This window comes from Dermabacter vaginalis, assembly GCF_001678905.1.
GTDB classification, from domain to species: domain Bacteria; phylum Actinomycetota; class Actinomycetes; order Actinomycetales; family Dermabacteraceae; genus Dermabacter; species Dermabacter vaginalis.
On record NZ_CP012117.1, the window covers coordinates 2,017,092 to 2,074,762 of the forward strand.

53 protein-coding genes, 1 tRNA gene and 1 pseudogene (2 of these 55 cut by a window edge) are annotated in these 57,671 nt (G+C 63.4%); 16 read left to right on the forward strand and 39 right to left on the reverse strand.

Annotated elements, in window-relative coordinates; translation table 11 throughout:
• The 4 genes from DAD186_RS08890 to dcd all read right to left on the reverse strand — a co-directional run.
• On the reverse strand, positions 1-1,056 hold the 5' end (the start) of the coding sequence (locus DAD186_RS08890) for a Na+/H+ antiporter subunit A (protein ID WP_065248362.1). Its footprint begins 1,863 nt before the window's first position; only the first 1,056 of its 2,919 coding nucleotides appear in the window; the start codon lies at positions 1,054-1,056; its stop codon lies off the left edge, out of view.
• 82 nt (positions 1,057-1,138) lie between these two features.
• On the reverse strand, positions 1,139-1,849 hold the full coding sequence (locus tag DAD186_RS08895) for a hypothetical protein (protein ID WP_065248363.1): 711 nt from the start codon (positions 1,847-1,849) through the stop codon (positions 1,139-1,141).
• A gap of 108 nt (positions 1,850-1,957) precedes the next feature.
• The gene (locus DAD186_RS08900; protein ID WP_065248364.1) at positions 1,958-2,728 is read right to left on the reverse strand and encodes a hypothetical protein; all 771 of its coding nucleotides are present in this window, start codon (positions 2,726-2,728) and stop codon (positions 1,958-1,960) included.
• A complete protein-coding gene (gene dcd, locus DAD186_RS08905) occupies positions 2,725-3,327 on the reverse strand; it encodes a dCTP deaminase (RefSeq protein WP_065248365.1) in 603 nt (200 codons plus the stop codon). Before dcd ends, DAD186_RS08900 begins: the two co-directional genes overlap by 4 nt.
• An 82-nt stretch (positions 3,328-3,409) precedes the next feature.
• Here dcd and DAD186_RS08910 point away from each other — a divergent pair.
• A tRNA-Gly gene (locus DAD186_RS08910) sits at positions 3,410-3,483 on the forward strand.
• A 91-nt stretch (positions 3,484-3,574) separates the two neighbouring features.
• Here the strand turns inward: DAD186_RS08910 and DAD186_RS08915 are convergent.
• From DAD186_RS08915 to DAD186_RS08925, 3 genes are all read right to left on the reverse strand, one after another.
• Positions 3,575-4,126 (reverse strand): FAD-dependent oxidoreductase, encoded by a 552-nt coding sequence (locus DAD186_RS08915; protein WP_065248366.1) that lies wholly within the window; start codon positions 4,124-4,126, stop codon positions 3,575-3,577.
• Between the two features lie 32 nt (positions 4,127-4,158).
• Positions 4,159-4,914: an ABC transporter ATP-binding protein gene (locus tag DAD186_RS08920; RefSeq protein ID WP_236886242.1), complete on the reverse strand. Its 756-nt coding sequence runs from the start codon at positions 4,912-4,914 to the stop codon at positions 4,159-4,161.
• 61 nt (positions 4,915-4,975) lie between these two features.
• Positions 4,976-6,070 (reverse strand): ABC transporter permease, encoded by a 1,095-nt coding sequence (locus tag DAD186_RS08925; RefSeq protein WP_065248367.1) that lies wholly within the window; start codon positions 6,068-6,070, stop codon positions 4,976-4,978.
• A gap of 139 nt (positions 6,071-6,209) precedes the next feature.
• Here DAD186_RS08925 and DAD186_RS08930 point away from each other — a divergent pair, with 139 nt between their 5' ends.
• Both DAD186_RS08930 and DAD186_RS08935 read left to right on the forward strand, forming a co-directional pair.
• The gene (locus tag DAD186_RS08930; RefSeq protein ID WP_065248368.1) at positions 6,210-7,472 is read left to right on the forward strand and encodes a sensor histidine kinase; all 1,263 of its coding nucleotides are present in this window, start codon (positions 6,210-6,212) and stop codon (positions 7,470-7,472) included.
• A 42-nt stretch (positions 7,473-7,514) separates the two neighbouring features.
• Complete coding sequence (locus DAD186_RS08935; protein WP_065248369.1) at positions 7,515-8,138, forward strand: response regulator; 624 nt, start codon at positions 7,515-7,517, stop codon at positions 8,136-8,138.
• Between the two features lie 650 nt (positions 8,139-8,788).
• Here the strand turns inward: DAD186_RS08935 and DAD186_RS08945 are convergent.
• The 8 genes and pseudogenes from DAD186_RS08945 to DAD186_RS08980 all read right to left on the reverse strand — a co-directional run bounded on the left by DAD186_RS08945 (position 8,789) and on the right by DAD186_RS08980 (position 16,984).
• Positions 8,789-9,775, reverse strand: a complete 987-nt coding sequence (locus tag DAD186_RS08945; protein WP_065248371.1) for an IS481 family transposase — start codon at positions 9,773-9,775, stop codon at positions 8,789-8,791.
• Entirely contained in the window at positions 9,772-10,515 is a 744-nt protein-coding gene (locus tag DAD186_RS11205; protein WP_250647502.1) for an MFS transporter, read from the reverse strand. The genes DAD186_RS08945 and DAD186_RS11205 overlap by 4 nt, the downstream gene beginning before the upstream one ends.
• 133 nt (positions 10,516-10,648) lie before the next feature.
• Positions 10,649-11,017 (reverse strand): annotated as a pseudogene (locus tag DAD186_RS11210) (MFS transporter); the annotation flags it as partial.
• Entirely contained in the window at positions 11,014-12,666 is a 1,653-nt protein-coding gene (locus DAD186_RS08955) for an ABC-F family ATP-binding cassette domain-containing protein (RefSeq protein ID WP_065248372.1), read from the reverse strand. The pseudogene DAD186_RS11210 and the gene DAD186_RS08955, both read right to left, overlap by 4 nt.
• Before the next feature lie 426 nt (positions 12,667-13,092).
• Entirely contained in the window at positions 13,093-13,992 is a 900-nt protein-coding gene (locus DAD186_RS08965; RefSeq protein WP_065248374.1) for a ribokinase, read from the reverse strand.
• An 87-nt stretch (positions 13,993-14,079) separates the two neighbouring features.
• A complete protein-coding gene (locus DAD186_RS08970) occupies positions 14,080-15,129 on the reverse strand; it encodes a phosphotriesterase family protein (RefSeq protein WP_065248375.1) in 1,050 nt (349 codons plus the stop codon).
• A complete protein-coding gene (locus tag DAD186_RS08975) occupies positions 15,126-16,166 on the reverse strand; it encodes a DMT family transporter (RefSeq protein WP_074298235.1) in 1,041 nt (346 codons plus the stop codon). Before DAD186_RS08975 ends, DAD186_RS08970 begins: the two co-directional genes overlap by 4 nt.
• Positions 16,167-16,195: 29 nt before the next feature.
• Positions 16,196-16,984, reverse strand: coding sequence for a glutamine amidotransferase (locus tag DAD186_RS08980; protein ID WP_223845748.1), 789 nt, complete (start codon positions 16,982-16,984; stop codon positions 16,196-16,198).
• Positions 16,985-17,054: 70 nt separating this feature from the next.
• Between DAD186_RS08980 and DAD186_RS08985 the strand changes: the two genes are divergently transcribed.
• Entirely contained in the window at positions 17,055-18,041 is a 987-nt protein-coding gene (locus tag DAD186_RS08985; RefSeq protein ID WP_065248824.1) for a LacI family DNA-binding transcriptional regulator, read from the forward strand.
• A gap of 1 nt (position 18,042) precedes the next feature.
• Here DAD186_RS08985 and DAD186_RS08990 read toward each other — a convergent pair whose 3' ends face one another.
• From DAD186_RS08990 to DAD186_RS09005, 4 genes are all read right to left on the reverse strand, one after another.
• Positions 18,043-19,107 (reverse strand): M20 family metallopeptidase, encoded by a 1,065-nt coding sequence (locus DAD186_RS08990; RefSeq protein ID WP_065248378.1) that lies wholly within the window; start codon positions 19,105-19,107, stop codon positions 18,043-18,045.
• Between the two features lie 402 nt (positions 19,108-19,509).
• Positions 19,510-22,230, reverse strand: coding sequence for a hypothetical protein (locus DAD186_RS08995; RefSeq protein ID WP_065248379.1), 2,721 nt, complete (start codon positions 22,228-22,230; stop codon positions 19,510-19,512).
• Positions 22,227-24,155, reverse strand: coding sequence for a thioredoxin-like domain-containing protein (locus DAD186_RS09000; RefSeq protein ID WP_065248380.1), 1,929 nt, complete (start codon positions 24,153-24,155; stop codon positions 22,227-22,229). Before DAD186_RS09000 ends, DAD186_RS08995 begins: the two co-directional genes overlap by 4 nt.
• 1 nt (position 24,156) lies before the next feature.
• Complete coding sequence (locus DAD186_RS09005; RefSeq protein ID WP_065248381.1) at positions 24,157-25,563, reverse strand: HAD family hydrolase; 1,407 nt, start codon at positions 25,561-25,563, stop codon at positions 24,157-24,159.
• 122 nt (positions 25,564-25,685) lie between these two features.
• Between DAD186_RS09005 and DAD186_RS09010 the strand changes: the two genes are divergently transcribed.
• The gene (locus DAD186_RS09010) at positions 25,686-27,092 is read left to right on the forward strand and encodes an NAD(P)-binding domain-containing protein (protein ID WP_065248382.1); all 1,407 of its coding nucleotides are present in this window, start codon (positions 25,686-25,688) and stop codon (positions 27,090-27,092) included.
• Here the strand turns inward: DAD186_RS09010 and DAD186_RS09015 are convergent.
• From DAD186_RS09015 to DAD186_RS09045, 7 genes are read right to left on the reverse strand one after another with little or no spacing between them, the layout of a single operon-like run.
• A complete protein-coding gene (locus DAD186_RS09015) occupies positions 27,031-28,857 on the reverse strand; it encodes a copper resistance D family protein (RefSeq protein ID WP_082991170.1) in 1,827 nt (608 codons plus the stop codon). The genes DAD186_RS09010 and DAD186_RS09015 overlap by 62 nt on opposite strands.
• A complete protein-coding gene (locus DAD186_RS09020; protein ID WP_065248383.1) occupies positions 28,854-29,243 on the reverse strand; it encodes a fluoride efflux transporter FluC in 390 nt (129 codons plus the stop codon). The genes DAD186_RS09015 and DAD186_RS09020 overlap by 4 nt, the downstream gene beginning before the upstream one ends.
• Positions 29,240-29,797, reverse strand: a complete 558-nt coding sequence (gene crcB / locus DAD186_RS09025; RefSeq protein ID WP_082991171.1) for a fluoride efflux transporter CrcB — start codon at positions 29,795-29,797, stop codon at positions 29,240-29,242. Before crcB ends, DAD186_RS09020 begins: the two co-directional genes overlap by 4 nt.
• A gap of 17 nt (positions 29,798-29,814) precedes the next feature.
• Positions 29,815-31,200 carry a dihydrolipoamide acetyltransferase family protein gene (locus DAD186_RS09030; RefSeq protein ID WP_065248384.1) on the reverse strand — a complete coding sequence of 462 codons (1,386 nt, stop codon included), beginning with the start codon at positions 31,198-31,200 and terminating at the stop codon, positions 29,815-29,817.
• Between the two features lie 35 nt (positions 31,201-31,235).
• Complete coding sequence (locus DAD186_RS09035) at positions 31,236-32,219, reverse strand: alpha-ketoacid dehydrogenase subunit beta (RefSeq protein ID WP_065248385.1); 984 nt, start codon at positions 32,217-32,219, stop codon at positions 31,236-31,238.
• A complete protein-coding gene (locus tag DAD186_RS09040) occupies positions 32,216-33,361 on the reverse strand; it encodes a thiamine pyrophosphate-dependent enzyme (protein ID WP_065248386.1) in 1,146 nt (381 codons plus the stop codon). The genes DAD186_RS09035 and DAD186_RS09040 overlap by 4 nt, the downstream gene beginning before the upstream one ends.
• Before the next feature lie 32 nt (positions 33,362-33,393).
• Positions 33,394-34,476, reverse strand: a complete 1,083-nt coding sequence (locus DAD186_RS09045; protein WP_065248387.1) for a histidinol-phosphate transaminase — start codon at positions 34,474-34,476, stop codon at positions 33,394-33,396.
• A gap of 55 nt (positions 34,477-34,531) precedes the next feature.
• On the opposite strand from DAD186_RS09045, the gene purB reads away from it, so the two are divergent.
• From purB to ppdK, 3 genes are all read left to right on the forward strand, one after another.
• Positions 34,532-35,932 (forward strand): adenylosuccinate lyase, encoded by a 1,401-nt coding sequence (gene purB, locus DAD186_RS09050; protein ID WP_065248827.1) that lies wholly within the window; start codon positions 34,532-34,534, stop codon positions 35,930-35,932.
• 7 nt (positions 35,933-35,939) lie between these two features.
• On the forward strand, positions 35,940-36,251 hold the full coding sequence (locus tag DAD186_RS09055) for a metal-sensitive transcriptional regulator (protein WP_065248388.1): 312 nt from the start codon (positions 35,940-35,942) through the stop codon (positions 36,249-36,251).
• Positions 36,252-36,399: 148 nt separating this feature from the next.
• Positions 36,400-39,132: a pyruvate, phosphate dikinase gene (gene ppdK, locus DAD186_RS09060; protein WP_065248389.1), complete on the forward strand. Its 2,733-nt coding sequence runs from the start codon at positions 36,400-36,402 to the stop codon at positions 39,130-39,132.
• Here ppdK and DAD186_RS09065 read toward each other — a convergent pair.
• The 9 genes from DAD186_RS09065 to DAD186_RS09105 form a co-directional block, all read right to left on the reverse strand.
• Entirely contained in the window at positions 39,129-39,845 is a 717-nt protein-coding gene (locus DAD186_RS09065) for an SDR family oxidoreductase (RefSeq protein ID WP_065248390.1), read from the reverse strand. The genes ppdK and DAD186_RS09065 overlap by 4 nt on opposite strands.
• 54 nt (positions 39,846-39,899) lie before the next feature.
• Positions 39,900-40,241 carry a rhodanese-like domain-containing protein gene (locus DAD186_RS09070; RefSeq protein WP_065248391.1) on the reverse strand — a complete coding sequence of 114 codons (342 nt, stop codon included), beginning with the start codon at positions 40,239-40,241 and terminating at the stop codon, positions 39,900-39,902.
• Between the two features lie 99 nt (positions 40,242-40,340).
• Positions 40,341-41,696 (reverse strand): FtsX-like permease family protein, encoded by a 1,356-nt coding sequence (locus DAD186_RS09075; protein ID WP_065248392.1) that lies wholly within the window; start codon positions 41,694-41,696, stop codon positions 40,341-40,343.
• Positions 41,693-42,439: an ABC transporter ATP-binding protein gene (locus DAD186_RS09080; protein WP_065248393.1), complete on the reverse strand. Its 747-nt coding sequence runs from the start codon at positions 42,437-42,439 to the stop codon at positions 41,693-41,695. Before DAD186_RS09080 ends, DAD186_RS09075 begins: the two co-directional genes overlap by 4 nt.
• A 228-nt stretch (positions 42,440-42,667) precedes the next feature.
• On the reverse strand, positions 42,668-43,447 hold the full coding sequence (gene pstB / locus DAD186_RS09085) for a phosphate ABC transporter ATP-binding protein PstB (RefSeq protein WP_065248394.1): 780 nt from the start codon (positions 43,445-43,447) through the stop codon (positions 42,668-42,670).
• A 33-nt stretch (positions 43,448-43,480) separates the two neighbouring features.
• Positions 43,481-44,671 (reverse strand): phosphate ABC transporter permease PstA, encoded by a 1,191-nt coding sequence (gene pstA / locus DAD186_RS09090; RefSeq protein ID WP_082991172.1) that lies wholly within the window; start codon positions 44,669-44,671, stop codon positions 43,481-43,483.
• An 11-nt stretch (positions 44,672-44,682) separates the two neighbouring features.
• Positions 44,683-45,681 (reverse strand): phosphate ABC transporter permease subunit PstC, encoded by a 999-nt coding sequence (gene pstC / locus DAD186_RS09095; RefSeq protein ID WP_065248395.1) that lies wholly within the window; start codon positions 45,679-45,681, stop codon positions 44,683-44,685.
• 107 nt (positions 45,682-45,788) lie between these two features.
• Positions 45,789-46,898: a phosphate ABC transporter substrate-binding protein PstS gene (pstS, locus tag DAD186_RS09100; protein WP_065248396.1), complete on the reverse strand. Its 1,110-nt coding sequence runs from the start codon at positions 46,896-46,898 to the stop codon at positions 45,789-45,791.
• 262 nt (positions 46,899-47,160) lie between these two features.
• Positions 47,161-48,096, reverse strand: coding sequence for an NUDIX hydrolase (locus DAD186_RS09105; protein ID WP_065248397.1), 936 nt, complete (start codon positions 48,094-48,096; stop codon positions 47,161-47,163).
• A gap of 128 nt (positions 48,097-48,224) precedes the next feature.
• Between DAD186_RS09105 and DAD186_RS09110 the strand changes: the two genes are divergently transcribed.
• The 6 genes from DAD186_RS09110 (at position 48,225) to DAD186_RS09135 (ending at position 52,916) form a co-directional block, all read left to right on the forward strand.
• Positions 48,225-49,028 carry a hypothetical protein gene (locus DAD186_RS09110; RefSeq protein WP_065248398.1) on the forward strand — a complete coding sequence of 268 codons (804 nt, stop codon included), beginning with the start codon at positions 48,225-48,227 and terminating at the stop codon, positions 49,026-49,028.
• 82 nt (positions 49,029-49,110) lie between these two features.
• Positions 49,111-49,803, forward strand: coding sequence for a heme-binding beta-barrel domain-containing protein (locus DAD186_RS09115; protein WP_065248399.1), 693 nt, complete (start codon positions 49,111-49,113; stop codon positions 49,801-49,803).
• A complete protein-coding gene (ygfZ, locus tag DAD186_RS09120) occupies positions 49,800-50,894 on the forward strand; it encodes a CAF17-like 4Fe-4S cluster assembly/insertion protein YgfZ (RefSeq protein ID WP_065248400.1) in 1,095 nt (364 codons plus the stop codon). The genes DAD186_RS09115 and ygfZ overlap by 4 nt, the downstream gene beginning before the upstream one ends.
• 17 nt (positions 50,895-50,911) lie before the next feature.
• A complete protein-coding gene (locus DAD186_RS09125) occupies positions 50,912-51,349 on the forward strand; it encodes a hypothetical protein (RefSeq protein ID WP_065248401.1) in 438 nt (145 codons plus the stop codon).
• Positions 51,346-52,596, forward strand: a complete 1,251-nt coding sequence (locus tag DAD186_RS09130) for an FUSC family protein (RefSeq protein ID WP_065248402.1) — start codon at positions 51,346-51,348, stop codon at positions 52,594-52,596. Before DAD186_RS09125 ends, DAD186_RS09130 begins: the two co-directional genes overlap by 4 nt.
• Positions 52,593-52,916 carry a DUF2516 family protein gene (locus DAD186_RS09135; protein ID WP_065248403.1) on the forward strand — a complete coding sequence of 108 codons (324 nt, stop codon included), beginning with the start codon at positions 52,593-52,595 and terminating at the stop codon, positions 52,914-52,916. Before DAD186_RS09130 ends, DAD186_RS09135 begins: the two co-directional genes overlap by 4 nt.
• Here DAD186_RS09135 and DAD186_RS09140 read toward each other — a convergent pair.
• Together DAD186_RS09140 and DAD186_RS09145 are read right to left on the reverse strand one after the other, a co-directional pair.
• A complete protein-coding gene (locus DAD186_RS09140) occupies positions 52,913-53,383 on the reverse strand; it encodes a MarR family winged helix-turn-helix transcriptional regulator (protein ID WP_065248404.1) in 471 nt (156 codons plus the stop codon). The two genes, DAD186_RS09135 and DAD186_RS09140, sit on opposite strands and share 4 nt — an antisense overlap.
• Positions 53,384-53,484: 101 nt before the next feature.
• The gene (locus DAD186_RS09145) at positions 53,485-55,062 is read right to left on the reverse strand and encodes an MATE family efflux transporter (RefSeq protein ID WP_065248405.1); all 1,578 of its coding nucleotides are present in this window, start codon (positions 55,060-55,062) and stop codon (positions 53,485-53,487) included.
• Between the two features lie 260 nt (positions 55,063-55,322).
• On the opposite strand from DAD186_RS09145, the gene DAD186_RS09150 reads away from it, so the two are divergent.
• Positions 55,323-55,883, forward strand: a complete 561-nt coding sequence (locus DAD186_RS09150; protein WP_065248406.1) for a YagU family protein — start codon at positions 55,323-55,325, stop codon at positions 55,881-55,883.
• A gap of 63 nt (positions 55,884-55,946) precedes the next feature.
• Positions 55,947-56,348 carry a YccF domain-containing protein gene (locus tag DAD186_RS09155; protein ID WP_065248407.1) on the forward strand — a complete coding sequence of 134 codons (402 nt, stop codon included), beginning with the start codon at positions 55,947-55,949 and terminating at the stop codon, positions 56,346-56,348.
• A gap of 83 nt (positions 56,349-56,431) precedes the next feature.
• Here the strand turns inward: DAD186_RS09155 and fbaA are convergent, their stop codons facing one another.
• On the reverse strand, positions 56,432-57,457 hold the full coding sequence (gene fbaA, locus DAD186_RS09160; RefSeq protein WP_065248408.1) for a class II fructose-bisphosphate aldolase: 1,026 nt from the start codon (positions 57,455-57,457) through the stop codon (positions 56,432-56,434).
• A gap of 179 nt (positions 57,458-57,636) precedes the next feature.
• A protein-coding gene (locus tag DAD186_RS09165) for a sensor histidine kinase (protein ID WP_082991173.1) crosses the window boundary here: on the reverse strand, positions 57,637-57,671 show its 3' portion. The gene runs 1,972 nt beyond the window's last position; only the last 35 of its 2,007 coding nucleotides appear in the window; its start codon lies beyond the right edge, outside the window; it ends in the stop codon at positions 57,637-57,639.

Sequence of the window (57,671 nt, forward strand, 5' to 3'; positions counted from 1 at the left end):
GCGTGTGCCGTAGCACTTGTCGATGATGCCCACGCTCATAAAGAGCGGCGCTTTGAAGAGCGCGTGGGCGAGCGTGAGCATGGCGCCGGCAAAAACCGCTTCGGGTGTCGCGATCCCCGCGATCGCTGCCATAAATCCAAGCTGCGACACCGTTCCGTACGCGAGCAGGAGCTTGATGTCGGTTTGCCGGAGGGCACGCCAACCACCGAGCAGCATGGTCACGGCACCGAGGGCGGAAACCGCGATCGTGAGAGGTCCGACGGTGGCCAGGAGCGGGGCGAACCTCAAAAGAACGTAGATGCCGCCCTTCACCATGGCTGCGGCGTGAAGGTACGCCGATACCGGTGTTGGTGCGGCCATCGCACCGGGGAGCCAGAAGTGCCCGGGGGCAAGCGCCGATTTCGTTGCGGCACCGATGAGCACGAGCACGAGGGCCACAACGAGGTACGGCGACACCGCGGCAAACGCGGGCGACGTGAGGATCTCGGAGATTCGCATGCTGCCGGCTTTAACGCCGAGCATGATGAGCCCCACCATGAGGGCGAGGCCGCCTGCGGTCGTGGAGATGAGTGCGTTAATCGCGGCGCGACGGGAGGCCTGTTTCGTGACGTAGTGGCCGATGAGCAGGTAGGAGAACACGGTCGTGAGCTCCCAGAACACGAACAGCATCATTGCGTCGTCGGCGAGCACTAGCCCGAGCATGGCCCCCGAGAATGCCGTGAACACACCCGCGAATCGCGCGAGCGACGGCTCCGTTTCTTTGAAGTACCGCGAGCAGTACAGCATGATGACGGTGCCGATACCCGAAACGATGAGCACGAACAGCCACGCGAGTGGATCGAGCGCGAAGCTTAGCGTGATCCCGAACTGCGGGATCCACGGGTAAGTCTCCACCGCGGGGGTCTCGGCGAGCGCAGCCGGTGAGTGCGAGAGAAGGTACGCCGCCGTGGCTGCAGGAATAAGCGCGATCGGCAGAAATGCCTTTTGCCGCCACCATTTCACGAGGAGGGGCGCTATAAGTGCCATCGCGAAGTGCGCAGCGATGGCGATAATCATGCGGGGGTATCCGTCCTCGTAGTGTCGGTGCGGGGACGCTTAAGTTTATCAAGTCATACGCGCGACGCGGCGAACCGTCCCGCTACACGGAATAATCCCATCCCTCGGGAAGTACGCGACACTCGAGTTTCCCTTCGAGTAGTCGCTGCTGGACATCACCGGTAGCGTATGCGCTCGCGAGCTCGAGCGAACCATCACTGAAGTACCGGTCCAGGTACTCCTCTTCGGAAGGGAAGCCCGCGATAGTCACCCCCTGCTTTTCGAGACACGGAATGACGACATCTTTTTGGAACTGCCACAAATCGCTTGCTTGCCTCTCGTTTGGCATCTCCCCCAGCGATGTAAATTTCGCGGAGCATCCATATTCCGAAACGGACCATTCAAGCGGCTTGCTCAGCGAAAACTCACCCCGCGTCACAATACCTTCGGAGGAAACATCGGTGTCGCTCCAGCCGTCGTCGTGCATACACCGCACCCAGGCGTCTTGATCGTCCTTTACTTCCGCAGGGCTGTCTGGTTTCTCGGGTGCTGTGCGGCCTTGCGATGCATAGGCACTTTCGATACGTGCCCATTCGGCATCGAGCGCTTCTTCTCGGCTGACCTTCGGAAAGTAGCGGCTGCCCTGACCGTCGAGGCGAACTCGGGCATCCTGTACCCATTGCTCGTGCGTCGAGGAAGGAGCAACTTTCGGTGAAGATTCCGAGTTCACGGGAGAGCTTGAGCATCCCGCGACCATGAGCGCGACGGTGGCGCACGAAGCGACTGCGGACAACATCTTCGTCATCGTCTTCATTGACTTCTCCTCATCGCAAGGCCACGCTTCACTCCGCATGGGGGTCCTGCGAACCACCTCAAGAATACAACTTAAGTCCCGTTTTGTGCACTGGGTCTCACGCTGCTTTTAGAACAGTTCGTTCGGCTCCACGAGGAAATCTTCATGGTCAAGCACAAACCCACCGGTTTCGTCCCAAATCGCGCGCGCCACAGCGCTACAGCCGAGGTAGGCCTCGCGCCATTCACGAATCTGCGACTTCTCGGGGTTTTCGGCAACGAGCGTCGAAGGGTCATCGGGGCGATAGGCCACGGTGTACAGCGCCGCACCTTCCTTCACCCATTCGACGTGCTCGATCGCAGGAATTTCACCCTCGAGCGTCGATGCCTCAACCACAAGGTCGGCGTGCGCAAAAATTGGGGCGGAGAGCATGTAGGGGAAACCGTCGGCCTCCCCCACGATCTCCGCTTCCTTGACGATCTTTTGCACGATCTCGAGCAGGTCTTTCGGAGCGAGCTCGTAGGCCGCGACCACGTGGAGGCCAGGCTGCATGAACTGATGCGGGGCGAGTTCGTGGCCCGTGTCGGTCACGAGTTTCCCGCCGAGGCGGCGCACAACATTGAGGGCGAATTCGAGAATCTCGCGCTCCTCCCCCGCGGGCACGCCGTTCGGGAAGGCCGTATCGAAGCCGTAACCATCGGGGACGTCCGAAGGGCCGCCATCGCGATGCATGGGAACCTCGATGCTCGCCTCATTCTTCGAGGGGTGCCACACCAGCGAGGTCGTATCGCTCACGCGAATCGTTTTCTTCTTCTTGCGTGCGAGCGGGTAACGGTTGAGCACGAGCGCGAAGAGATCATCGAGCCCGTAGCTTTGATCGAGAACAAGCGTGTGCGTCACGGGGTCTCCTCCAAGGGTGTTGCGGGGATCTGCGTGCGGTGAAAGTTCATGTAGGAGCGGGAAGCCGTCGGACCCCGTTGCCCCCGGTACCTGTTGAGGTTCCCCTCCGAGCCGTACGGATGTTCCGCCTCGCTACTGAGGCGGAAAAAGCACAGCTGGCCAATCTTCATGCCGGGCCACAGCGCCACGGGCAGGGTTGCCATGTTCGAGAGTTCAAGGGTGATGTGCCCCTCGAACCCCGGGTCGATAAAGCCCGCGGTCGAGTGGGTGAGAAGCCCGAGGCGGCCGAGGCTCGACTTCCCCTCAAGGCGCGCGGCGATGTCGTTCGGGAGGCTCACCGTTTCGTAGGTCGAGGCGAGCACGAACTCGCCAGGGTGCAGCATGTACGGCTGGTCAGGATCGACCTCCACGAGGCGCGTAAGCTCCGCCTGCTCCTTCGCAGGGTTGATCATCGCGTACTTGTGGTTGTCGAAGAGTCGAAAGAATCGATCGATCCGCACGTCCACGGACGCAGGCTGAACGAACTCATCACCAAAGGGGGCGATGCCGATGCGGCCCGCCTCGATTTCCGCGCGAATATCACGATCACTGAGAAGCACGCCTCTATCTTAACTCGAGGCCACTTGCCTCACGCCGGTTTGGAGGTGCGGCGCGCGGCGGCTACACTGGGGAGGCACATTCGCGGATGTAGTTCAATGGTAGAACTTCAGCTTCCCAAGCTGACAGCGCGGGTTCGATTCCCGTCATCCGCTCCATTTTTCCACCGGATTGCATAGACGTTGCGGGGGTTATCCCAGCCGTCACGACCGGAATAACCCCCACAAACCCTATGGAATCCAGGAGAGGTTAGAGCTTCGACGCCACCTCGTACGCATCCCAGATCGCGTACTGGATGTTCGAAATCTTGCGGGCGTCACCGAGAATATTCTTCGGCACGTTCACGTCCGTGATCGCCTCCCACATCGCGCTATCGCGCGCGTACCCGATCGCGGACACCACCGAATCGGCTTCGAGCTCGCGCTCCTTGCCATCGACCTTCACGAGCAGGCCCTTCTCGGTCGTGCGAATCGCCGAGGCTTCCGTGAGCACCTCGATACCGCGGTACGGCACGAGCTTGTGGAGCATGTCGTGGTTGGCGTGGCACAGGGGGCCATTCTTCGCGAGCAGATCCTTTTCGACCTCGACGATCGTGACCTCACGGCCCTTCTCGACGAGAGAAAGGGCAAGCTCACAGCCCGTGAGGCCGCCGCCGATGACGACAACCTTCCTACCCAAGTCGTCCTGCGCGAGGAGGGCATCGGTCGCTTCGACGACCTCCCTCGCGTCACCAAGATCAAGCATGCGCGGCTTCGAGCCGGTCGCCACGAGAACGTGATCCCACTCGCCGCTCTTAATCATCTCCGGCGGCCTTCGGGGATGCGGCTTGGCGCTCAGGCGCGGGCAAAAACCTTCTCGCGCGGGTGGGCGTGAGAACCGGCTCCGACGGCTGCTTCGCCCCGCGCCCTCTCGGCGGTAAGAACGCCGTCAACCATGCGGTACACGGAATCGAACTCGTCGAGCTGCTCTTGCGCGTGGGTCACAACGACGGTCGCGAGGTCGCGCGTGCGGGTTGTCTCCGCGAGCAGTTCGATGATCGCTTTGGAGCGCTCCTGGTCGAGGGCGCTCGTCGGCTCGTCCACGAGGAGAACCTCGGGCTGGTGGAGGATCGCGCGGGCAATGTTGACCCTCTGGCGCTGACCACCCGAGAGCGCACCCGGGCGGTGATGCGCGCGATCGAGCATCCCCACGGCGTCGAGCGCCGACTCGATGCGTTCCTGGCGCTCCTTTTTCGAGATGCCCTTGAACGTTCCCGCGCCGAGACGTGCCACAATCTCGAGCTGCTCGGCGACGGTGAGCGACGGGATGAGGTTCGGCGACTGGAACACGATACCCACGTGGTCGCGGCGCACTTCGGTTTTCTTCTTCTGGTTGAGCGACGTCGTCTCGATACCCGCGATCTTCACGCTTCCCGAATCGGGGCTCGTGAGGGTCGCCGCAACGGTCAGAAGGCTAGATTTGCCTGACCCGGAGGGCCCGGTCACGGCGGCGAATTCGCCCGGGTTCACCGTGAGGTTCGCGTGGTTGACCGCGGTGACGGTTGAGCCGCCGTCGGGGTAGGTGAGGGTGATGTCGGTGAGGTTCAGCATGGCTTTCGTCCTTTTCATCAAGGTTCGTGTGAGAGTGCGGGGCAAGGCAGGGCCGTGCGGGTTAGGCCGCCGACGCTTGCAGGGCCTTCGTCGGATCCACCTTCGTGATCGTGCGGACCGACACGAGCGAGCCCACGAGACCCGCGAGAAGCATGAGGATCGGAACGCCCACGAGCGTGAGCGCGTTCATGACGAACGGCATCGCGTTGGCGGCGAGCACGCCGAGCCCGGCGGTGAGCCCCACGCCGATGAGCGAGCCGATGCCGAGCACAATGAGGGCCTGCCACAGCGAGTCACCCGCGAGCCAGCCCGTGCGGGCGCCGATCGCCTTGAGAACCGCGATGTCGCGCTGGCGCTGCATCGACCACACGAGGAAGAACACGCCGATCACGAGGGTCGAGATCAGAACGAGGAGAGCGATCATCATCGCGAGCGAGCCGATCTCCGAGCGGAACGAGCCGATCGCGAGGAGCGACGGGAGGAGCGACTTCGTGGTCGTGGACTGGTCGCGATCGAGTGTCGTGATGTCGTCATCGGTGAGGGCCGAGGAGGCGTCGGCCCCTTCCGCGCCCACGAGGATGGCCGTGGCATACCCGCCGGGCTGATGCGTGCGTTCGAGGAAATCGTGCCACGTGTCGAGGCTCGCGAACGCGACTGGGCGGTGTGAATGGAACTCATCTTTGATCACGCGGTCCACCGCGAGTCTCTCCCCCGCAACGTCAACGGTGTCGCCCGCTTGCACTCCGAGCGATTCGGCCGTTGTTTCGCCGAGCACGAGCTTGCCGGCTTCGGGGACGCGTTCGTCGGTGCCCGTCGGTTCGGCCATGAGGACGACCGACTCGGTTTTCTCACCCGTGTCGAGCAGCGCGCTCGAGATACCGAGCGGGGTTACCGCGTTATCACCGGCCTTCGCGGCCCACGCATCGAACTGTTCCTTGGTGATTTCCGAGTTCGAGAACTCTTCCTGCTCACCCTCGTCGACCGAAAGAACAACCTTGTCAGGATTGAGCGAGAGCATCGCGGAAATGTTCTGCATGGCGAGGCCACCGGTGAGGCCGGCGAGGAACGTCACGAGGAACGTCATGAGGGAGACGACGGCAACGATGAGACCGAAGCGGCCTTTCGCGAAGCGCAAGTCTCGAATGGCAAGAAACATGAGGTGAACTCCTTACGGCGTTTGATGATGTCTCTACTGTGCCGATCCGGCCCTCCCCTCCGGTACCTCCCGTCGGTACCCTCTTCGTTCATCCTTTTGGAGGAACGACCTCACGGGCCAGGGAATTAGGATCGGTGATATGCCCACCTCAGCCCGCACCCCGTACGTCGTGGGGGCAGCCACACTCGCGTGCGTGCTCCTTGCGATTCCCATCCTCGAAAGCACCTTCGCCGCGGCTCCGCACACATCGAGCGTCGTGATCTTCAGTCTCGTGACGCTCGTTGTCATGCTCGTGGGCGGCGTGTTGCTCATGCACGCGGGAGACATTCACGCCGAGCCAGCGACAGTTTTTTCTTGGCGCCCCCTCGTGTACATCGCCGTTCTTGCGTCCGCGTGGGCGATGGTCATCGCGGAAACACCCCACGCGACCTATTTCCTTTTCGCCCTCATTGGCATCTCCCAGTGGCTGCTTCCCGAACGCACCGGGGCTTTCGTGACGCTCGGCCTCACCGTTTTCACGATCGTGGGGCAGGTTTTTCACCACGGTGCTTCGACGGGCACGATCGTGGGGCCACTCCTGATCGCCGTGCTCATGCTCGCGTTCATGCACATGTACCGCGCGATGCGCTTCGAGGCGCTCCAGAAGAACGCCGTGATCGCCGAGCTTCGCGACGCTCAAGGTCAGCTTGTCGAATCTGAGCGCGAGAAAGCCCGCATTACCGAGCGCGAACACCTCGGGCGAGACCTTCATGACACGACGGCACAGTCGCTCTCAAGCGTGATCTTGCGGCTCGGTCTCGCGGAGGAGGCACTCGACTCGGGTGAGAGCGCGGGGGCGCTCGAGCACGTGAGGTCCGCTTCCGACGCCACCTCGGAAGCCTTGAGCGAACTTCGAAGCGCGATCACCCACCTCACGCCGAAGGGATCGGGCCCCACTCGCCTCGAGGCTGCCTTGGTACGCGTCGCTGAAACTGCACGCTCGAGGGCAGTGTCGAACCGTCGCGGCACCACGCCGGTGATCGAGTGTCGCGTCGCGCCGGACCTGCCTGAACTAGATATGACGACCGCGACGAGCCTCGTGCGCATCGTGCAGTCCTCCCTCGCGAACGCCCTCGACCACGCACGTGCCTCGCGGATCGAGGTTCGGGCCTACACTGACGGTGGCGAGCTGCATATCGACATCGAAGATGATGGTCGCGGCTTCGACGTTGATGAAGCGTTGCTCGGCCCACGTAGCGATAGTGGCGGCTACGGCCTCGGGTTCGTCGTGCAACGCTCGCGTGAGCTCGGCGGAAATGCCGCGATCATTGCCGCGCCCGGGGACGGCACGCTCATAAGCGTGACGATCCCCGTGTCCCAGACACCGTCGGACCCTCCAGCTTCGCCCGTTTCCCCTCACTGACCTGTCCCCACTCCACCCCGCTACTGCATAAGGAGCGCACACATGATCTCCATCCTCATCGCCGACGACCACCCCGTGGTGCGCGCGGGGCTACGCGCCGTTTTCGAAAGCCACGACGACTTCACTGTCGTCGCTGAAGCACCCAGCGCTGAAGAGGCGGTCGAAAGAGCCAGCGAGGGCGATGTCGACCTCGTGACCATGGATCTACGGTTCGCGAACGGCGGTATGAGCGGCGTGCAGGCGATTCGCGCTATTCGCGCACGGGGGGATCACCCGCGCATTCTCGTTCTCACCAATTACGACGACGATTCCGAGATTCTCGCCGCCGTCGAGGCCGGCGCCCAGGGGTACCTCTTAAAAGACTCCGCGCCAGCCGACCTCACGAGTGCGGTGCAGCGCGCCGCAAGCGGCGAGGTGGTGCTCGCGCCCGTCGTCGCGGGCAAGCTCCTGCGCGAGATGCGCAAGGACCGCATCACCCTCACGGGGCGCGAGCGGGATGTGCTCAATGCGCTCGATCGCGGTTTGAGCAATCGCGAGATCAGCGAGGAGCTGTTCCTCTCCCCCACGACCATCAAGACCCACCTCGCCCGCCTGTACGGAAAACTCGGGGTATCGAGCCGAACGGCGGCGCTCGCGCGGGCGCGTGAAGAGGGGCTGCTCGGCTGACCTTGCGGATTTGTCAGTATCCATACGTGCACGCCCCACGGTCGTGTACAGTTCCTAGCCGCTGACACGCGACAGCACCAATGACACCGGCACCACAACCGGACACGAGCCCTCACCGCAGCCCCTTTCCGCCAAAGATCGGACCGAGCGGCCCCAACCCTTCCGGAACCTGGGACGACGTCGTGAGAGCACACCGAAGCAAGTTCATTAGCGACGAACAGTACAAAAAACTCCAACGTAATCGATTGCTTAACTGCTGCTGGAGTTTCCGTTGTAGCAGCCACTGCTACTGTAGGAATCTGCGCACCGTTATGCGCCGTAACGGTTGGGACTGGATGCATCGCTTGCGCAGCTGGGATCACAACTCTCGGTGGAGCCTACGTTGGAAAGTGCTTTGCCTAGTTGGAGCGACAGGAGCCTAGATGAAAGCCTCGCAGATCGGAATCATTGCCGGTTGCCTGATCGCGGCCACAGCCATAATTCTTAGCCAAACCGTCCTAAAGGATGCAGCGATCGTTCTCTGGGTCGTGGCAATTTGCGCCTTGGTCCTTGGCTCGGCAATTGCGTCCGCAATCGCTCGACTATGGGCGTCGTTTCTAGCTTCGCGTGCTCCTAAGGGCCACTGACTTCAGCCGCAATCAACTAGTGCACTAGCTGTACTGCTCGGGGACGTTGATCAATCGTGAGAACGGCGGCTGGTTGTCGCAGGCCGTGTGCGGGCGGTGCTGGTTGTACTGGTGCAGCCAATCCGGCAGGGCGTCGCGTCGTTCTTGCTCGCTGGTGTAGCAGCGGGCGTAGGCCCACCCGTCGGCCATGGTCCGGTGGAAGCGCTCTACCTTGCCGTTGGGCTGCGGCCGGTACGGACGCGTCCGCTTCGGGGTGATCGAGAGGGCCTCGCAGGTGTCCCGCCACAGGTGCGAGCGATAGGCGCCACCGTTGTCGGACAGCACCCGCTCCACGGCGACGCCGCGATCGGCAAACCACGCCACAGCCCGATGCAGGACTCCGACCGCGGTGACGGCGGTCTCGTCGTCGTGGACCTCGGTGTACGCGACGCGGGAGTGGTCGTCAATGACGGTGTGCACGAACGCGTACCCGAGCCTGGGGTTGTGCCACTTGCTCTTCGGCTTACCCGGTGTCGCCGTTCGGTTGAGGTCGCCCTGGCGGCGGCCGACGTAGCGCCAGCCGCCGCCGTCGGGGATGTTCCCGAGCTTCTTCACGTCCACGTGGACCAGGGAGCCGGGGTGGGGGTGTTCGTACCGGCGGATCGGTTCGCCAGTCTCGCAGTCCATGTAGGAGAGCCGGTTCAGTCGGGCACCGGCCAAGATGCGGTGGACGGTCGAGGGCGCGATGCCGAGTCGGGCGGCGAGCTGCACGGGGCCCTCACGCAGCCGTATCCGCAGGCTGACGCACCGCTTCGTCGTCGCCTTGTCCGTCTTGTTCGGTGAGGTCTTCGGCCGGGACGAGCGATCCTGCATCGACTCGCCGGCGCGATAGCGGTCGACCCACCTCTTCACGGTCGGCCAGGAGACCTGGAAGCGGGCGGCGACTTCGCTGATGGGCCAACCGTCGTCGACGACGAGCTGGGCCACCTTGAGCCGGTGGCGAGGTGTCAGGGTGGCGTTGGCGTGCATCACTCCTCACCTGCTGCGACGGGCGTCGTCCGCGGCGTTCGGAGTTGCCCCAGGACTGCAAGGAGGATCGTCGTGGCGAGCGGCACGAGTCCGGCGGCGATGAACAAGCTGGCAGCGGCGATGTGTCGGCTGAGGAGTCCGGTGAGTGCGATGGACAGTGGCATGAAGGCGATGGAGATGAAGAAGTCGAGGCTGGCGACTCGGCCGAGCATCTCCAGCGGTACGTGTTCCTGCAGGACCGTGCCCCAGATGATCATCCCGACTCCGATCGACGCACCGTAGACCGCCAGTCCGGCGCTGATGATCCACGGATTGTTGGTGAGTGCGGGGATGGCCAGTGGAAGGCAGCCGAGTGCCCATGCGCCGACCATTACGGGCAGGAAGTGTGAGGGGGTGGGCCATGAGCCGGCGACGAGGGAACCCACCAGGCCGCCGACGCCCAGAACTCCGAGGACGACTCCGTACACAGCCGGACCGTTGTCATGGGTCGAGCGTATGACCGCGGGCAGGAGAACTTCCAGCGGACCGGTCACGGCCAGGCCCATGGCGGCCGCCAACAGCACGCTGGAGCGAACCCAGCGCGTGCGGGCGACGTAGCCGAACCCGTCGAGCAGGTCCCGCAGCGCAGAGGTGGCCGGAGCTTTGGCGTCGGTCTCGGCTGAGCAAGGGGCAGGAAGCCGCAGGGCGGCGATCAGGGCGAGTCCGAGCGCGCCGGCGATGAGGTACCCGCCCGCGGCGGGCACGCTCGCGCCGATGACGGCACCGACGACGCCGGGGGGCGAGGGTCTGTCCTACCAGCGGCCGGGTGGTCTCTTCGAGCCCGTTGACGGCCATCAGGTCGTCGCTTCCCACGAGGACGGGCACGAGCGCGGTGTAGGCCGGGAAGAAGAAGGCGGTCGAGACGCCGATGACGAACGCGGACACTGCCAGCATCCAGAAAGTGGCCGCGTCGAAGATGGCGGCGGTGGAGGTCGTCGTCGAGGCGGCGAGGTTGACAGTGAGGACGCCGACGATGACGGACTTCTTGGCGACGCGGTCCGCAAGTACCCCGGCGGGCAAGGATCCTGCGAGCAGGCCGATGCCGCTCCACGCCACGACACCCGACAAGGTGGCCGCCGTGGCGCCCAGGTCGAGGGTCTGCATGGCTAAGTAGAGGGCCCAGGCGCCCTGGGCGAAGACGGTGAGCACCATCGCTGCATACAGCGGTCGGTAGCCGGGGACGGACAAGGGGCGAAGGGGGTTCATGGCAGGTCCTTTGGGGCAAGGCTGAGGTGGGGCCAGTCGGTGAGGTCGTCGAGCATCTGCCGGTCGTGCGTGGCGACGATCGTGGCGCAGGAGGTCCGCAGGAGCTCGGTGGTGATGTCGTCGACGAGGCTCGATGACAGATGGTTGGTGGGCTCGTCCAGGAGCAACAGGTCCGGGTCCACCGCCAGGCACATGGCCAGATGGAGGCGGCGTTGTTGCCCTTGCGACAGGTGCCCCACGGGTGTGCGGGTTGCCGCGGGCTCAAGCAGCCCGAGTGAGCCGAGGGAGGGTGCCTGTGATCGGCGGCCCTGCGTGGCCAGGTACGTCTCGTAGACCACGTGTGCGGGGAGGGCGTCGTCCCAGTCAGGGACCTCTTGAGACAACAGGGCGACGCGCGCCCTCGGGTTCACCCGCAGCTGGCCTGTACTCGGGGCCAGTCGCCGACCGAGAAGCCCCAACAGTGTGGACTTCCCGGCACCGTTCGGCCCGGTGACCACCAACCGGTCTCCACCGCTGATGTCCACCGAGACCGGGGTGGCCAACTGGTCAGTCACGGTGAGCATGGAGGCGTTGACGATGTTCTGACCGGTCCGCGCTGACGATGTGGGCCATGCCAACCGCAGCGGTGGTTCTGGCACGTCGATCTGATGACGCTCCAGGTCCACGATGCGGCGGTTGAAAGCCTGTACCACCCCGGCAGCGCGCGTGGCCCGTTGGTGCTTGCCCGTTCCCTTGTCGGGTCGCCAACCGCCTTGCGACAGGCGGGAGCGTGCGTCGGCGGCGGCGCGGGTCAGTTCCTGATGCCGGGCGACCTGGGCGGCATGGTCTTGCTCCCAGGCGGCCCGTTCTCGTTGCCGCCCTTCGATCCAGCCCTCGTAACCGCCCGCGTAGGTGCGCGGAAGGCCATCGCGGGTCGGGTCGAGGTCCAGGAAGCTGGTCGCCACGTCGCGCAGCAGGGCGCGGTCGTGGCTGACTAAGGCCAGGCCACCGGGGTGGTCCTGCAGGCGCTCAGTCAGGAAGGACAGCCCTGCAGCGTCCAGGTGGTTGGTGGGCTCGTCCAGCAGCAACAGGTCAGGGGTCGATCCGAGGGCGACCGCCAGCCGTACCCGGTACCGCTGGCCGACCGACAAGGTCGACAGGACCCGATCGCGGTCGCTACAGGCGTTCAGGCCCGCCAGGGCGATGTCAACACGGCGGTCTGCATCCCAGGCGTCCAGCCGCGTCGCCGCCTCGAGTGCGGCGGAATAGGCGTCGGCCGCGTCATCGCCCGCGGCCAGCGCCGCGGTAGCCACGTCGAGGGCCTGCAGAGCGGCCCTGGATGGGGCGGTCGCCTCGGCAATGAGGTCACCGACCGTGCGATCGCCCTCGGTGGCCATGTCCTGCTTGACCAGGACGAGGGAACCCACCCGGGTCACCACTCCCGAGTCGGGTTTCAAGATCCCCGCCAGTATATGGAGCAAGGTGGTCTTGCCCCGGCCGTTGTCGCCGACGATCGCCAGTCGCGACCCGGTGGAGACGGTGACGTCAGTCCCACTCAGCAGCGGCCTGTCGCCGAGTGTCAGGTGGAGTGATTCAGCGCGGATGTGTGCAGCGGGCCCTTGGGGTGTCCCGATCCAGGCACATGATCGTAAAGGTTCTGTGGTTGGCATTGCGTACTTTCAGCTCGTCATGGAGCCGGGCACCACGAAGCGGCCGCCCGGCAGATGGCCAGGACGGCAGACGAGAGGTCATAAGGGGTCCCGCCGCCGTCAGCGGACGGAACGCAGCTTCATCGAGGCGATGCCTGAGTACATGCTGCCGAGGATACAGAGCCCGGGCGATGCCACGCAAGTCAACTAACGTCCCCGGTCAGTACAACTAGCTCACAAGTGTCCCGCGTGAAGTAGTTGGCAGGATTTCAGGCTTAAGAAAGTTAGGGTCGCGGGGTCGGCCAAGCCGCGGTGGACCTCAGATAGCCGGTTTCAGGCCAGCGCTCGGTGTGAGCGGAAGGTGTTGAACTTGGCCCGGTAGGCATCGTCCTCGAGGATTAGGCGATGAATACTCCCTTAGGCAACGTATAAGACGTCAGACGTCGACTATGCCAGCGGAGTGATCACGCTGTAGCTGGCCGCGGCGCCTTCGTTCTCCACGGCTGCTGATCCAGCCTTCAGTCCCTCTGCGACTGCATCTGGGAACGAGTATCCCTTCGCGAGGGCTGCGCTGAGTACCCCCACCGTGGCATCTCCTGCACCTGTGGTGTCTACAACCCGCGAGGGTTTCGTGGCAGGAAAATGCCCGTTACTGGTGCCGTCGGCCCACACGCCGCCCTTCTCACCCAGTGTAATAAGTACGGCCGTGGGGCCCAGCGCTCGCAGGTGTTCAGCAGCCTCAAGTGCTGCTTCGATCCCCTCGGGGACCTTGACATCGAGGGCGATCCCAGCTTCGGTCTCATTAACTACAAGTACTGTCACAGCGGTGAGATCGATATCGCTTAGCGATATCGCCGGGGCGGGATTCCACACCACTCGTGCGTTCACCTTTGCGGCAATCTTGATACTACGGATATTTACCTCGAGCGGAAGCTCCCCTTGTAGTACCACAACATCAGAGGAGTCAAGATCAGTAATGGCGTCAAGTGCGCCGGACGCCACCTGCCCGTTTGCCCCGGGGTCAAGTACGATCGTATTCTCGCCGTTTGCAGCCACTGTGATGAAAGCACTCCCGCTTGCGGTATCGATAGTGGCGAGATGCTCCATATTTACATCGTGCATGGCGAGCTCATCGCGAAGCGAATCGCCGGTGCTATCGGCTCCGACGGCACCTACGAACACGGTCTCAACCCCCGCATGGGCAGCCGCTGCCGCTTGATTCGCACCCTTCCCGCCAAGTCTGTACGAGAGCCCATTGCCGGTGAGAGTTTCCCCGGGCAGAGGATGGCGCTCGACCTTGACAGTGACATCTTGGTTGACTGAACCTACGACGATAACGCGATTCATGGGATCTCCTTGGATAGCTAAATGGGAGACGGCTGGCTGCGGCTCGAAATTGCAGCCAGCCGTCAACATATGAGGCGGATAACTCCGTTAGCGAATAGCATCCCCTAAGTACCGCTGTGGGTTCGTTGTGATCAGTCCATCAACAACTGACCCATCGATCCCATGGGCAATCAGCAACTCCCGAAATACAGATGGAACCACAGTAAAGCCGTTACCGCCTTTGGATGCCCACATCTGCTTCAGAAACAGGTCATGACTAAGCAGAATCTGGTCACCAAAACCCTCATTGATGAGATTTGCAACTGTCCTTGCCGTTTGGGAGATGGTTGGTGAGATACCTTCTCCGGGGAAAGTAATGTCGAGGCCGATCATGTCGAACTCAAGCCATACGCCTCGCTTAAGTAGTCGCATCTGGTAATCCAGATCCTCACCTGAGGGGTCCGAATGCGCGAGCGACACTTTACGGGGATCAACATGGCATTCATCGAGAACGATGTCGAGAACCTCGTCGCCGCGACGTTGCCAACCAGGCATATGAATATTGAGCGCTACGCCCCCAAATTCAGCCTGGGCTAGCCCGGCACCTTTTAGTGCCGCGCGTTCACCGTCAGTAAAGGCGGGCGACACCCCAATCTCACCAATTAGGCCCGGAAACACGCCTTCAACACCATTGGTGAGTTCCTCCAAGAAGCGATCGCGAATCTCTTCAACACTGGGGCCGGCGATATCCGCTCTTTCAAATTTTTCAAGATAAGTACCGGTCGCCATAATGACGTGCAAGCCAGTGCGCTCGGCTGCCTCCTTGAGGCGAGCGGGATTACGACCAATCTTTGCTGAGCCTGTTGCGTCAACGATCGTCTTCCCACCGAGCGCCTGAAAGATCTCCGCTTCGCGAACAATATCATCAACTGGCTTTGCTGCGACATTATCGGCGCAGCAATATGGGTCTTGCTTGAGGGCCCACTGCCAGCTTGGCGTTACCTCTTGACGGATTATCTTCGTGCTGAACTCGTATGTGGGCTCAGCAAGCACCGACGACAAGTCGTTGAATAGGTGCTCATGAGGCAGGGTGATGCCTAGCTCATCAGCGTGAACTTTTCCCAGAACAGTTTGTACATGACCAAACTCTGAACTCATGCCAGCGCCTTTCCGTCCAGTGAGCTGTTGATGTCAGCAGATGAATCATCGTCACGAATTCGGCGGGAGGGAATGAGCGCAACACCCGAGGCCACCAGAGCCACAGCAGCACCAATGAGCGTCATCGTGTGGACCGTCCCCATTCCGGGGAGCAAGCTGTCGATGAGGATTGAGCCAATGAGCTGTCCGGCGGTTGAGCACAGCGCCAGTACGAGAAGCCCGAGCTTGCGCACAAGAAGCGCCATCAGAGCGATGGATGCCAGACCAAGCGGTCCACCCAGGTACATCCACCATGCGCTAGGGGCGACGAACTCGCCGCTTCCCATGGCAACGCGAATAAGGAATGCAAGAGTAAGCGCCGTGAAGCCGATGACGAAGTTCCATGTAATGGAAACGAGCATCGAATCAGCAAGACGAGCGATATTGGAGTTACCTGCAGGCTGCCAGCCGGCAAGAAGGCCACCCGCGAACGGGAGAATCGCAAGCGCGATCATGTGAGGCACCTCGAAGTTGGGGGAGACAACGAGGAGAGTGGCGACGATTGCGAGCACGGCTCCAAGAATTCTAAAGAAGCTCAAGGCCTGCTTGAATTCGACGCCAATGCCAAGACGGTCGCACATCACACCGGAAATGACCATGCCGGAAATGAGTGACGTCTGGAATGTTGCAACTCCCAGTGCTCCGACACTTATCCCCTCGGAAAGCACGATGACCGCACCACAGAGACCTGCAAAGAAGTTAGGCCACGGCAGCTCTCGGCGGACCAACTGCCCAGGTAGGGCAAAGAACGCTCGGCGCAGTTTCGGGACAGGCAACACAATGAGGAACATCAGTATGAGACCACCGCCGAATGAGATGATCGCGGCGAGGTGCCCATCGCCAACATCAGTACCGAGGCGCCCATTGACTGCCGACTGAACTGGCCCAAGCATTCCAGCTAGAACGGTGAGGAATGCGAAGAGTCCGGCAGCCGCCGTGGTTCGAGCTGGCGGACGGGTATGTAGAGATGTATCCGGGGATAGGGTAGAAGAAGGCATCGTTGACAACTCCTTTGTGAAATATGGGATTAATTGTGGGCAAGCCATTCAATGGCTTGAGAGAAGAGGCGACCGTATCCAACCCAGTTCATGAACGGTTCGGGTGCCCAGTGTGGCGAAATGTCGGAGGCGAAGGCTAGCGTTCGCCCCTTTCCTACCTCGCGTACGGCGAGAAGCGGATCTCCTTCAACGGTGGCTAGCACCTTAGCGTCGTCCTTTGCCGCGAGCTTTTGATAGCCAAGCAGGATCGGCCATTCCGCATCGAGCCCATCGGTGACAGGATGGCCTTCAGCAGCCTGTTCAAGTTGACCTGAAACACCCTGAGGGGTTTCGATCCGGTCATCCCAGCGGGAAATGTTGACGGGGAGTACATCTTCGACAGCCGTTCCCGCGTAATTTGCCATCCCCTGGAAGCCCTGGAACGACAGGTAGCCACCAGCCATCATGAGGCCTCCGCCTTTGTTAACCCATTCGCGAAGGAGATGAAGCCTGTTTGGGCTGGGCAGGCCCTGTTCAAAGACTTCGGGTGGAAGAAGCATGGTATTCGAGCCGATGTCTGAGAGCAGAACAACGTCAAATTCATTGAGTTCTTCGATGGTGCGGGGGAAAAACTCGGCCACGTCGTGAGATCGCATATGCGTGACGTCGTGCCCGTACTCTTTGAGGACTTCGAGCAATTTGGCGCAACCAATATGCACCTGAGTGTGCGGAAACGCGTCGTATCCCTTGTGGTCGACCACTGCGCTGATCCACGATTCTCCAGCAAGTAGAACCTTCGCCATTTCATCTCCCTTGACTTGTTGCGCAACATCGCGCAATACTTGGTGTGTTCGATATTACAGTCACCTTCGGTTGGGTGCAAGGAGTTTGGAGGAATTCATCGTGTCGATGAGGGCTGTCGCGCGCGAGGCAGGCGTTTCAGCATCAACAGTGTCGCGCTACCTGCGTGGCGAGCTGCGTCTCAACTCCGAAACAGAGCGCCGCGTCGAAGCGGCACTCAAGACCACGGGGCACGTGCGACACCGCAATAAGCTGCGTTCCGTAGCCCTCGTTCTTCCCGAACTCTCAAACCCCTACTTTTCGCACCTCGCACAGGTTTTTGTGGAGGCTGCCCAGTCGCGCTCACTTCGAACACAAATCGCCGTTTCAAACGGTTCACGCGAGCGCGAGCAAGAAATTCTGGACTGGGTACTTGCTTCGCCCGATGTTGACTCTGCCGTGTACGTTTCGATGTCTGGAGATCAGAAGGTGTTAGGGGGTGTTCCAGCCCACTTCCCCCTCGTCCTTCTCGATGAAAGCCTCGAAGTAGCCGAGCGTCTCCAGGCTTCATATGTAGGAGCAGATCACTACGGGGGCGCCTACCAAGCAACCCAGTACCTCGTAAGTGCAGGCCACAGTCGGATTGCACATCTTGCAGGCCCACAAAACTTACGCTCGGCGCGCGAACGCCTAAGCGGCTATAGTGAAGCGCTTCAAGACCGAGGGATTGAATTTGACGAACAGCTAGTTCTGTCGGGGCCTTATTCTGAGGCGTTTGGGGCGGCTAGCTTGCCGCGCCTCATGCGGATAAAAAATCGACCAACCGCAGTGTTTACCGCAAGCGACATCGCAGCCATTGGACTAATCTCGGCCGGTCAACACAGTGGAGTTCGGATCCCAGAAGATTTGTCTCTTATCGGCTTTGACGGCATCCCCACGGGCGCTTGGACATCTCCACGGCTCGCCACCGTTGTACAGCCGTATAGCGAGCTCGCGCATATGGCCCTAGATCAGATTGAACGCCAGTGGCGAGGGGAGGACACCCAGCCCTTCAACCTACCAATGACCGTAGCTTGGGGCGAGTCTGTCATGCCACTCCAGAGCGGTGTTGTATGAGCTAGACGAGGACTTCGCTAAAGAGATCGACGGCGTGTTCCAGCTGATCAAGCTCAATCGATTCGTCCACCGAATGCATCTGATGGGGCTCTCCCGGCCCCCAGACAACAATGGGGATCCCGGGGAGAGCCGTAGTAAGTACGGAACCATCAGTGAAATAGGGAACCGGCTCCGCGACGCTCTGGGCCGGTAGTGCCGTTACGAACTCATTGTCCTGGGGAGTCGTCAGAGGTGCGAGGTCCAAATCTACGCCCACATCGATTAAATCTGGAAGACCACTAAGGCGTTCCATAGGAGCGTGTTGCGTGACGGTTCGAAAATCGATCGTTGCCGCGGCCCAATCAGGAACGATATTGGTGGCGTTACCACCGCGAATTGTTCCGATATTTAGTGACTCGGTACCGAGTCTGCGATCCATCTCGAGGGGCTGACTACTTTTCCACCGGATAAGAGCTTCAGTAAGTGTTTCAATTGCATTAGAGCCAAGATGCGGAGTTGAACCGTGAGCTGCTTTTCCGGCGGCGTTGAAGGTGTACCAAGTTGCACCCCTATGGCAGCTATGAACGTCAAGATTAGTCGCTTCGGGGATAACGATCCCCTTGACGGGAAATTTCTTCACGGCCTCGACGGCGTTGGCGGCACCACGTGACCCGATCTCCTCGTCTGCGGTAAGTAGAAGATGCGCGGGGGTTCCACGTTTGGTAGCAGCCACCAGTGCGAATACTGCTGCAGCGAGTCCGCCCTTCATGTCAACGCTACCGCGACCAAGCAGCCGGTCACCGTCGATAGCTCCACCCAATGGGTCGGTGGTCCATAAGTCCGGGGATGTAATCGGGACGGTATCGGTATGGCAAGCAAAGACAACCGCAGGCTCGCTCTTCTTTAATGCTGCTGGAGTAGATAGCAGCGTCCAAGGGCGACTCCCTCTGTACCGGTCGACGACGACGGCGCTATCTTGGGCGCTCACGAAATTAATCACCGCGTCTTGCACACGGTTCATGCCGCAGTCATCCCCGGAGACACTAGAAATTTTGACAAGCGCGGAAGCAAGATCGACGACACTCATGAGACTCCAACTCCAAAAGTCGAAAAAGCCAAGCGAGATTGCCCGGAATCCTAGACTAGACCTACTTTCTGCAGCTACTGAGAACAAGACGGGAGAGCTGTGAACCTTGTTTGGCCTCTGCACTTAAGTGCCGTGAGGCACCGCGTCCGTCGGCGTCGATGAGGGATCGCTAAAGATAGGCGCAGCGAGCTCGAGCTCAGTCACGCCAAATGTCTCGGATAATAGCTCGTCAGTACCAGGAATCCCATACACCTGAAGACCAGGAGCATGACAAGGCTCGAATCGATGCTGTTGAAGGGAAACCGCCGCAGCGATTCAGCACGATGTAGATCCGCGAGGGATGAGAACGCCCCGCACCGGTAGTTTTCCGGCGCGAGAAGTTCACACCTGCGCAATTCAGCTCTACTTCCGTTGACGCCCGCGTTTCTTGTTCGGAACCTCAGGCCCACCGAAGATTGCAGCGCCAAGATCATCGATATCGGCCGCAGTCGAGCCGTCCGAGGAACCGTCAGCAGTTTCGACCGATTCGCGCGAATCATCGTCACCCTCGGCCGTCTTACTCACACCGCGCTTCTTCGAGGGCTTACGCGCCTTTCGGCCACCCGAGCCTCGTGTGGACTGCGCCGCCGATTTCTTCGACTGTACCTGCGTACTCGAGGCCTTCTCGCGCACCGTTTTCGAGGCGCGCGACTCCCGATCAACGCTTTCGCTCGCTTCTCGCAAATTGTCGGCGAGATCGACCTGCTCGAGGCCCCGCGACAGCACGATCGGGACGACGAGCACCATGAGGGCCGCAACGACGATCACGATCCGCACGAGCGGATGCGTCGCCTCATCACCCGTGAGTGCCACGACCGCAGGCGCCGTCGCAAGCGTCATGAGCGTTGCTATCACACCGAAGCCGGAGGCACCGGCAAGAGAGAAGGTGAGCGCCAATCGCGCACGCGCCTCCGAAACTTCCGTGAGCACGCTCGAATACGCGAGCGACTCAGCGCCACCGGCCGCGCCCTGCTCCACCCGAGCGCGGGCGGCCTCACTCGAGGCGACGCGCATGTGCGCAGCGGCAGCCACGAGGCCCGACGCCGCTACAGCGCCCACCGCAAATGCCGGAAGTGAGGCTGCGCCGAGCCCGAAACCGCACAGGACCGGGGCCAGTAGTGCACACATCACCACGATTGCGGAGGTGCGGCGAAGTGCGCTTTCAAGGCCCTCGAAACCAAGGTCATCGTCAAAATCCCACGAGTCCCCAGCCCCCGCACCATCGCCTGCCCGGTCAGAAAGGGCAATGCGCGCCTCGGTCACCGCATTGGCGAGCACAGCGCGCGCGGGCGTCGCCACGAACGCCGAGACCGCAAGAACCGCAACGATCCCGAAGAAAAAGCCGAGAACGACCGTCGGCGAGTCGATGGTCAACGCACGCAGCTGCCTGTCGGCCCACAGCGCACCCTGCTGCTGTGCCGCGCGCATCGCCCCCGCAATAGGTGCCACGAGTGGAAGGGCGGCCGCGCTTGCCACAAGCGCCAGGACCGCGCCGGCAAGAGCCTTGTGGGAGGAACGATCGGCGGCGGCGTGGGGATCCTTAGCGTCAGGGCGTCCGACGCTTGCCGCGCCACCGTCGGATTCCAGGACGATACTCGCGTCGCCCGCGATCGCCGAGAATCCGCCCCACATCACTGCCGCGGCGGCAGCGGCGAGTGCGAGCAGATAGTAACCGAGGTAGGCGATTCCAGCGGCGGCCGTCGCAAGGCCCCATGCCGCGGCGATACCGAGCAGGGCGGCAATGGCGAGCAGTGCTAGTGCGCGACTGGAACCGAGGCCCACCGCCGACGGGCTGATACGCCCGAAGCGCGCCGCGACAATCCCGCGCGAGGAGCCTTCTCCCATGGCGGTCTCGGCTCGCACATGCGGCCACACGATCGCGAGGCCCGCAAGGAGGGCGAGTGCGCCTCCAATGACGAGCGCGAGACCCGTCACGAACGAGGGGTTGATCGCGTGCAACATGAGCGTATCGACCACGCTTTGCGCTTCGGGGGCATCACCCACGTTGGCGTAGAAGTCAGGGAATTGCGCGACGATCTTCTCGATGAGAGGTTCCACCTCATCACGCGCAACGGAACTGGGCGCCTGCTGAGTGCCCGAGTCGACGAAGAGTGACACGAGCAACGGGTCGTTGAATTCTCCGAGCCCCACTTCGGCCATGCGGAGATTCGCGTAGCGAGTGGGCAGCCACAGGGTGAGCAACGAGCCCACGAGAGCGAGCGGAATGATTCCCGTGAGTCCGGCGCTCACAAAACGCGAGGAACGCGTTGATCCGGCGGGTATGACACACGAAGCGATGAGCGCCGCGAGTGCGCCACAAAAGAGCAGCAGCGCGGACACTATTCCCGCGAGCCCCACAATGGGCACGCCCAGCGTCATAATCGCGCCACCAAGAAGGGCGGCAAGCGCAGCGGAATCGACGGCACGAAGAGGGCCACGGGCGAGCCTCGGCGAGAGGGAGGCGGAGGGAACGGCGTCCCGTTCACGCGAGTGCTCGAGTGCGCCAACATCGATGAGCGCTCCCGTCTCTCCCAACAGCGAGAGCGCGACACCGGAACGCAGCGCCGCCCCACCTACGGCAAGTCCGAGCGCAACGAGAAGCAAAAGCGGCCCCGCATCGGCATGTTTCACGACGACGAGGGCGATGAGCATAAGCGTTGCGGCGCCCACGCCGATTCCGCGCACGCTCCCGGGCAGGGCTCTCGCCGCAGAAAGGCGTGGCTTTCGCGGTTCATCAGTGGCGTCCGGATCGAGGCCATCGACATTCGCACGCGCGGCGAGCAGCGTGCCAAGCGCCGCCACCACGACCGCGAGGATGCTTCCCATAAACACGGATCCGCCGCGTAAAAGCCGGTCGGCCGCATCACCGGGCGCAAGCGCCACGAGAATTCCCGCGCCAAGCCCTCCCCAGAGCGCGGAATGCGAGGCAGCCGTCACGAGCGTGCCGATCCGCGGCGCACGCTCATCGACGCCGTCGCCGCCACGCGCGAGCCACACCCACGGGTGAGCGAGAGCAATGAGCGAAAGAACACCGGCCGCAACGAGCATCCAGGCGGTGTCGGCCCCGAGTGCGAAGGCGCTCATGCGAGAAGCGAGAGGACGAGCGTGCGCGTGCCCTCCTCGGTCAGGGTCACGGGCACACCCCAGTCTTGCTGGTGCATGTGGCAGGCGGGGAACTCGACGCTCGGGTCGGCGTCGCACGAGGCTGCGCGCGCACTGACGTGAATGACGCCTTCGCTGTAGTTCGGGTCGAGCTCAATCTCGCGTTCAAGCTCGCTCGACGTGCCGCCGCCGCTCACGAGCATCGCCGGCGGCGTCGTCGAAACACTCACCTGCACGGCGGGGCCGAAGGATTCGTCGAGCTTATGCCCCTCGGGAGGGGTGAAGGCGACCTTCACGGTGAGCGGCCCCGCATTCGAGACCGCAGTTGCCGGTCGTTCGGTCTGCTGCGCACCTTCATCGATGACCTGCTCAGCGGCGGGCGAAATGGAGATCCACGTGAGCTTGTGTGCGCCGGATTCCACGACGATGAGCTGCGCAAGCCCGTCAATCGGATCCACAACGATCAGGTCGCTCGGCTCCGAGAGCCCCGTCGCCACGGTCACCACGGAATCGTGAATCGGGTCGATGATGCGCACCGCGCCGTTGTAGGTATCGGCGACCGCGAGGCGACCGTCGGCGAGGACGGTAATGCCGAGCGGGTGCTGGAGCCTCGCCTTCTCGAGCGGCCCGTCCACGTGGCCGAAGTCGAACAGACCCTCGCCTACGAGAGTTGTCACCTCACTGCGGTCCGCGGCGATCACGCGCACGGCGCTCGTTTCCGCATCCGCGACGAACACGGTTCCGTTCGCATCAACCGTGACCCCCGAGGGTTGCGCCCACCACGAGCGTACGAGCGCGCCGTCCACGAGCCCCTCCTGGGTCGTGCCCGCGAGCACCGCGAGAGCACCCACGTCCACGAACTCGCCGTCGTCGTTGAGCGCCGCGGGCCTATAGGTCCACATCTGGTGGATGCCCGCCATCGCGATCACGATCTGCCCCGATACATCGTCCCACTCCACATCCCACGGAGTCGAGAGGGCGAACTGGACCGGGGTGCCCGTGCCGGTGGGCAGAGCCTGGCCTTGCATCCACTGCTCACCATTACCGGCGAGGGTAAACACATGGCTTTCGATTCGGGGGCGCAGGAGCCGACGCCTGCCGAGCTGCACACCGCGCAAACGGTGGTTCCCGGTGTCGGCAATCACGAGGTCGTAACCCACCTGGTCAGCGATCTCGGGGGGAAGCACCGCGACGCCGTTCGGCTGAGAGAATTGTGCCTCGGCCGCGTCACCGTCATTCCAGCCGCGCTCGCCCGTGCCGATCACTTCGTCGACACTCACGCCATCGGCTTCGAACACCACGAGGCGGTTTTGCCCCGCGTCGCTCACGACAATGCGCCCATCGGGCAAAAGGCCACCCTTCGAGGGGAAACGCAGTGTGTGGAGTTCGGACTGCTCGAGAACGGTCGGGGCATCGCCGCGCACGAGGCTACCGTCGGACTCCGCCTCACTCACGAGACGAGAGATGATCCCGTCAAGGTTCGCCGCGTGCCCCTCCCCCGACATTGACGCCGCGATGCGTCCGTGCGTGTCGAGAACCATGAGGGTCGGCCAGGCCTTCGCGCCATATTCGCTCCACGTGCGCAGGTCGGGATCGTCGAGAACGGGATGCTCAACGCCGTAGCGTTCGATGTTGGCGATAAGGGCGTCGTGATCGCGCTCGAACGAGAATTTCGGGGAATGCACGCCGATCACGACGACTTCTTGCGACCATTTCTCCTCGAGAGGGCGCAGCTCGTCGAGCACGTGCAGGCAGTTCACGCAGCAAAAAGTCCAAAAGTCGAGGATCACGATCTTGCCGCGCAGATCCTCAAGGCTCAGATCAACTCCGCCGGTGTTGAGCCAGGAACGGCCGAGCAGTTCGGAGGCGCGGGGGCGTGCGGTTTCGCGGAAGTTCTCGCTCGTCATGTCAGTCCTGCTTTCGGTTCGGCCAGCTCTTCACCCACGCGAGGAAGTCGGGGTCGCTCAAGGAGGAGAGCGTCACGTCGGCCACGTCGATCGGTTGCCCCGTCGAGGGGATCCCGATCAAGGTCATGCCGGCTGCTTTTGCGGCGCGCGCCCCGATTGGCGAATCCTCAAACGCGAGGCACCGGGAGGGCTCGCACCCGAGGGCTTTCGCGCCGGCCTCGTACATGTCCGGGGCGGGCTTGGGGTTTCCGACGGTACTCGCGCTTTGAAGGCTCTCAAAATATTCGATGAGACCAGCGCCCGTGAGTTTCTTCTCGAGAATCTCATGCCACGAGTTCGAAGCGACCGCGATCGGCACCTTTGTCGAGGCGAGTTCGAGGAACTCGCGCGCGCCCGGCATGACGGGAACGTCACTTCCGAGCCGCGCCTGGAAATCGTCGGTCACGAGCTGCTGCACGTGGGCGGGGTCTTGGTTCGTCATCTCGCCGAGGATCTCGGCGGTTTGCTCGAGGGTCGTGCCCATGAGCGCGCCCAGGTCCCCTTCCGTAGGCGATACGCCCGCGTCGTAGAGAACCTTGAGCTGCGTCTCGGTCCACAGCGCCTCCGTATCGAGAAGGAGGCCGTCGCAATCGGTCACGATCGCTTCGGGGATTTCGTGGCGTACGAGTCCAAGGGAGTTATACACGGGCGAATAGCCTTCGCGACGATCGGGCCACGTCGCGGCCCATTCACGAAGACCGGCATCGCCGATCGCCTCGATCTCAAGCTCGCCCTCGGGCTCCTGACCGGGGATCGTGGGAGCGACGATGAGCCGGCACCCGGCGGCGGAGGCCGCTTGCGCGCCCGTTTCCGAATCCTCGATCGCGAGGGCGCGTTCGGGGGCGACGCCGAGCAACTCGCACGCGCGCACGTAGATGTCAGGGGCGGGTTTGGGGTTCGGAACATCGTCGAGGGAGACGACGTGGTCGATGTACGGGAGGAGGCCTACGTCGGCAAGCTCGCTCACGAGCGGAGCGCGGTTGCTGTTCGAGGCCACCGCGACGGGGATGCGGGAGCTGGCGGCTTTCAGCAGTTCCGCTGCTCCCGGAAGCACGGGGATATCTTCGGCAAGCTTCGCGAAGTAGATCTTTTTGAGGGCTTCGCCCACTTCCTCGGGGATCTCCCCCGTGAGCTCGGCGATCGCGATGACCACGTCTTTCACGTCACGGCCCACAAGCCACCGGCGGCGCTCCTCGTCCATTTCGAGGGAGCGCGCCTCAAGGTACTCGACCTGAGTGTCTTCCCACAGGCTCTGGGTGTTGAGGAGAACGCCGTCACAATCGAAAACGATCGCTTCGGGCGTGAAGGTTCCGAAGGTCTCGTGGAAGGGCGCAAGGCTGGGCGAAAAAGGCTCTGCGTAGTCGCTCATAGTGCCTCCACCATACGCAGCGGCCCTGAGAAGAGACCGTTCCCATCACAGCTTTTTTGCACGCGAGCGCCCTAGCATGTGGAACGTTAATCTGGCGTCGTTCTGGAAGGCATACCCCCGCCATGACTGCACTCACACGCGGATCCGTTCTTGTGATCGGAGCCGGCCCCTCGGGCCTCGCGGCCGCAGCCGCCCTGTCCTCACTCGGGGTGGAGTTCGATCTGGTGGATACGCAAAACCACGTGGGTGGCGTGTGGAACGTCGCAAACGAGGACGCCCCAACCTGGCCGAGCATGAAGCTCGCCACCTCGAAGTCTCACACGCAGTTCGAGGATCTGCGCATGCCCGTGAGCTTCCCCTCGTTCCCCTCCACCGATGAATACGCGACCTACCTTCGCGCCTACGCCTCCCATCACGGCCTCACGGAGCGTTTTGAACCGAACAAGGCCGTGCGCAGCGCCCGCTCGTTTGGCGAGGGCCAATGGGAAGTGGATTTCTCCTCGGGCGAAGTGCGCCCCTACACCGGCATCATCGCCGCGCACGGCGTCTCGCAGCGTCCGTTCCTTCCGCCGCTGTGGCATGAGGCTCGTGAATCGGGCGTGCGCACGATTCATTCGAAGAACTTCCTCGGCGGTGAGGAAACGACCGAGAAGAACGTGCTCGTGATCGGTGGCGGCCAAGAGGCTGCCGACGTCGCCGTTGAACTCGCCAAGGCCAACCGCCGCGTGGCCCTCCATCCCACCGAGGCGCACTGGGTTGTGCCGCGCACGTGGGGCCCGTTCGCCGGTGACTCGCTCGCGAGGCTCGAGCCGACCTTCCTCGGTCGCGCCTTCAACGACACTGTCGCCGAGAAGCTCATCGAGCGCGCGATTGGCCGCCCCGAGGCCGTGGGTCTGCCAAAGCCCAAGGTTTCAGTCATGGAAGATGAGCCGATCGTCTCGGATTCCTTCCTTAAGCTCGTGGACGAGCGTCGCATCGAAGTTCTCCAGGACGGCATGCACTTGCCGTTCACGCGCTTCGATTTGATTGTCTTCGCGACCGGCTACGAACCGGGCGTCGACTACCTCGACCCCGCGTACACGAGCGACCTTTCACTCGGGGCCTTCCCTCGTTCGCGCCGCGACCTTGCCGTGCTCGGCCAGGTGCGCGTGCTCGGTGGCGTGACGCCGATCCTCACTCAGCAGGCCGACATCGCGGCATACGCGATGAAAGAACTCCTCGACGAGCTCGAGACGGGCACGCCGTCGCCCGCGCTCGCACGCTTCGAAAAGCTCAAGTCACGCGCCGATGCCGATGTTCACCGCACCGCTCCCCGCCAAAGCGGCGCTGGCCTCCGCGGCGCCGTCTCGGGCGTCGCTTCCCGCGTGCGCACCGCGACGCACTCCACACGCATCGCGGAACAAACGCCGTGGAACGAGCAGAGCAGCCTCGACTCCCTACCCGAGGATCAGCCGATCCGCCTCCCGCTTACCGATCGCGAGCGTCTCCTCGCGCGCCTTGCGACCGCGCGCGCGATTTTCGAGAAGTAAGCGTCGCGCCCCACACCGCCGCCCCGTAGATCGCAACGATCACGGCGGCGAGGCCCGCGCCCACGTGTTGGTCACGGAGGGTATCGGCAAACCACGTGCGCCCCATGGCTCCGAACCAACTCGGGGCGATCGCGTACGGCGTGAACGCCATCCACGCGAGTACGACCACGAGAGCAAAGGTGCCGAGCGCGAAGGCTCCTTTCTTCCCCGCGCGCATGAGCACCACGAGCAGGGCACCGCACGCCATCATCGCGAGGTCAAGGCCAAGATTTGCGGGGTGAGATTCGAGCAGTCGGCGCATGATCGCTGGCACAAGGTAGGCGCAGGCGAGAGCGAACGCCGGCACAAGGGCGATTGCGTAGGCGAAGGCCCGACGCCTGCCGAGCACACGCCGAACCCCGTCGAGAAAGGTCTCGCTTACCCCCATCCCGAGGGCGCTTCCCGGAAGCACAAGGAGGGCGAGCGAGAGCGCGAGGTGCGCGCTGAACAGCACTCGTGAGTAGACCGCGAGTGCGCTCGAGGCGAGGAGTGGGTAAAGAACGAGAGCGAGAACGATCCAGCGCCGGTTCTGGTGATCAACTCCGCGCGCGACCCTCCGTGTGAGAAGCCACGTGAGTGCGAGGATCGAAGCGCCGATCGCGAAAATATCGGGCCTCACCTGCGTGAGAGAGGCAAAACTTCGCGGATCGGGAGGAAGGGCGTAGGTCGTGAGAATGCCCGCGGGCGTGGCTGGCGGTGGGATGTTTTGCGCGGGCGGCGGCGAACTCGACATCGCGGCGGCAAGACCGATCGCGGCGCCCATGAGGAGAATCTCGAGGAGCGCGAGTTCACGAAAACCGGAGCGCACAAGGGATGTGCGCCGCGCGAGCACGCGCCGCTGAACGTAACCGCACACACCGAGAACGAGAAGCAACGCCGCCTTCGCGAGGCCAAGCTGCCCATATGGATGCGTCAAGAGTTCGCTGAGTGCGCTCAAGCGCGCGAGGAGTGCGAGCACGCCCGAGAGAGCAAGGCCGATCCACGCGAGGAGCGCGAGGGAGGAGAAACGCTCGACCGCGCGCCGCATTTCGGGCTCATCGTCATCGTGGAGTGCGGGGAGGAATTGCAGCACCAGGAGGGGCCCGACCCACACCGAGAAGGCGAGGAGGTGGAAGAACATCGAGCTCGTCGCACTTTCGTGGCTCACGCTTCCCGCGGCGTGCCCCGTCATGCCCTTGGCAACGACCGCGCCGAGAGCCGTGAAGGTTGTGGCTCTGGCGGTTCGCGTGCCCGTTCCCGATACCCCGACGGCGCTCGCGAGTGCGGTTGCGGCGATCGCGGTAATGCTCCATACGCCAAGGTCACTCGCGGCGAACACGCCGATATCGGAACCGAAGTGGGCCGAAAATAGAGGTTGGCCGGAGGAGAGCGAATACGCGAGGATGAACTGGACGATGAGGAGGAGGGTCCATGCGATCGCGCTCGCGAACGCGATCGTCATGGCGCGCTCTCGTGCGCGCACCGTCCATGCGGCGGGCTCGGGTGAAGGGTCGAGTAGCCATCCTGCGAGAATCGATCCGCCGAGTGTAAGCGCTCCCGCAGCAGCAGCGAGTGCTGCACTCACGGGGAGCAGAGTCTCGGTTGCTCGGCCCGCGTTCGCGAGCAGGATTTCGGCGTCCCCTGCCGCGTAGCGCGCGCCGGCCAAGGCCGCTGCCGCGCCGCCCGCGAGGGCCACGCACGAGATAAGGAGCGCGGCGATCACCGCGCGCATGTGCGCACGGCTCACGCAGTCACCACAATGCCAAGCCAGAACGCTGCGAGGGCCGAACCAAGGCTGAGCGCGTAGTAGCCGAGGGCCGTAACCGTGGCGCGCGAGCGCACGAGCATCACGATTTCAAGCATGAAGGTCGACATGGTCGAAAGCGCGCCGCAAAACCCTGCTCCGAACAGCGCCGCGAAGCTCGCCGCAACGAGGTCGGTCGTGCCGCCGAGTCGACGCAGCACGATTGCAAGAAAGAACGAGGCAATCACGTTCGCCACAAACGTCGGCCATGGAATGGGCGAGGCGGGCTTATCGGGGCTCGTTGAGGGCTTCAGGGCGGGCACGAATGTGAGCCCGTATCGGGCTGCGGCACCGAAAGCGGCTCCGAGGGCAACGATGAGGGCGATCAAGGCGCTTCCTCCCCTTCCGCGGCGTGTTCGCGCGTGCTCATCACGCCCACGCGGTTACCCGCAACGAGGCCCACCATGACCGCGAGGACGCATACGAGGACGCTCGCGGTCACGTATTTAAGGGCTTCGAGCGGGAAGCCCGCGCCAATGATCGCGGCAATCTCGCTCGTGAATGTGCTCATCGTCGTGAAACCGCCACAAAATCCGGTGCCGAGCACAAGCTTGCACTGCGCATACTTCGGTGGTCGCTCGTCCCAATATCCCGTGAGCACGCCGAGGATCAAGCATCCAAGAAAGTTGGCAGCGAGTGTGCCCCACGGGAGATCGACGAGCGTCAGGGTCGTGGTGGCAGGGAGGATGACCGAAAGGGCATAGCGCACAACCGCACCGGCGGCGCCGCCGAGTGCCACCCACGGGGCGCCTTTACGGAAGGGCAGCGGCTTGGGCTCAATACGCACCGCGGCCGTGTCCGTGCTCGTGACGGCCGCGAATTCGGCCGTGCGCATGAGCGGGTCCTCACGGCGAAGGCTCCCGCGCTCTCCCTGGTCGTCCATCACCGCTCTAGCGTACGTCAGCCCCACACGAGTCCGAGACTCGGGTTCTCGAGAACAGCCGAAACGTCACGAAGCAGCTCCGAGCCGAGCGCGCCGTCGATGAGGCGGTGATCGAAACTCAGCGCGAGTGAGCACACCTTGCGAGAGACGATCTCGCCGTCCACAACCCACGGCTTGTTCTTAATCGCGCCGAAGCCGAGGATGACTGACTCGCCGGGATTGAGGATCGGGGTGCCCGAATCGATGCCGAACACACCGAAGTTCGTGATCGTGATCGTGCCGTTGCGGGTTGCGGAGAGCGGCGTCTGGCCCGCACGCGCCGTTTGCGCAAGGTCGTTGATGCTCACGGCAAGCTCGCGCAGCGTGAGAAGGTGCGCATCCTTGATATTTGGCACGATGAGGCCGCGCGGGGTAGCCGCGGCGATGCCGAGGTTTACGAAGTGCTTGTAGACGATCTCCTGGCTTTCCTCGTCCCACGAGGCGTTGACCTCGGGATTGCGGCGAATCGCGACGAGGAGCGCCTTCGCGAGCACGACGAGCGGGGAGATTTTGACGTCCTTCCACTCGCGGCTTTTCTTGAGCGTGTCGAGCAGTTCAAGGGTTGCGGTCATATCGACCTCGTTGAACACCGTGACGTGCGGCGCTGTAAACGCCGAGCTCACCATTGCTTCGGCGGTGCGTTTACGCACGCTGCGGATCGGTACGCGCGTCGTCTGCTCGTCGCTCGTCACCCCCGGGAACGGTTGGCTCTTCGGGGTTTTCATGTGCCCGGCAAGGTTCTCCGGCGCCTGCTTTTCTTCGCTCGGGAAGAAGCTTCCGGTCTGATCGGGGTTCTGCGCGGGGTGCTGTTCGAGCGAGCGCTGCGACGCGGCAATGACATCTTGACGGGTCACGACTCCCCCGCGTCCTGTCGCGAGCACCTCGTGAAGGGCCACGCCAAGGTCTTTCGCGAGCTTGCGCACGGGCGGCTTCGCGAGAATGCGGTCGATCGGGACCTGCGGTTCCGCACCGCTCTGCGCGATCGCGCGCTTTTTGCGACGCGGTGTGGGCGTCTCGCGCGCGCCGTAGCCCACCAGGGTTTTCGGTTCGGTCTCCTCGGGCTTTTCGGAAGCGTCGGCCTTTTCGGGAGCGTCGGGTTCCGACGCCTGCTCCGCCTCCGGCGAAGTCTCAATATCGAACATGGGCTCGCCCACGTTGAGCTCGTCGCCCTCCTTCACGTGGACTTTGGCGACGATGCCTGCGACGTGCGAGGGAAGCTCGACCGCACTCTTCGCCGTCTCAACGGTCACAACGGGGTCGTTGATTTCGACCCGATCGCCCTCCTTCACCTTGATCTCGATGATCTCTGCCTCGGTGAGGCCCTCGCCGGGATCGGTGAGGCAAATCTGGGTGATGCTACTCATGAGGGAACCTTTCGGGTGAGTCGATGCTCGATAGATCAGTGCTCGAGGGAGCGGTCAACGGCGTCAAGAACGCGTTCGAGGTCGGGCAGGTAGGCGTGCTCCATGCGCGCCGGCGGATACGGCGTGTGGTAGCCGCCCACGCGCATAACGGGGGCCTCCAGGCTATAGAAGCAGCGCTCCGTGAGGCGCGCCGCGATCTCGCCTCCGAGGCCGCCGAATACGGGAGCCTCGTGAACGATGACGAGCCGGCCCGTTTTCGTGACGGAGGCCTGGAGACAATCGAAATCGATCGGGTTGAGGCTGCGCAGGTCGATCACTTCGAGCGAGAGGCCGTCGTCCTCTGCGGCCTGGGCTGCCTCGAGAGCCACGGGGACCGTCGGACCCCATGAGACGAGCGTGAGATCCGCACCCTCTCGCACGACGTTCGCCTGGTAGTGCTTGAGCGCGGGCCTGTTTTCGGTGTCCACTTCGCCCTTCACCCAGTAACGACGCTTCGGCTCGAGCATGATGACGGGGTCATCCGATTCGATTGCCTGGCGCGTGAGCCAGTAGGCGTCGTTCGCATTGGAGGGCGTGAGAATCCGCAGACCAGCGGTGTGGGCGAAGAGCGCCTCGGGGCTTTCCGAGTGGTGCTCAACAGCACCGATACCACCGCCATAGGGGATGCGGATGACAACGGGCATCCGCACGCGCCCCTCGGTGCGGTAGTGGGTCTTCGCGAGTTGGGTCGTGATCTGGTTGTAGGCGGGGAACACGAAGCCGTCGAACTGAATCTCGCAAATCGGGCGGTAGCCGCGATAGGCAAGACCCACGGCCGAGCCCACAATGCCGGCCTCACCGAGTGGCGTATCGACGACGCGGAGATCACCGAATTCGTCGAGAAGCCCCTGCGTCACGCGGAACACGCCGCCGAGCCGGGCGATGTCCTCTCCCATGAGCATGACCTTTTCGTCCGCGCGCATCGCCTCGCGGATCCCCAGGTTGATCGCGCGGGCGATCGGGAGCTTTTCGATGCTCACTTGCCCTCGCCCTCCTCTTCAAACTGTTCGATGTAGCGAATGTACTCGGCGCGCTCCTCGGCCACGAGGGGGTGTTCGTCAACGTACACGTGATCGAAAATCTGGATCGGATCCGGATCCTCGAGAGCGTGAATGTGGTGGTGGAGGCTCATGGAAAGATCGTGGCCCTCCTCCTTGCAACGCTCCACAAAGGCAGCATCCAGCTGATCCTCGCGCTTGAGATACGCCTCAAAACGCTCGATCGGGTCGAGTGCCGCCCAGCGTTTCTCCTCGTCTTCGCCACGATAGATGCGGGGCTCGTCGCTCGTCGTGTGCGCGTTCATGCGGTAGGTGAGTGCTTCGATGAAGCGCGGCCCCTGCCCCCCGCGCGCCGCATCGAGCGCAAGCCGGCTCACGGCGTAACTCGCGAGCACATCGTTGCCGTCAACGCGCACCGAGGGGATACCCCAGCCGCGGCTGCGCTGGGCGAGAGGGACGCGGGTCTGCACGCTCGTCGCGGTCGAGATCGCCCACTGATTGTTCTGCGAAAGAAACACGATCGGGGCCTCGAAACTCGCGGCCCACGTAAAGGCCTCGGAAACTTCTCCCTCAGAGCTCGCGCCGTCGCCAAAGAGCGCGAGGACGGCCGTGTCGACCTCCGCATCGCCCGTACCGCATGCGCCATCGCGCGTAATCCCCATCGCGTAGCCAACTGCTTGGGGAGCCTGCGCACCGAGCACGATCATGTAGGGATGCGTCATGAGTTCGCGCGGGTCCCAGCCACAGTGGTTGATGCCGCGCCACACTTCAAGGAGCTTCCACGGCTCGATACCGCGCGCCCACGCGACGCCGTGCTCGCGGTAGGTCGGAACGAGATAGTCGTGGGCGCGGGCAGCGTGCCCCGCACCGATCTGCGCGGCCTCCTGGCCAACGGCACTCGCCCAGAGCCCTAGTTGACCCTGCCGCTGCAAAGCGGTCGCCTCGTGGTCGGCGGCGCGCACGATCACCATGTCGCGGTAGAAACCACGCAGGTCGTCGAAGTCGAGGTGCGCGAGCGCGGCATCGAGTTCGTCATGCGGCGTGCGCGTGCCGTCGGGCGAAAGAAGCTGGAGCGTCGGCTCGCTAGAAGCGGGGGTGGGAATCGCGGTCTGGAAAACACTCACGAAACCCAGCCTAACCTACGGTGGCGTAGGTTTCAGCTTTTCTGCTCGTCCCACGCCTGCGCAATGGCGATCAGGCGCAAGTTTGCGGCTTCCTCCGCGATCGTGATCCGGCAACCGTCGGATCCATACCCCCGCACCACGAGACCCCGCTCGAGCGCGAAATGCACGAACTCCCCCGTGCGCTCGCCGAGCGGGAGGTACACGAAGTTGCCGTGCGACGGCACGAGTGTGCAGCCCAGGTCCAAGCCTTCGAGGGCGTGCTGCACCCGCGAGCGCTCCCGGCGAATCCACTCGACCCGCTCGGCAAGCTCGCTCCGGGCCGGCTCCTCGAGCGCCACGCACGCGGCGGTCTGAGCGAGGCTCGAGGCACCGAACGGAATCGCGACCTTGTCCAGCGCATCCGCGAGCCGCGGGTGGGCGATCGCATAACCGAGCCTGAGCCCCGCGATGCCGTGCACCTTCGAGAAGGTACGCACGCGCACGAGATTCTCGAAATTCTCGAAGGCTCGCGCTGAATCCGCGCGCACGTCGGGATCGGCGAATTCAACATAGGCCTCGTCGAGCGCGACCGTCACGGTATCGGGAATGCGCTCGAGAAACGCCACGAGCTCGGGCGTGCTGAGCACCGTACCCGTGGGATTGTTCGGGGAACACAGGAAAATGAGACGAGTACGCTCCGTGACAGCCTCGGCGATCGCCTCGAGGTCGAGCTCATGAAGCTCCGTGAGGGGAACGGGGACGGCCGTCGCACCGTGGGACTGCACGAGAATCGGATACGCCTCGAAGCTCCGCCACGGAAAAATCACCTCGTCGCCCTGATCGGCGAGTGCGCGCACGAGGTCACCGAGAACGGCCGAGGCGCCCGTCGACACGTGAATCTGCGCGGGCTCGACCCCGTGCTCGGCCGCGAGGAGAGTACGAAGCCTCACCGCCGCCATGTCGGGATAGCGGTTAAGCCCCGCGAGTTCCCTCTCAAGCGCGGCACGAATCTCGGGAAGCGGCGCAAACGGCGACTCGTTCGAACTCACCTTGTACGCGTTCGCGGGCGCAGGCTTCCCCGGAACGTAGGAGGGGATCGACTCGAGCGCGCTTCGCACGTGAATGTTTTCGGCCATGCAGGAATGGTACGTGCAGGGCGCACTCGCACGCAGTCCGTGCCAAAATGGCTGCATGCGCCTCAGTGAAATTGACCCCGCTCTTCCGCTCACCCCGCTCGATGGCCGCTACCGCGCCCAGGTCGCTCCACTCGTGGATCACCTCAGCGAGGCCGCCCTCAACCGCACCCGCATAATCGTGGAGACCGAGTGGATGATCCACCTCCTCGACCAGGGCGCGATCCCCGGCTTGCGCTCTCTCACGGAGGAAGAACGCACCCTCCTGCGCCAGATCCCCGAGGATTTCGGCGCCGAGGGCATCGCCGAACACGCCGAGATCGAGCGCGAAACCGTGCACGACGTCAAGGCCGTCGAGTACTACATCAAACGCCGCCTCGCAGGCACGAGCCTCGAGCCCCTCGCCGAAATCGTGCACATCTACTGCACGAGCGAAGACATCAACAACCTCTCCTACGCCCTCATGATCAAGGGCGCCCTCGAAGACGTGTGGCTTCCGGCGCTGCGAGACCTCACCGCCGATATCGCGCAGCTTGCACGCGAATGTGCCGACATCCCCATGCTGAGCCGCACCCACGGCCAGGCGGCGACCCCCACGACCCTCGGCAAGGAACTCGCCGTGTTTGCCTATCGCCTCAAGCGCCAAATCGCCCGGCTCGAGGCCGACGAGATCCTCGGGAAGATCAACGGTGCGACCGGAACGTGGGCCGCCCACGCCGTCTCCGTGCCCGGCACCGACTGGCCCGCGATCGCGAAGAGCTTCGTGGAGCACCTCGGCCTCACGTGGAACCCGCTCACAACTCAAATCGAGAGCCACGATTGGCAAGCGGAAATTTACTCGGACGTCGCGCGCGCGGGTCGCATCCTCCACAATCTCGCGACCGACATGTGGACCTACATCTCGCTCGGCTACTTCCGCCAGCGCTTGAGCGCCCAGGGCGGCACGGGAAGCTCCACCATGCCGCACAAGGTCAACCCCATTCGTTTCGAAAACGCCGAGGCGAACCTCGAGATCTCGGGCGCGCTCTTCGATGTTCTCGCGCAGACCCTCGTCACCTCGCGCCTCCAGCGCGACCTCACCGATTCGACAACGCAGCGCAATATCGCGCCCGCCTTCGGCCACTCGCTCCTCGCAATCTCCAACCTCAAGCGAGGGCTCGCCGGCCTCGATACCGACGCCGAGCAGATGGCACGCGATCTCGACGCCAACTGGGAGGTCCTCGGAGAAGCCGTCCAATCCGCCATGCGCACGCTCGGCATTCAGGGGGTCGAGGGGATGGATTCACCGTATGAACGCCTCAAGGAACTGACGCGCGGCAAGCGCGTGGATGGTCACGCGATGCGAGAGTTCATCACGTCGCTCGGCCTTCCTGAAAAGGAGCGCGAGCGCCTCCTCGCCCTCACGCCCGCGACCTACGTCGGGCTCGCCTCCTCGCTTGTCGACTACCTCGAGGACTGATCTGCCCATGAACGACTGCTGCTCGGCCCCGCACGAGACCGCACCCGGCTACCACGCCGACAAAACCGCCTACGTGCGGCGCTTGAAGCGCATCGAGGGCCAGGTGCGCGGGCTCCAGCGCATGCTCGAGGACGACACGTACTGCATCGACGTGCTCACCCAGGTCAGCGCCGTCAAACGCGCCCTCGAAGCGGTCTCGCTCGGCCTCGTCGAGGATCACGTGCGCCACTGCGTGCGGGATGCGGCCACCGACGGCTCCCCCGCCGTGATTGATGAGAAGCTCACCGAGGTGCTCACCGCCGTCAAACGCCTGATGTGAGAGTCTCGAGCGGCGCTTAGCATCCGTCGGACCCATAATTCCGGCCGACCGGATTCCGTGCCCGCCAAAACCCTCGCGCGCTGAGCCGGCGAGGCGCACAATGGTGCCACCCCACCCGCCACAATGATGTGTTTGAGGACGGTCCGCCATGAGCGATCAGTACGTGTACCCTTTTAGCGCCGGTTCGCGCGAGCAGATCGATCTGCTCGGCGGCAAGGGTGCGAACCTCGCCGAAATGACCCAGCTCGGGCTTCCCGTGCCACCCGGCTTTACGATCACGACCGACGCCTGTCGGTACTACATGCGCTACGGGCACGAGCCAAGTGCACTCAACGACCAGGTGAAGCGCGAACTCGCGAGTGTCGAGAAGGAACTGGGGCGCACGTTCGGCGACCCGAAAAATCCGCTTCTCGTAAGTGTGCGTTCGGGCGCAAAAGTCTCGATGCCCGGGATGATGGAAACCGTGCTCAACGTCGGCCTCAACGATGCAACGCTCGAGGGCCTCGCCGAGCTTTCGCACTCGCGGCGCTTCGCGCTCGATTCCTACCGCAGGCTCCTCCAAATGTTTGGCCGCACCGTGCTCGATATCGATGCCGAGCTTTTCGAGGCAGTTCTCGACGACGCGAAGTCGGCCGCGGGAGCAGCGAGCGATGTCGAGCTTTCGGAAGGCGACCTCGAGCGGATCGTCGCGAGTTTCAAAGAGATCATCGAGCGCGAATCCGGCGCGCCCTTCCCGCAGGATCCGTTCACGCAGCTCACCATGAGCATCCACGCCGTGTTCGACTCGTGGAATTCGCCGCGCGCGATCGTGTACCGCAACACCGAGCGCATCCCCCACGATCTCGGCACAGCCGTCAACGTGTGTTCAATGGTGTTCGGAAACCTCGATGATCACAGCGCAACAGGCGTCGCTTTTACGCGTGACCCCGCGACGGGTGCACGCGGCGTGTACGGCGACTTCCTTATCAATGCTCAGGGCGAAGACGTGGTTGCGGGCATCCGCAATACGCTCAGCCTTCCCACCATGGAAGAGCTGCTCCCCGAAAACTACCGCGAACTCATCGGCATCATGGAGCGGCTCGAGCAGCACTACCGCGACCTGTGCGACATCGAGTTCACGGTCGAATCGGGCAAACTGTGGATGCTCCAAACTCGCGTGGGCAAGCGCACCGCCGCTGCCGCCTTCCGCATCGCGACCGCCCTCCTCGACGAGGGAGCGATCAGCGAAAACGAGGCGCTCATGCGCGTGAGCGGCGATCAACTCTCGCGCCTCATGTTCCCCGCGTTCGATCCGCACGCCGAGCGCGTACTCCTCGCACGCGGCATGAATGCCTCCCCGGGCGCCGCTACCGGTCACGTCGCCTTTACCTCCGCCGACGTGCTCGAACGTGCGAAAGCAGGCACGCGCTCGATCCTCGTGCGCCGCGAAACCAACCCCGACGACCTCGCGGGCATGATCACCGCCGAAGGCGTGCTCACGGCGCGCGGCGGGAAGACCTCCCACGCGGCCGTCGTTGCCCGCGGTCTCGGCCGCACGTGCGTGTGCGGCGTCGAGGCATTCACGGTCGATGAGGCCGCCCGCGAAGTTCGCGTTGACGGCGAAGTGGTGCTGCGCGACGGGGATCTCGTGTCGATTGACGGCACGAGCGGTGAAGTCTTCCTCGGAGAGGTTCCCGTGCAGCCGAGCGCCGTGGCCGCCTATTTTGAATCCGGTGCAAGCCTTGAAAGCGCTACCGATATGCCACTCGAGGGCCTCGACGATGGCGAAGCTGAGCTCGTCACAAGCGTTGATCGACTCATGCGCGTCGCCGATCGCGAGCGCGCCCTACTCGTCCGCGCGAACGCCGATACTCCCGAGGATGCCGCTCGCGCACGTCGCATGGGCGCCCAGGGCATTGGCCTCACACGCACCGAGCACATGTTCCTCGGCGATCGCCGCAAGCTCGTCGAGGACCTCATCCTCGCCGCAAGCCCCGAGGAACGCGAAGAAGCTCTCGCTGCGCTCCTGCCCCTCCAACGCGGCGACTTCCTCGAGATGATCCGCGAAATGGACGGCCTGCCCATGACCGTGCGTCTCCTCGATCCGCCGCTCCACGAGTTCCTCCCCGACCTCACCGAACTCTCGGTGCGCATCGCGAAAGCTGAAGAGCGCGGCGAGCACAACGATCATGAAATCAAGGTGCTCGAGGCCGTAAAGCGCCTGCATGAGCAGAACCCGATGCTCGGTCTTCGAGGGGTGCGGCTAGGCCTCTCTATCCCCGGCCTCTTTGGCATGCAGACCCGCGCGATCCTCGAGGCCGAAGCGAAGGCTCGCGCCGAAGGCTTGAAGCCGCAGGTCGAGATCATGATCCCGCTCGTAAGCTCCGTTCGTGAGCTGCGCGAGATCAAGAAGGAAATCTTCGCCGTGCGCGACGCGGTCACGCAGGAAACGGGCCTCAAGCTCACGACCGTGATCGGTTCGATGATCGAGCTGCCGCGCGCTGCCCTTCGCGCCGACGAAATCGCTGAGGAAGCCGAGTTCTTCAGTTTCGGCACGAACGACCTCACGCAAACCACGTGGGGCTTCTCGCGCGACGACGTCGAGGCCGGGTTCTTCTTCACCTATAAGGAGCACGGCATCCTGCTCACGAGCCCGTTCGAGTCGATCGACCAATTCGGCGTCGGCGAACTCGTGCGCATCGGCACCGAACGCGGACGCGCCGTCAACCCGGATCTCCACGTGGGCGTGTGCGGCGAGCACGGTGGAGACCCGAGCTCGATTCACTTCTTCAATTGGCTCGGGCTCGACTACGTCTCGTGCTCACCGTTCCGCGTGCCAGTCGCACGGCTCGAGGCAGGCCGCGCGACGCTCAGCGTAGATGACTTCGAGATGAGCCACTAGCGCGGGCGGATGGAGAGCACGTCGACGTTCGCCTCGGGCGGGGCCGTGAGCGCGTAGCGCACGGCCTCGCCGATCGTTTCGGGTGTCATGTAGTCGCTCTCGACGTATTCCCCGCCCTCGTAGGCGCGCAGTTCGCGCTGCATGTCGGTCGCGACGCGCCCCGGGTGGAGCGATACAACGCGCACGCCGTTTCCGCGTTCTTCCTCGCGCAGCGCATCGGAAAGAGCGCGCAGGGCGAACTTGGTCGCGGAATACACGGCGTTGCCGGGCTTCGACGTGAAGCCCGAGCCGGAATTCACGAACACGATCGTGCCGCGCGCCTCGCGAAGCTCCGGGAGGATCTGGGCGGTGAGAACGGCCTGCGCGGTCACGTTCATGTGGAGGGCGAACTCCCAGTCGCTCGGCTTGGTGTTCTCGACCGTGTCGCCGGCGAGTACGCCCGCGCTCAGCACGACGCCGTCAAGCCCGCCGCTGCCTGTTCCGAGGGCGCCGCTCTCGCGGGCCTCGCGCATGCCGTCGATAATTTTCTGCGAATCGGCAAGGTCCGCAAGGACATACTCAGCCGACGGTAGCTCGGCCACGAGCGCTTCGAGCGCCTTTTCGTCGCGGCCCACGAGCACGAGGTGGGCGATGTCTTGGAGGGCGAAGGCGCTCGCGCGGCCAATGCCGCGCGTGGCGCCGGTGATCAGGATGCGGGGCTTCGAATTCGTCATGGCCCCACTGTGCCACGCTCGCCTCGAGGAAGCCTGCCCCCAGAACGCTCGGGGCTAAAGCACGCGGCCCTGCTCGCCCGCGTCGGTGACGACGGGCAGTCCCTGCATGAGCCACGCATCCATGCCGCCGCCAACGTTGATTGCCTCGATGCCCTGCATCGCGAGCCACTGGGCGACCTGCGACGAGCGCCCGCCAGAGCGGCACACGAGGTAGATGTCCCGCTCGCGGCCCTCCTCATCCTCGACGAAGAGTTCATCGAGGTGCGCGGCGAGGCTGCTCGCGGGAAGGTGGCGGGCGCCTGGGGCATGCCCGGCATCCCATTCGTCCTGCTCGCGGATGTCGAAAAGGAGAGCGCCCTCGGGGACGTTCAGGGGGTCTACGGTCTCAAAGTCCATGCCTTCAGCGTAGACGCGGGCCCTCCAAGCGCACCGTAAAGCACCGGCACGCGGGACCGCCCCACGTGCCGGCGCGAATCTGGCCCGTATTGTGGCGCCCTAGTCTGCTGCGCGCACGCGCGCACGCGCCGCGCGCGCCACGAGCGGAGAACTCACGAGGGCCGACGCCGCCACGAGGCCGAGCGCTGCCACGACACTCACGAGGAAGCCCACGGCCACGAGGGGATTCGTGGCCGACGACCCCATGAGAGCAAGCAGCACGAGAGCTGCCATGAACACAGAGACCACGAGAGAAATCCCCACGGGAATCGCGATTTCGGCAATGCGGGCGCGATGCAGCTGCCCCACGCTCGCCCCCGCCACGTGTTGGGCGCGATACCTCGGCGCTTGGTCGAGCACACGCGCGGTGTGGGTGACACCCGTGCTCACCGCCGCAAGAACCGCCGCGATCCCCACCGTGAGCAGCGCACCCGTCACGAGCGCCTGGTTCATGAGCTGCGCGACTGCATCGCCATTCGGGAAGATCGTGATGATTGACGCGAACCCGGCGACGACGAGAGCGATCGTCACGCCCGACACCGCGCGCCACCCCGCACGAGGATCCGCGGTCAGGCGCCGTGCTCCTACGAGAAGCCCCGGAGTCGGTGCAAGGAACGCGGCGAACCGTGCCACGATCCACACGATGAACGGGCCCGCGAGATTGACGGCAAACACCATCGTGCCCACGGTCACAAGGACGCCCACGATGATGGCACCGAGCGAGACACCCTCGATCTTCGGGAGGAAGGCTGCCACAACCAGGAACACGACGATACTCAGCACCCACACGAGAAGACGCACGACAGACATGCGCACCGTATGCGCGCCGCGTGCGATGCCGAGGGGACTCAGGGCGACGCCCGTAAGAGTGATAGCGGCGGAAAGCGCCGCGAAGAGCGCGAGCGCAAAAGGCGTCAGTGCGAGCGCCCACCACGGCAAGATGAGCTCGCCCACCGTGAACTTTCGGATCCCGAAATCGAGGTGCGAAAGAGGCCACGCCGCTGCAATATGCACGCCAACACCGATCGCTGCCCCCACGATGGATTGCCAGGCAACGTCGGACACCGCGACCCCCGCGACCTGCGCGCGCGTTCCCCCAACGAGCCTCACCGCCGCCAAATCCTTCTCGCGGCGAGCGAGCGAAAGCCGAGCCGCCGCCCCGCCGAGTGCGATTGCGTTCGGTACGAGCAGAACGCACGCGAAGACCGCACATATCACGAGCATCGGCATGATCTGCGCCTCGGGGGATGCATTCGCGCTCGAAGGGTCAAAACCTTCGGGGCCAAGACGCCCGTAGAACGCACCCGTGCCCGCGAGCACGGTACACATGATCGCCGTCGCCGCCGCAAAGGCGATCACGGGAAGAGCATTCGCCAGGGAGTTCCGCCCCCGCACGAGCATGGGCAGAGCGTTCACCGCGTGACCTCCCGCTCGATCTGGCCGTCACGCATCGTGATCGTACGCGCACACGCGGCCGCAACACTCTGGTCGTGCGTCACCATCACGAGCGCGCTCCCGGCATCTGCGGTCGCCCGAAGGAGCAGGTGGAGAACCTCTTGGCCCGTCTGCTGATCGAGCGCCCCGGTGGGTTCATCGGCGTACACAACCGACGGCTCCCCCGCCAGGGCACGGGCGATAGCGACGCGCTGCGCCTGGCCACCCGAGAGCTGACCGGGCCGGCGTTCCTCGAGCCCCGAAAGCCCAAGCGCAGCGAGCCAATGCTTCGCCATTGTCTTGGCCTTCCTGCGCGAGACACCCGCAAGCATGCGCGGGAGCATCACGTTCTCGAGGGCGCTCAGTTCCGGGAGCAGCTGACCGTCCTGGAACACAAAACCGAAGTCGGTGCGGCGCAGTTTCGTTCGCGCAGCATCGCGCATGTCTCGTAGATCGCGCTCGCCGTAAAGAACCCGTCCGCCCGTCGGCGCGAGGATGCCTGCAAGGCAGTGCAGCAGCGTCGACTTGCCGCAGCCTGACGGCCCCATAATGGCGAGACTTTGACCAGAGTAGATATCAAGATCCACGCCTCTCAGGGCGTGTGTATGCGCGTCATAGGCAAGCGCGAGGTTGCGCGCAGAAAGGACGATCGGGCGAGCGCCGGGGACGGTTCCGACGGCTGGCTGGACAGTAGAGGAAGGCTGAATATTGTGTGGTGTTGTCATGCCTCTACGCTCTCGCGGAGGCGGGCGCTCACGCATCGACCCTCGGGACCATTCATCCCTGTCGCAGGGCGGATGTTTCGCGACGATGCGCCGCGTCGATTCCACCCCCAGTCGGATCAGCCCTCATACTTTCGGCGCTATGCGCCGTGGCATGCGAAAGGCGCGGCCCGGGGTTGCCCCGTCACCGCGCCTTTCGTGGCAAATGGTGCCCGTAAGTGGGCGTGCCGATCAGCCGAACTTACCGGAGATGTAACGCTCGGTTTCTTCCTTCGCGGGGTTGTTGAAGATCTTGGTCGTCTCGTCGAACTCGATGAGCTTGCCCGGGGTGCCCGTACCGGCAATGTTGAAGAAGCCGGTCTTATCGGACACGCGCGAAGCCTGCTGCATGTTGTGCGTCACGATCACGATCGTGTACTGCGACTTGAGCTCGTGGATGAGTTCCTCAACCGCGAGGGTCGAAATCGGGTCGAGCGCCGAGCAGGGCTCATCCATGAGAACGATGTCGGGCTTGACGGCGATCGTGCGAGCAATGCAGAGGCGCTGCTGCTGACCGCCAGAGAGGCCGCCGCCAGGCTTGTTGAGGCGGTTCTTGACCTCTTCCCACAGGTTTGCGCCACGCAGCGACTCCTCGACGAGCTGGTCGGCTTCGCTCTTTGACATGCGCTTGTTGTTGAGCTTCGCACCAGCGAGGACGTTCTCGGCGATCGACATCGTGGGGAACGGGTTCGCCTTCTGGAACACCATGCCCACGCGGCGGCGCACGTTCACCGGATCGATGCCCGGACCGTAGATGTTCTCGCCGTTGATGTTGACCTCACCCTCGGCGTAGGCACCGGGGATGACCTCGTGCATGCGGTTGAGGGTGCGCAGGAACGTGGACTTGCCGCAGCCCGACGGGCCGATGAGGGCGGTGACGCTGCGCGCGTCGATCTTGACGTTGACGTCCTCAACGGCGAGGAAGTCGCCGTAATAGACGTTGAGGTTCTTCACGTCGATGCTCTGTGACATCTGGAATCCTTTCAAAGATCAGCCTGGGAGGGCTTAGCGGCCGGTCTTCGGCGAGAAGTAGTAGGAGACGAAGCGGGCAAAGATGTTCAACACCATGACGATCACGATAAGCGTCAATGCTGCCGCCCACGCGCGCTGATAGTTGATATCCGGGTTACACGCGAATTCTTCGCGCGTGAAGTAGTTGAGGACCTTCTCGCCCTTGTCGCCACAGACGGCGTGGCCGAAGCCGTACTGCTGGTTGATGAAGGTCGGGAGTGCCATCATGCGGCCCTCGAACGGGTTGGCGTTCATCATCTGGAACACGCCGATCGTGAACATAAGCGGCGCGGTCTCGCCAATCACACGTGCGATGGCGAGGGTGACACCGGTCGTAAGACCCGCGATCGCCGTACGCAGCACGACTCGCACAATCGTGAGCCACTTCGGAACGCCCAGAGCGTAGGCCGCTTCGCGCAGTTCGAGGGGAACGAGGCGAATCATTTCCTCACTCGAGCGCACCACGGTGGGGATCATGAGCACGGAAAGTGCAACCGAACCCATAGCGCCCATTCGCAGCCCGGCTTCACCCGAAAGGGTCGTGAAGAGTGCGAGCGTGAACAGGCCCGCGACGATCGAGGGGACACCGGTCATCACGTCGACGAGGAACGTGATGCCCTTGCCGAGAGTCTTTTGCCAGCCGGTCTGGGCGTACTCCACGAGGAACACCGCGGTGAGCAAGCCGATCGGGATCGAGATGATGGAGGCGCCGAGCGTGATGATGAGCGTGCCCACGATCGCGTGGAGGATGCCGCCGCCATCGGCGCCGCCGTTGAAGCCCTGCATGTCGCCGGTAAGGAAGCCCGGTGTGAGCAGACGCGGGCCGCCCTTCGAGATGACCTCCCACAGGAGCGACACGAGCGGGATCATCGCCGTGGCGAAGGCACCGACAAGGATGAGCGTCATGAGGCGATCCTTGGCCCAACGCTCGCCTTCGCGCACGCGGGAGTAGAGATAGCCGATCACGAGGTGGGCGAAAAAGCCGAGAACGAGGATCGCGGGCAGCGTGAACGCGCCGGTCGCGAGCAGAAGAACCGCTACGACGACGAAGGCAATGACGCCCGTGAGGATCATGTGCCACCACGGCAGGCGACGCTCACCAGAGTTCATGATGCCGTTGCGCTCAGGTTCCGAGCCGCGGGGGCCGGGGCTGGTGGTGTTGAGGGTTGCGGATGCTTCACTCATTGCTGATCCCCCTACTTCTTTCGTGCGCTAGCTGCCACGATCCAGCGGGCAAGCGCGTTGATGACGAACGTGATGAGGAACAGGACGAGGCCCGCGAAAATGAGCTTCGACATGTCAATACCGGTCGACTCCGCGTTCTGCGAGGCGATGTACGACGCGATTGTCATGTGCCTGCCCACCTCAAGGAGGTGTAGCGAGTAGGTGTAGCCGGGGCTCAGCACCATGAGGACCGCCATCGTTTCACCGAGAGCACGACCAAGGCCGAGCATGCAGGCTGAAACGACACCGCTACGACCAAAGGGAAGCACGACCATCCGCACCATCTCCCACTTGGTGGCGCCAAGACCGATCGCGGCTTCTTCCTGCGCACCGGGCGCCTGGAGGAAGACCTCGCGGCTCACGGCGGTGATGATGGGAAGGATCATGACCGCGAGCACGATCGCGGCGGTCATGACGTTGCGCATGGGAGCATGCGGGTTGCCCTGGAAGAGCGGAATCCACGACGTAAGGGGACTTGTGTTAAGGAAGGTGTAGAGCGGCTGCATGAGCGGCACGAGCCACACACCGCCCCAAAGACCGAACACCACCGAAGGCACGGCTGCAAGAAGGTCGATCACATAGCCGATGGGGGTCGCGAGTTTGCGCGGCGCGTAGTGCGAAATAAAGAGGGCGATGCCGATGGCGATGGGCGCCGCAATAAAGAGCGCGAGAAGCGAAGCGAGAACCGTGCCATAGACCAGCGGACCCACGAACTCGAAGAGGTTCTGCTTCCCGCTATTGGTGGGGATCGCATTCCAGTTTTCAATCGCCGGCAGCGATTGAATAAGAAGGAAGATGAAGATTGCCGCGAGCACGGCAAAGATGATGAGGCCAGAGCCAACACTGAGCGACGAGAAGATCGCGTCACCGGGACGCGCGCCGGAGCTCTTGAAGCTCTCGCTTTTCTCGTTGCCCGGAGGTTGGGGGGCGCCCTTGGCGGGAGTGCTGTTTTCGGCAGCCGCTGTGCTCACGCGCACGCTCCTGACAGTAGGGGATGAAAAGGTTTTCAAACAAGAGTGCGCCGCCGAACCTGGTGGGCTCGGCGGCGCACCGTTACGCCTCAGGCGTCAAGTGCAGGTCACTTAGCCTTGATCGCGTCAACCGACTTCTGCGCGTCCTCGCGGAGCTTCTCCGAGAGGGGTGCCGAGCCAGCAGCCTTAGCCGCGTCGTTCTGGCCCTGCTCCGAGATCACGTAGGAAGCGTAAGCCTTCACGAGGTCGGCATCTTCCTTCTTCTCGTAGGTGTCGCACATGACCATGTAGGACACGAGGACGATCGGGTACGAGCCCGACTCGGTCGTGTCGCGAGCGAGGTCGAGAGCGATGTCGTTTTCGCCGCGGCCCTCAGCCTTGGGCGAAACCTCAACGGCCTTGGCAGCAGCATCGGCGCTGTAGGCGACGTATTCTTCGCCAACCTTGATCTTAGCGGTGCCGAGGTTGCCGGCCTTCGACGCGTCGGCGTAGCCGATCGTGCCGTTGCCACCCTGAACGGTGTTGACGAGACCCGAGGTCTTCTCGCCCGACTGGCCGCCGTTGTCGAACCAGGTCTCGATTGCGCCGTGCTTCCACGACTCGGGAGCAGCAGCGGCGAGGTACTCGGTGAAGTTCTCGGTCGTGCCCGACTTGTCCGAGCGGTGGACCGGAACGATGTCCGTGTCGGGGAGTTCAACATCGGGGTTGTCAGCCTTGATGGCCTCGTCGTTCCACTTCTTGATGTCGCCCGCGAAGATCTTCGCGAGGGTATCGGGCGAAAGCTGAAGGTCGTCAACACCCTCGAGGTTGTAGACGACAGCGATCGGGGAGATGTAGACGGGGATGTCGAAGGCCTGGCCACCGAAGCAGCGATCCTTCGAAGCCTCGACCTCTTCGTCCTTGAGGTAGGCGTCCGAGCCAGCGAAGTTGGTAGCGGCAGCGAGGAACTGCTCGCGGCCCTTGCCCGAGCCAACGCCGTCGTAAGTCACCGTTGCGCCCGAGTTCTGGGCCATGAAGCCACCGATGAAGGCGCCCTGGGCATCCTCCATCGAGGAAGCGCCGGCACCGTTAAGGGTGCCCGAGAGGTCAGCGGGAGCGTTCGATGCACCCTTGTCGCCACCCTTGTCATCGGTGGAGTCGCCACCGCACGCCGCGAGAGCGAAGGCGCCGGCGAGACCGAGGGCGGTTGCGGAAACGAACTTCTTCTTGAGGTTCACGAGTGTCCTTTCGAGGCTCTTCGAGCCTGGGATACGGGTCGTAAGTGGACACGTCGAAGGTAGAAGCCGGAAGTGACGCCGCGAGTATTCCCAGGTGAACAAATGGTGAACTCATGTCGGAATTTCTGAGATTCCAGACATCTAACGATCGTTTTGCCAGTTCAGAGACTCATTCGGGCGTTCGTGCCACATTGCGATGTGCCGCACATCCCAGACTTCGCAACCCTCATGACCCTCACAACCTTCGTTGCCTTCACGGCCTCTATCCAATATTGGGAAGGTGCCTCTCGACATCCACTATTCGGCCACGCTCAGTCGTGTGAAGAACGAGCATTTCGCCCGGAGCGAGGTAAGGATTCTCCCGCGGCAACTTTCCCCGAACCTCTTTCGTACACGCATTTTTCGCCGCAGCGATGACCGTGGGCAGCACCGGCCTATGCGTACACACGACCGTGCGCGCAGCTTCGGCAATCGCGCGCTCCATAACCGCGGCCGCTCGCGCAGGCCGCTTCGCGTGCGCATGCTCGGTGAGCTCCGGCTTCTCGACGATGTCAATCCCTCCTTCGAGCGCGAACGGCTCGATGGTCTCGAGGCAGCGACGCCAGGGCGACGTGACAACGCTCTTTGGAGCGTAGGCCCCTAGAAGCGGCGGAAGCGCTGCGGCCTGCTTGCGACCCTTGCGCCGCAAGGGTCGGGTTTTCTCGTCGCCTTTTCGCCACTTCGCACGAGACTGCGCAGCCGCATGCCGCTGCACGATGACCGGCGTCGTGCTGAGCTCGCCATGATCGGCAAAATCGAGCACGCGCTTGAGCAAATCCCGATCAGATTTTCTCGTAAGAATCTCGCGAGCCTTCGAGACTGCGACCCATTCGACCCTGTCGATTTCTTTGGGATTTTTGGGGCCCGGGCCGGTCTGGGCGCGCACTTGCGCTGCCCAGTAACGCACTGTTTTCGGTCGGCCGTGCGTGCGGTAGTCAACCGTCGGAAGGGGGCGATCGAGGCGAATCCGATACCCGGTCTCCTCTTCCACCTCACGCACTGCCGCGGCAACAAACGATTCACCCGGCTCGAGCTTCCCCTTCGGGATCGACCAGTCATCATATTTGGGGCGGTGCACGAGAAGAACCTGCAGTTTCCCGTGTTTTTCACGCCAGACGAGCGCGCCTGCCGCGAGGATCGGGGACTGTTCGCGTGCCACGGGGTTACTCTCCTCGAAACGACAGCTCAGGGGCTCCCCAAGTGTAGTACGCCCCTCCCGCGTGCGTTTCACGAGGGCAGCCCCGTAGACTTCCTTGAGGCATAACCCATAAAACGATTGGTTGATGTATGACACCGAGTGAGCGGGCACCCCTCACGGGCGCGTGTGCACTCGCGCTCGCCGCAGCCATGTCCCTTCCCGCGCTCAGCGAAGAAGTCCTCGCGGGAATATTGGGAATGTTCGTGGTTCTCCTGTGCGTGAGCTGGCCGCACCTTCTCGAGCTTCCAAGCCGCACGGGAAGCGGCATCATCATGGCACTTGCCGGTCTTGGTTCGCTCGGCCTCGCACTCGCACTCGGCACGACCGGTCTCACCACGAAGCTCGTTATCGTGATCGCCATCGCGCTGTTTTTGAGTTTTGCTCACGAAATGCTGCGCCGCGAACGCTCGCGGCTCACGCTGTCGATTTCCGGAACAGCAAGCGGCGCCCTCATCACTACCCTCACCGTGACCTGGCTGAAAGGCTGGGCACTCGCCTCGGCGAACGGGCCGGCAACCGTCGGATTCCTCCTTGCGATGACCATGGGCCTTGCGCTCGGAACCCTGTGCCTTGCCCTTCCACTCCCCTCCGCCGGGCGCGTGAGCTGCGCAATCGTGATTGGCGCGGCCACTTCCGGGCTCCTCCCCTGGGCCCTCGGGTACTCGCCGTTGATCATCGCGATGTCGACCCTCGCCGGCGCGGTTCTGTGCACGGCCTCACTGTTCGTGTTCTTCCTTCTGTCGCGAGTGATTGGCGCAGCTGATCCGCGCGAGTCGCTCGCAGTCGCGATCTCGCCGATCGCCCTCACGGGTATCCTCGCGCTTTTGTTCCTCGAGGTTGCCCTCAGCTACGTTCCCGCGGACCTCGGGCTTACGGTCATCCCGGCCGCCTGAGCACCGTCCTTCAGGGGGAATACACGTACCATGCCCCACGTTAAAGAAACGTTCATTCACCACTATTCACAAGGGAGTTTTCGTGCCCATCGTCATCGATGAGAATCTCGACCCGTCGCTCTACCCACTCGCGTGGCTCGTAGGGGCGTGGGAAGGCACGGGTGCCGTGCAGCTCAAGGGCGAAAACGGCGAAGAAGTTGGTCACGCGATCGAGCAGCGCCTCACGGTGACGCCCAATTCGGCCAAGGGGCTTACGTGGGTCATGCGCACGTGGGTGCTCAACTCACCCGCGCCTGAACCGCCTACGTCGGCGTTTTACGAGAAAGGTGAGGAGAAATCCGACGCCTCCCAGCAGAGCACCGACACCACGCTCGTGCGCGAGCTTCTGCTTGAGGAAAAGGGCACGTGGCGCACAACCGGCGTGCTTCCGGGCCAGGATGAAGAGGCCGCGAAGAACGCGAAGCCGGGTAGTCCCGAAAGCTACCTCTCTCACGGCGTGAGCCTCACCATGGAGCGTTCGAGCGCCTTCGGTGAGGCGCCCGCCGAGCACTGGGCAGGCGAAGTGCGCGGTCCACGAATTCAGCTCGCGACCCAGGATCTTGCCGCGTCAAGCGGTGCTGCGGGCAGCGATGACTCGCACGGGGCCCGCATGTTCGGACTCGTGGGTGGACGGCTCATGTGGCTTCAGGAAGTCGGCTCGTCTCTCTCGAATCTGCGCCCCTATCTCTCGGTCGAGCTCAACCGTGCCGCTGACGAGGACGTGAAGGAGGCGTGAGTCCCGCACCACTGATCACCCACCGCGCGATCCACGAGGAATCCGGCCCAGACGCGGCGGCTCCCGCGCACTACGGTGCGCCTCTGCGCGAGCAGCGACGCCTCGTTGCTGGCACGGCGGTCGTCGACCTCGGCCACCTCGAGGTTCTCGAGGTGCGGGGAGAAGACCGCGCAACCTGGCTCACGACCGTCACCTCTCAAGTGTTCACGGATCGCACCGAGGGTGACTCCTTCGAGGCGTGCGTGCTGAGCCCCCAGGGGCGCGTCGAATCCCTCTTTCACGTGGCGACCAGCCCCGAATCCTTCTTCCTCATCACCGACCCCGGCACGCGCGAGCGTCTTCATGACTACCTCGCCCTCATGACGTTCGCGAATCGCATCGAGCTTGTCGAGCGCGACGACCTTCACGTGCTCGGCTCATGCGCCCCGCTCGCTACGGTGTTCGGTGAGGAGTCCCCCACGCCGACTGCCACGTGGGTCCAAGCGTGGCCCGAGGTCGCCCCGGGCGGCGTTGCCTACGGCCCCGACCCCGATTTCCCCGAGCCATGGCACCTCACGCTCGTGAGCGACGCCGAGCTTCGCGCCCCCGGTGCGCCCTGGCGTAAGCCCGAATTTTTTGCGGGCCTCTGGGCGGCAGAGGCCGTGCGTATCGTCAACCACCGGCCGCGCCTCGTGAGAGAAGTCGACGAAAAGACCATCCCCCACGAGCTCGACCTTCTGCGCACCGCCGTTCACACGAATAAGGGCTGCTATCGTGGCCAAGAAACGGTCGCAAAGGTTCTCAATCTCGGCCAGCCGCCTCGGCGCCTCGTGCGCCTCCACCTCGATGGCTCCCAGGACATGCCCGCCCCCGTGGGCGCGGAGGTATTCTTCGGCACAAAGAGAGTGGGAACGCTGACCTCGAGTGCGCTCCATGCCGACGAAGGCCCGGTGGCACTCGCCGTTCTTAAGCGCGCGGTTCCCCACGATGCGGCACTCATCGTCGCCTTTGAGGTCGGCGAGGCGAGTGTGAAACTTGACGCTTCACAGGTCACCATCGTGACCGAGCGCGACCATGGTGAGAGGCCGAAAGCGGCCCAGCTTCGCCGATAGTCAGGAGGAGTCCCCACGTGGACGAGGAGTGGAAGTCCCGCAAAGCGGAGATCTTCGAGGTCCAAGAACGCAATCTGCGCCGGGCTGAACGCGAGGAGCACGAGAAGGCCACCGCGATCATCCTCGACGGGATCAAGCGCTTCCGCGAGGCGGGAATCGAACCGCATCCCTTGCGGGCACTCCCCTACAGGGGTTCGCGCCCCGTGAAAACCACGCATGTCGGTTGGTACCTCAAGTCCGATCGCACGGTCGGCATCGATACCGAGGGCCACTACTACATTCTTTCCGCGCCGGGTGATCTTATGACCAGGATCAAGGGCGCCACGCTCGAGCCGAAGAGCGCACCCCTCATCGTGGGGCGCGGAGGTCGCGATGGCGAATGGTTCGAAATCGACAAGCTCCTTGAGCTGCGCCTCCACGAACCGGTCGCGCCCGCAAGGAGGCCCACGGCGTGAAAAGCCCGAAGCTCAACGACTGGCTACACGCGGGTGCTTCCCGCGCGAGCGATGGCGCCTGGCAAATTCTGCTCGCTGCCTTCACGGCCGCGGCGGCCTACTGGCTCTCCAAGCACCTGTGGGGCCACCCCGCCCCGTTCTACTCGGGTATTACCGCCTTCCTCATCATCGGCCTCACGCTCGAAACGAAGATCCGTAAAAGCATCGACATGAGCACGGGCGTTTTTACGGGAATCATCCTCGGGGAGATTGCGCGTCTCGTGATCGGCTCCGGAACCTGGCAGCTGTTCGTCACGCTTTTCGTTTCGCTCATGCTTGCGCGATTCATCAAAGCGAGCGTCATTTTTTCGATCCAGGTGGGCATCCAGTCCATGATCGTGCTGCTCCTGCCGCAAACTCCCACGATGACGCCCCAGGGCAGGGCCCTCGACGCAATCACGGGCATTTCCCTCGGCCTGCTCGTGCACATCGCTTTTTCCCGGGACCCGCGCCACGAGCAGCGAAAAGCTGCCGACAAGTTCTTCGAGGAACTCAGGAACGCACTCACGAAACTGAGCGAGGCCGCGTTGAAGGGCGATTCGCGACTCGCCACGAAAGCGCTCACGCAGATCCGCAGCACGTCCCAGCGCCACACCGACGCGTGGGCCCTTGCGAACGACACCGCGAACGAACTCACGAGCTACTCCCCCACGCTTCACCGCCACCACGAGCACGTGAACCGGGTCCAGCACCTCCTCGTGGGCAGCGACCGCGCCATGCGCAACGCCCGCGTCATCGCGCGGCGCGAAGTCGAATTCTTGCGCGTCACGCAGCCCCACACCTTCCCGAACCTTGCCGAAGCTCTCACAGCGGCGGTCAACGCGATCGACGAAATTCAGGCCGGGGTCGACACGGAAGCTGACTTCACTCAGGCGAGGCGCAAACTTCGCCTCTTTTGTGCGCACCTCACTCCCGAAACTCTGCTTGCGACGGCGGAGGGAACCGTCGGACGCCTCGGCCATTTCGAAGGCATCTCGCTCGTGATTCAGCTACGCGCCCTCGCGGTTGATCTCCTCGAAGCGACCGGCCTGCCCAGTTCGGACGCCCGCCGTTTCTTGCCCTCCCTCATCGTCGTCGCCGACTCCGACATCGTGGGTCCGCGCCCCATCACGCGCGAGATGAAGGCCGTTGAGCCACCCGCCTCAACGGAAGCACTTGAACTTCTCATCACCGATCGCACCGATCCCGACCGTAAGAGGAAGCCGTGATTACCTACACCATCGCGTACTACCTGTCCCTTGCCCTCGCCGTCATTTTCGTGGCGATCGAGGCATGGGCACTTATCAACGCGCTCCGCTTCCCCGCGAACGCTTACGACGCGGCCTTCAAACGGACAAAGACTTTCTGGACGCTCATGACGGCGGGCGCGCTCGTGATCGGTGTGGTCACGGGCTTTGGCCGAGGGATGGGCCCCTTCACGATCATGCTTCAGGTCATCGGTTTCGTCATGGCGGGAGTGTTCCTCGCCGACGTCCTTCCCGCTTTACGGCAGGTCATGGGCAACGCCCGCGGGCCTCGCTCGCGCTAGTCGGCATCACTTTCTGGGTCGTCACCCATCATCGAGGCACGAACCCGCTCGCCCATGGCGCGCACAACCGCGCGGGCTTCTTCGAGATCATCCGGGGCGAGGGCTCCCGAGTAGTACTCTTCCCAGGCCTGGTGCATGGCTGCGACCGCTCGCTCGCCCTTTTCCGTAATGAAAAGGTGGTTGGAGCGCCGGTCAACCATGTCGGGCACGCGCCCCACGAGCCCATTGACCTCGAGGTCACGAATCGCTGCGCTCGCATTCGAGGGGCGCAGAATGATGTCCTCAGCGACCTTCCCCGGTGTAATGCCCGGGGTGCGCCCGATATGTCGAAGGATCATCGCCTCAACCGTTGAAAGTCCCCGCATGCCCGGAATGTCAACGGTAAGCGCCTGGATGCGGCGGGAAATCAGGAGCATCTCGTCGATAATTTCGACGAGCGGTGTCAGTGTGCGGCGTGTGGCGGACACGGTAACCTTTCTGCTCGGTGGCGGGTCCTCTCCCCGCCCGGGGCACAGCAAGTATGCACCATAAAACCTGGTAAATACTCACTCCCGCGACACCTGGGATTTTACCGCTGTTCACTCTCCGAATCTTCGGATGGATGCTCCCCCGCATCGAAAAGATCGGCTTCGTCGAGCGCGGGAAACTGCCCGGTTTCACCGCGGTCGCGCACGATCGGGATCGCACCGGTGCGCACGTCTTCGAAGCTCTCGCCCTGCAGGATCGTGGGATCAGCAACAACGCCTTTCTCCGCGAGAAGAGGCGCGGAGAGAACCTCGATCTCCTCGGTGCGCGGGCCCTGACGGTAGGTGCGCTCTTCGAGCTTGCGGCTGATCACAATATAGGAGGGGATGAGAAGCGCGATGGATCCGACCCAGGCGAGTGGGGCACCCCATGCAACACCGATGAAGCCGAACGCCGCACCGAGAACGACAGCGGTGAACACGCGCATCACAAGCTCGGCGATACCCGAATAGAAGGGGGGTTTCATGTGCCCGAGTCCCTGAAGAGAACCGCGCACAACGAACAGGATGCCGAGAGTCCAGTAGGCCACCGAGTAGATTTTCAGGGCGTCGTGCGCCATACCTAGCACCACGGGTTGCTCGCTGCCGATAAAGAGTTCCACGAACACGCCGCCGAGCACAAACAGGGCGAGGCCGATCGCGATCGACACGAGGATACTGACGATCAGTGCTTGCCGCACGCCGTGCTTGACGCGTTCTATCTGGCGCGCGCCGTAGTTCTGCGCGACGAATGTCGAGGTCGCAAGACCGAGTGACGCGAGGAAGGTGACGGCGATGCCGTCGACCCTACCGGCAGCCGTAAACGCGGCAACAGCATCGGGGCCGAGGTCATTCAGGCGCACCTGAACGGCGATCGTGCCGATCGCGATCACCGAGGTCTGGAAGCCGAGCGGGAGGCCCAAGTTGAGGTGCTCGCGCAGTTCGGGCATCGTGACTTTCCAGTCGTCGAGGCTCATGTGCAGCACGGGAATGCGCGCGCGCACCCACAGCACGCACAGGAGCACCGACGTGAGCTGCGAGACCGCCGTGGCGAAGGCTGCACCGGCGATACCCCACTCGAGCACGGCAACGAACACGATGACGAGAACAACGTTGAGGAGGCACGCGATCGCGAGAAACACGAGAGGCGTGCGTGAATCGCCCACGGCGCGGATGATGGCCGCGAGGAAGTTGAAGAACACGAGCGTGAACATGAACAGGAAGCTCCAGAACCCGAACGTCACGGCATCGTCCATAAGCTCGGGCGGAGTCTGCATGATCTGGAGCAGCGGGCGAATGAAGATCGTGCCCACGAGAGTCATCACGAGGCTCGAAAGCGCGGAGAGGATGGCGCCGGCCGCAACCGAGCGTCGCAGTCCTTTCACGTCATCCGCACCAAACGCCTGCGCGACGGGAATCGCGAAGCCACTCGTCATGCCCCATGCAAAGCCCGTGATGAGAAACAGGAGGCTCATGCTCGCGCCCACCGAGGCGAGTGCGAGTACGCCGAGGTGGCGCCCCACAACCATGGCATCGACGAACTGGTAGAGCTGCTGCACGACGTTGCCGATCAAAAGCGGCACGGAAAAGAGCACGTTTGCCTTCCACGGCGTTCCCCTCAAGAGGCCCTGCGACTGTGACACGCGTGCTCCGCCTTCCTCGCCCTCCGGATCGTTGAAAACGGATCTAGTCTAGTCGCGCGGGCTCCCGATGCGAGGACAAAGGGCGCTTCCCTCACATTGTGAAACCGCGTCCGCGCCTGATCCTCGGAGGTTCACGGCGTGCGGACTTTCGACCTCCCTACCGGGTGCATGGGTGGCTAGTGTAAAAGGCGCGCGCCCAGGGTGCGCCTTTGAGTCCGACGGTGGCCTGGCAACCGTCGGGCCACATTCGAAAGGCAATCATGGCACTTCCTTCGACCACCGATCCTTCTCGCCGCCGCTACGCGACCGCCCTCCTCGTCGGCCTCATCGGCGGCTTGTTCTCCGCAATCGTGAAGTTTGGCTGGGAGGTGCCGTTCCCACCACGCACACCCGAGCGCAACGCCACCAACCCGCCGCAGCAGCTCCTACAACAACTGGGATTCGGCGAGGACTTCACCCACACGCTCGTTCATTTCAATGGCAACGGCCTGCCAATCATGAGCTTCATCGTCCACTTCAGCTTTGCGATCTTTTTCGCGGTTCTCTACTGCGTTGTTGCTGAGCGTTTCCCCAAGATCACTTTGTGGCAGGGTGCAGCATTCGGCATCGTCATCCACGTCGTTTTCCACGTTCTGCTCATGCCTGCGCTCGGCACGGTGCCCGCGCCGTGGGATCAGCCGTGGCAGGAGCACGTGAGCGAGTTCTTCGGCCACATCATCTGGATGTGGAGTATTGAAATCGTGCGCCGCGACCTTCGCAATCGTTTCACTCACGAGCCGGATCCGTGGGTTGCGCTCGATGCCACGGACGGCGCTCGCTAATGCCGTAGCGCGCTGGCCCGGACGGCCCTCGCACTCTTTCGTTTCGGGGAGTACGTTGGTGGTATGCGCACCATCATCAACGTCATTCTCAATATCATTTGGGTTCTTACCGCCGGGCTTTGGCTGTGGCTCGGGTACATCCTCGCGGGCATCATCGCGTGCATCTTCATCGTCACGATCCCGTTCGGTGTTGCGAGCTTCCGCATCGCGAACTACGTGATCTTCCCGTTCGGTCGCGAAGCCGTGCAGGTGCGGCCCCTTGGCGCGGTGGGAACCCTCGGCAACGTCGTGTGGTTCCTCATCGCGGGCCTGTGGCTTGCGGCAGGCCATGTCGCGACCGCGCTTGCACAGGCCGTGACGATCATCGGCCTTCCGCTCGCGTGGGCAAACCTCAAGCTCATCCCCATCACCTGCTTCCCCTTCGGCAAGGAGATCGTCACGACCGGCGACTCACGCGTGATCTGAGCGCCCGCCTCTACACACTCAGCGACACAAAAGCGCCCCTCCCGCTATCCGGGAAGGGGCGCTTTCGCTACCTCAGACGAGGATCACATCTTGTGGCCAGCCGAGCGGAGGTTCTCGCACGCCTCGACGACGCGCTTTGCCATGCCAGCCTCGGCCTTCTTGCCCCACGAACGCGGGTCGTACATCTTCTTGTTGCCGACCTCGCCATCGATCTTGAGAACGCCTTCGTAGTTCTCGAGCATGTGGCCCGCAACGGGACGCGAGAAGGCGTACTGGGTGTCGGTGTCGACGTTCATCTTGATGACGCCGTTGTCGACGGCTTCCTGGATCTCTTCGAGGGTCGAGCCCGAGCCACCGTGCATCACGAGATCGAACGGCATGTCCTTGCCGTACTTCTCGCCAACAGCCTTCTGGATGTCGAGAAGAATCGACGGGGTGAGGCGAACGTTGCCCGGCTTGTACACGCCGTGCACGTTACCGAAGGTGAGGGCGGTGATGTAGCGGCCGTTTTCGCCGAGGCCGAGGGCTTCGGCGGTCTTGAGGCCGTCTTCGGGGGTCGAGAAGAGCTTCGACTCGTCGACGTCCGCCGAGTAACCGTCTTCCTCGCCGCCGACGACGCCAACCTCGATCTCGAGGACCTTCTTGGCTTCCACGGTCTTCTCGAGGAGGCGCTTCGCGATCTCAAGGTTCTCGTCGACCGGAACGGCCGAGCCGTCCCACATGTGGGAGGTGAACAGCGGGTTCAGGCCCTTGTTGACGCGCTCGTTGAGGTCCCATTCGATGAGGGGCTCAACCCAGGTGGGAAGGTTTTCCTTCGCGCAGTGGTCGGTGTGAACGCCAACCGTGATGTTGTAGTCCTCGGCAACCTCGTGGATGAACTTCGCAAGAGCGATCGAGCCGCGAACGCGGTTCTTCACGGTCGAACCGGAGAGGTACTCGGCGCCGCCGACGGACACCTGAATGATGCCGTCAGACTCAGCTTCGACGAAGCCCTGGAGTGCGGCAATCGCAGTCTGCGAGCTCGACACGTTGATCGCGGGGTAGGCGAACTTGCCTTCCTTCGCGCGGTCGATCATTTCGTTGAACTGTTCCGGGGTTGCAACAGGCATGTGTGCTCCTTCGAGTGGGGATCGCGGGCACCCGTGTACCGCGCAGATCCACGTTGCGTTTGCCCTTTCATTCTTCCACACGTCGCACGGGACGCCCCGAGGATGGGCCCGCTTCCGAGAGAATCATGAGATCCGGGCCACACGAATGCTCGGTGGGGTGCGAGCGGTCCGACGGTTGCTTACTGGTCGGCGTGAGGAATCCGCACGATGAGGC

What these genes read in the sequence shown, in the direction of transcription:
- DAD186_RS08895 (WP_065248363.1), bottom strand. Translation starts at nt 1,849, where the DNA reads ATGAAGACGATGACGAAGATGTTGTCCGCAGTCGCTTCGTGCGCCACC.
- DAD186_RS08915 (WP_065248366.1), bottom strand. Translation starts at nt 4,126, where the DNA reads ATGATTAAGAGCGGCGAGTGGGATCACGTTCTCGTGGCGACCGGCTCG.
- DAD186_RS08920 (WP_236886242.1), bottom strand. Translation starts at nt 4,914, where the DNA reads ATGCTGAACCTCACCGACATCACCCTCACCTACCCCGACGGCGGCTCA.
- DAD186_RS08925 (WP_065248367.1), bottom strand. Translation starts at nt 6,070, where the DNA reads ATGTTTCTTGCCATTCGAGACTTGCGCTTCGCGAAAGGCCGCTTCGGT.
- DAD186_RS08930 (WP_065248368.1), top strand. Translation starts at nt 6,210, where the DNA reads ATGCCCACCTCAGCCCGCACCCCGTACGTCGTGGGGGCAGCCACACTC.
- DAD186_RS08935 (WP_065248369.1), top strand. Translation starts at nt 7,515, where the DNA reads ATGATCTCCATCCTCATCGCCGACGACCACCCCGTGGTGCGCGCGGGG.
- DAD186_RS08955 (WP_065248372.1), bottom strand. Translation starts at nt 12,666, where the DNA reads ATGCCAACCACAGAACCTTTACGATCATGTGCCTGGATCGGGACACCC.
- DAD186_RS08965 (WP_065248374.1), bottom strand. Translation starts at nt 13,992, where the DNA reads ATGAATCGCGTTATCGTCGTAGGTTCAGTCAACCAAGATGTCACTGTC.
- DAD186_RS08970 (WP_065248375.1), bottom strand. Translation starts at nt 15,129, where the DNA reads ATGAGTTCAGAGTTTGGTCATGTACAAACTGTTCTGGGAAAAGTTCAC.
- DAD186_RS08975 (WP_074298235.1), bottom strand. Translation starts at nt 16,166, where the DNA reads ATGCCTTCTTCTACCCTATCCCCGGATACATCTCTACATACCCGTCCG.
- DAD186_RS08985 (WP_065248824.1), top strand. Translation starts at nt 17,055, where the DNA reads ATGAGGGCTGTCGCGCGCGAGGCAGGCGTTTCAGCATCAACAGTGTCG.
- DAD186_RS08990 (WP_065248378.1), bottom strand. Translation starts at nt 19,107, where the DNA reads ATGAGTGTCGTCGATCTTGCTTCCGCGCTTGTCAAAATTTCTAGTGTC.
- DAD186_RS08995 (WP_065248379.1), bottom strand. Translation starts at nt 22,230, where the DNA reads ATGAGCGCCTTCGCACTCGGGGCCGACACCGCCTGGATGCTCGTTGCG.
- DAD186_RS09000 (WP_065248380.1), bottom strand. Translation starts at nt 24,155, where the DNA reads ATGACGAGCGAGAACTTCCGCGAAACCGCACGCCCCCGCGCCTCCGAA.
- DAD186_RS09005 (WP_065248381.1), bottom strand. Translation starts at nt 25,563, where the DNA reads ATGAGCGACTACGCAGAGCCTTTTTCGCCCAGCCTTGCGCCCTTCCAC.
- DAD186_RS09010 (WP_065248382.1), top strand. Translation starts at nt 25,686, where the DNA reads ATGACTGCACTCACACGCGGATCCGTTCTTGTGATCGGAGCCGGCCCC.
- crcB (WP_082991171.1), bottom strand. Translation starts at nt 29,797, where the DNA reads ATGGACGACCAGGGAGAGCGCGGGAGCCTTCGCCGTGAGGACCCGCTC.
- DAD186_RS09030 (WP_065248384.1), bottom strand. Translation starts at nt 31,200, where the DNA reads ATGAGTAGCATCACCCAGATTTGCCTCACCGATCCCGGCGAGGGCCTC.
- DAD186_RS09045 (WP_065248387.1), bottom strand. Translation starts at nt 34,476, where the DNA reads ATGGCCGAAAACATTCACGTGCGAAGCGCGCTCGAGTCGATCCCCTCC.
- purB (WP_065248827.1), top strand. Translation starts at nt 34,532, where the DNA reads ATGCGCCTCAGTGAAATTGACCCCGCTCTTCCGCTCACCCCGCTCGAT.
- DAD186_RS09055 (WP_065248388.1), top strand. Translation starts at nt 35,940, where the DNA reads ATGAACGACTGCTGCTCGGCCCCGCACGAGACCGCACCCGGCTACCAC.
- ppdK (WP_065248389.1), top strand. Translation starts at nt 36,400, where the DNA reads ATGAGCGATCAGTACGTGTACCCTTTTAGCGCCGGTTCGCGCGAGCAG.
- DAD186_RS09065 (WP_065248390.1), bottom strand. Translation starts at nt 39,845, where the DNA reads ATGACGAATTCGAAGCCCCGCATCCTGATCACCGGCGCCACGCGCGGC.
- DAD186_RS09070 (WP_065248391.1), bottom strand. Translation starts at nt 40,241, where the DNA reads ATGGACTTTGAGACCGTAGACCCCCTGAACGTCCCCGAGGGCGCTCTC.
- DAD186_RS09080 (WP_065248393.1), bottom strand. Translation starts at nt 42,439, where the DNA reads ATGACAACACCACACAATATTCAGCCTTCCTCTACTGTCCAGCCAGCC.
- pstB (WP_065248394.1), bottom strand. Translation starts at nt 43,447, where the DNA reads ATGTCACAGAGCATCGACGTGAAGAACCTCAACGTCTATTACGGCGAC.
- pstA (WP_082991172.1), bottom strand. Translation starts at nt 44,671, where the DNA reads ATGAGTGAAGCATCCGCAACCCTCAACACCACCAGCCCCGGCCCCCGC.
- DAD186_RS09110 (WP_065248398.1), top strand. Translation starts at nt 48,225, where the DNA reads ATGACACCGAGTGAGCGGGCACCCCTCACGGGCGCGTGTGCACTCGCG.
- DAD186_RS09150 (WP_065248406.1), top strand. Translation starts at nt 55,323, where the DNA reads ATGGCACTTCCTTCGACCACCGATCCTTCTCGCCGCCGCTACGCGACC.
- DAD186_RS09155 (WP_065248407.1), top strand. Translation starts at nt 55,947, where the DNA reads ATGCGCACCATCATCAACGTCATTCTCAATATCATTTGGGTTCTTACC.
- fbaA (WP_065248408.1), bottom strand. Translation starts at nt 57,457, where the DNA reads ATGCCTGTTGCAACCCCGGAACAGTTCAACGAAATGATCGACCGCGCG.